Genomic DNA, 57,671 nt, shown 5'->3' with positions numbered 1-57,671 from the left:
GACCATTTCAAACGTCTTTATGACCTTCGCCTGGTATGGCCATCTGAAGACCCTGGCGAACAAGCCGTGGATCATCGCCGCGCTGGTGAGCTGGGGCATCGCGCTGTTTGAGTACTTGTTCCAGGTCCCCGCCAACCGCATTGGCCACCAAGTGCTGAGCGTCGCCCACCTGAAGATCATCCAGGAGGTGATCACGCTGTCGGTGTTCGTGCCGTTCGCGGTGTTCTACCTGCGAGAGCCCTTGAAGCTCGACTACCTGTGGGCCGGACTGTGTCTGTGCGGCGCGGTGTATTTTATGTTCCGCGACGTCGCGACGGCAGGGTGATCGCCAACCTAGGCGCGCCGCCGAGATTTCTTCTTGGGGGAAGCAAGCTTCGAGGCTGCCTTGGTCTTCTTGGCAGCTTTCTTTCCGGATGCTTTGTTCGCGCTGATGGTCTGGACAGCCGACTGCAGCTGCTCGGTAACCCAGGCATTGAGACTCTTCCCCGAGACGGCAGCGGCAACGTTCACCTGCCGGTGTAGCTCCGGGGAGATCCTCGTCACGAATTGGCCTGAAAACGGTTTGTCGGGAGTCTCGCCGCGTTCTTCGCAGAAGGCCAGGTAATCGTCGACCGATTCGTGAAAAGCCTTCGTCAATTCGCTTACGCTATCGCCCTCGAAGGTAATCACATCGCGGGTATTGATCACCTCGCCGTGAAATAGTGCCGCTTCGTCGTCAAACTCAACTTTGCCCAGGTATCCTTTGTATTCAATCATGGCAAAACTCCTGCCTCGGCCAGGAAGCGTCGCATTGACCTGACGGCACCTTTGTTGGTTTCTTTTTGCGGATGTGGCCGATGGAACACAGCTCGAACGCCATTGAGTGCAATTCGCACGCGCGAACCGTTCCCTTCGGTGATCTCTGCCCCAGCTGCCTCAAGCATCGATTCTATATCCCGCCACGCAATGTTCGATCGGACGGGATCGTCGAAGATTGCCGCCAGCGTACGGTGGTGCTTCGGTCCCATGGAACTAAATAGTATCATGCATTGATACTATTGTCAAGATTCGCATTTAGCGCACTTTGATGAATTGCCATCCCAATAGCCCCGACCAAGCTTGGTCGGGGCTGCGGGGCTTGCGACGTTATTTCTCCGGCACAAACTCAAACGACTGCTCGGCCGCCTGTTCACGCACCGATTCGACGATCGCTTGGTCCAGCGCAGCGTCGGGCGACGGTGCCCCCGCGGCCGCAAGTTTCACGCGCTCCGCGGTTACGTACTTCTCGCGCTCGGCGGATAGCGTCTTGATCTCGGCCTGAATTTTCTCCCGCTCGGCCGATAGCTTATCGACGTGGGCCTTCAACTCGTCCGGCGAAAGTTTTTGAAGCTCTTCGGGAAGCTGGACCTTATCAATTGTCGCGAGATTCACCTGCTTCTCTTTTACCGCATCCACCAAGTCCCAGTTCGAGTTGCGATAGTTCCTTCCGGCTTTGGTCGCCGCACGGGAAAAGAACGCATCCGGTGCGGCCTTATCGGCCAGTTCATCCTGCGCCACCTGCCGCTGAGCGGCGAGCTGACGCTCTTCCTTTTCGCCGTACGCGCAGTAAGTGCCATTGAGCAGCGCGTTGAGCTCTGCCAATCGCTCGTCCTGCGGAGCGTCGACGTGCACCTCGACCTGGTTGGCGTCGATATGCATGTAGCTGCCATCGGCGAGCTTCGCCCCGTCCGCCCACATGGTGTTGACGCCCTCGTCGTGGTTGCCACAGTGGATGGTGCTCACCGTGATGTTCTTGTCGGCGGCACGGCGGCAAGCCTCTTTGTAATCAACGGAACCCTGCGTGAAAGGCTCGTTGCCGGCGATGAAGATGCACCGCAGGTCGGCCTTGTCAGCGCTCCACTCCAGTTCGTCGACCGCCTTGGCGATCACCTGCCCGCAGTATTCATCACCGCCATTGGTTTTAAGAGCGAAGAGTTCCTCGGAAATCTTGTCGAGATCCAAAGTCAGCGGCACCACCTGGCGAATGAATCCGCCCTCGGCCGGCAGGCCTTGGTTGCCGTACTCGTAGAGCGCGACATACACGTCGGCGCGCTGGCCATCGCGCTGGGCCGTTTCGAATTCATTGACGATCTTCCACAGCTTGGTCCGCGCCTGATTGATCAGCCCGTCCATAGAGTTGCTCGTGTCTAGGAGCAACGCAATCTCAATCCGTGGCTTCTCCGCCACTTTAACCTCTGTCTTTTCCACGGGCACTGCGACGACGTTCGAAGCCGGCCGAACCGTCGAAACCTCCTCGGCCTGCACCAGTGGGGCAGGGGACCAACTTGCTAGCAACACAGCACCGGCGACGAGCGTACGCATGACGAGGGCTCCAGAAACGACGGGAAATATTCGCGACACACGACTTGGACGCGGCGAACCGTGGGAGAGTTCCCTAGTGAATGACCAATTTCGAATTACCAATGACCAATCCATCGCGAATCGTGTGAGCCGGGTCGTCCCCGACCCCGGAAAGCCAGAAGTAAGTAACGCCACGCCATCGTCAAGCATTCCGGGAGCGCGGACACTCCGGCTCGCTTCAGAGGAGGTCGCAATCGCGTTATACTAACCCCCATGATTTACCGAACCTTTGGCCGCACCGGCCTTCAAATGCCCGTCTTTAGCTGCGGAGGCATGCGCTATCAGCAATCGTGGGACGACATGCCGCTGGCCGATGTCGAGGCCGAAAACCAGCGGAATCTCGAAGCCACGATCCGCCGCGCGGTGGAACTGGGCATCAACCACATCGAGACCGCCCGGGGCTATGGTTCCAGCGAGCGACAGCTCGGCGTGATTTTGCCAACTTTTCCGCGCGAGAAGCTGATCGTCCAAACCAAGATCGCCCCCGAAGCCGATCCTGCGGTGTTTGAAAAGCACTTCGAAGAATCGCTCGAGCGGCTGAACCTCGACTACGTCGACCTGCTTGCCATCCATGGCATCAACAACCACGAGCTGATGTGGCAATCAATCCGCCCCGGCGGATGCCTCAGCGTCGCGCGGCGTTTGCAAGCCGAGGGCAAGGCTCGGCACATTGGTTTCTCAACGCATGCATCGCTCCCCACGATCGTCGATACGCTGCGGCACGAAGGGGACGGCGGGTTCGATTACGTGAACCTCCACTGGTACTACATTAACCAATCGAACTGGCCCGCCGTCGAGCTCGCCCGGCAGCTCGACATGGGGGTGTTCATCATCTCGCCCAACGACAAGGGTGGATTGCTCTACAAACCATCGGACAAGCTAGTAAAGCTCTGCGACCCACTCCACCCCATCGTGTTCAACAGCCTGTTCTGCCTCGCCCGTCCCGAAGTCCACACGCTAAGCCTCGGTGCCTCGAAGCCGAGCGATTTCGACTTGCAGATATCGAGCCTTGAACTCTTGGAACAAGCCGGTGATCACATCGGCCCCATTGTCGAGCGTTTGGACAAGGCGATGATGGATGCCGTGGGTCCCGAGCTAGCCACACGCTTCGCCGAGGGCCTGCCCGATTGGGAGAGCTCGCCGGGCTACATGAATATGCAGATCATGCTGTGGCTCCGAAACCTCGCACTCGCCTACGACCTCGTCGAGTACGGCCAAATGCGCTACAACCTCTTAGGCAACGGCGGCCACTGGTTCGAAGGCCTGAACGCGACGAACCTCGACTCGATCAGCGAAGAAAAGTTCGACGCCGCGGTGAAACCCTCGCCATTCGCGAAACAAATTCGCGAGTGGCTCGCCGAGACGCACGAGTTATTGGGCGGGGTGGAGCGGAAGCGATTGAGCGAGGGCGGGTAAGCCGATGCGGCCTGTGGTATACTCCTTGCATGGCTTCCGCCCAACTCACCACTGCCGCGGACCTGTTGCGAATTTCCTCCGAAGCTCGCGCCAAGGGACGACGGTGCGAGCTCATTGTGGGCCAGATTCGGTACCAGCAACTCTATTCTTGGCGACATGGTCAGGTAGCCGGAGCATTGCTCGCGCATCTTGCCGAGCACATCCGTCGCCATCGCCTCGGCAAAATCTTCGGTGCGGAGACGGGATTCTTGATCGAGCGCAACCCCGACACGGTTCGCGCACCTGACACCGCCTTCATTGCCAATGCCAACATCCCAGCGTCGCTTCCCGAGAGTGGGTACTGGCCTGGGGCGCCGGACCTTGCTGTTGAGGTGATCTCGACCAACGACCGCGCGGGTGAGATTGACGAGAAGATCAAGGTGTGGCTGGGGGCAGGCGTCCAATTGCTGTGGATCGTCGACCCCGAACTTCAAACGGTGACCGCTTACCGCTCTCTCACCGACGTCCTGGCGTATTCCCGCAACACCACGCTCGACGCCAGCGAGCTCCTCCCCGGTTTCTCGCTGGAAGTGGCGGAGATTTTTCGGTAGTCCCCGTCAGAAAAATCCACCTTCCCGCCCGCCAGTTTGACACGCCGCGCGCCGTCCGCGAAACTCTGGTTCTACGGCGGTACCCTTTTCGACGAACGCGCGGGAGCGATGAGCATGGCGGAGCATTCGGGTGGCGGGATTGAAACGGTGATGCACGAGGAGCGGCTGTTTCCGCCCCCCGCAGAGTTCTCGGCCAAGGCCCGCATCAAATCGCTCGACGAGTACCAGGCCATTTGGGACGCCGCCGCGAAAGACCCCGAGAATTTCTGGGCCGATATCGCTCGCGACGAACTGCACTGGTTCGAGCCGTTCACCGAAGCCCTGCGCTGGAACGAACCGGTCGCCGAGTGGTTCGTCGGTGGCAAGACCAACGCCTGTCACAACTGCGTCGACAAGCACGTGGTCGAAGGCCGCGGCGACCAGATCGCGATCATTTGGGAAGGCGAACCGGGCGAGCAGAAAACACTGACCTACGCCGAACTGCAGACGCAAGTCTCGAAGTTCGCGAACGCGCTGAAGTCGCTTGGCATCGCGAAGGGCGACGTCGTCAGCATCTACATGCCGATGACGCCCGAACTCGCCATCGCCATGCTGGCCTGCGCGCGGATTGGCGCGATTCACTCGGTGATCTTCGCCGGCTTCTCGGCCGAGGCGATTGCCGAACGCAACAACGATGCCGGCGCGAAGCTCATCATCACCGCCGACGGAAGTTGGCGGCGTGGCAACGTGCTGCCGCTCAAGCAAACAGTGGACGAAGCCCTTGCTAAGAGCCCCACGGTCAAGCACTGCATCGTCCTGCAGCGCGTCAACGAAGCGGTCGACTGGACGCCCGGCCGCGATCATTGGTGGCGGCATCTGATGGCCGACGCGTCGGACGACTGCCCCGCCGAGCCCCTCGACAGCGAAACGCCGCTGTTCATCCTCTACACCAGCGGCTCGACCGGCAAACCCAAGGGCATTGTGCACACCACGGCGGGCTACAACCTGTTCGCCAAGAAGTCGTTCGAGTGGGTGTTCGATCATCGCGAAGGGGACGTCTACTGGTGCACCGCGGACTGTGGCTGGGTCACCGGGCATAGCTACGTGGTGTACGGTCCGCTCTCGGCGGGCGCGAAGGTGTTGATGTACGAGGGCGCGCCGAACTTCCCGAAAGAAGATCGCTTCTGGGACATCATCGAGCGGCACAAGGTCACGCTGTTCTACACCGCACCGACCGCCATTCGCGCGTTCATCAAGTGGGGCGACCATCACGTCGACGCGCACGACCTGTCGTCGCTCCGCGTGCTGGGCACGGTGGGCGAAGGGATCAATCCCGAAGCCTGGATGTGGTACCACAAGAAGATCGGCGGCGAGCGGTGCCCGATCGTCGATACGTGGTGGCAGACGGAAACGGGCGGCATCATGATGAGCCCGCTCCCCGGTGCCATCGCCACGAAGCCTGGTAGTTGCACCAAACCCTTGCCCGGTATCATTCCCGCGATCGTTGACGAGCGCGGCGAAGAGCTCGGCACCAACCAAGGCGGCTGGCTCACGATCGCCCATCCCTGGCCCGGCATGCTCCGCGGCCTATGGGGCGACATGGAGCGGTACCAGGAAGTCTACTGGTCCAAAGTCCCCGGCAAGTACTTGGCCGGCGACAACGCTCGCCGCGACGAGCAGGGTTATTACTGGATCATGGGCCGCATCGACGACGTGCTGAACGTTTCGGGCCACCGGCTGAGCACCATCGAGATTGAGAGCGCGCTGGTCTCGCACCCCGCGGTCGCCGAAGCCGCCGCGGTTGGTCGTCCGCATGAACTGAAGGGCGAAGCGGTCGCCGTGTTCGTGACGCTCAAGAATTCCGAACCGAGTGAAGCACTCCGCGAAGAACTCAAGAAGCACGTCCGCAAGGAGATCGGCGCGCTCGCGCAACCCGACGACATCCGCTTCACTAGCTCGCTCCCCAAGACGCGCAGCGGGAAAATCATGCGGCGTTTATTGCGCGACATCGCCGCGGGCCGCGAAGCCGTGGGCGACACCACCACGCTAGAAGATTACAGCGTGCTGGCGAAGTTGCGCTCGGACGAAGAGTAAGAGAAGCAACCTTCACCCTCCCGCTCGCGGGAGGGTCGCGCTGTTAGCGCGGGGAGGGTCGAACTTCGTCACTCGCGTCGCTCAGCCTTCCTAGGGCCGTGTGAGCCGGGTCGTCCCCGACCCCGGAAATGTTGAAATTGCCGACGCATAGCCATGGATTGAGTTTCCGGGGGCGGGGACGCCCCGGCTCACACGAGCAATGCGTCGAAGTTCAACTTTGACCCCCGCCCGCTTATCGCCCATAATGGAGTAGGTGCCTCACTCCCATCGCGAGAGTTCGTATGAGCGTTCTAGATTTTCCGACCACCGAGATCGAGTTCGGCCGTTGGTCGAATGGCATGGTCCTCTCCGCCGAGGAGTACGACGCCGCGACCGAATGGGACGATCGCTACCGGTACGAACTGATCAACGGAGTCTTGATTGTGAGCCCTCCTGCTGGAATTGGCGAGCGCGGTCCCAATGACTACCTAGGACATTGGATCTGGAACTACAAAGAGATGCATCCTCAGGGGCAGATTGTTATCTACACAGCTCCCGAGCAGGAGATTCGGATTGGTCGAAACAGACGGCGTGCTGACCGAGCGATCTGGATCGGTTCGGCACGCAGTATCGATCCGCTGGCTGATGTCCCCACCATTGCCGTCGAGTTTGTCTCCAACAAACCGCGCGACCGCAAACGCGATTTCGTGGTAAAGCGGGCAGAGTACGCGAGTGCGGGGGTGAAGGAATACTGGGTGATTGATCGCTTCGCCCGCGAGCTCACCGTGTTTCGCGGCATGGACGAAGTGCTGACCATCGCCGAGAACGAAATCTACACCACGCCCCTTCTCCCGGGATTCGAACTTCCCTTCGCCAAGCTGCTCGCAAAGGCCGACCAGTACAAGTCGGTCGAGGAGTCGGAAGAGTAAGCAGTTTAGCGAGCCGGGGCGTCCTCGCCCCCGGAAACTCAACCCAAGGCGACGCTGCGCCATCTCCACGCATTTCCGGGGGCGCGCTGCGCCCCGGCTCACACGAGCTCGCGCAATCGTAACGCCTGTATCGGTTGCGCCGCGAAAAAGCTTGCATTCGCATCCCGCTCTGATAGATTCGGGTGACGTATGTTTCGGGGTTGCTAGCGGATTTTCGCGCCTGGCGGTGGTTTCCCCAGCCCAAATGCCTCCGCACGCATGGCGAGCAAAAGCTCGGCCACACTATCCGCTTTCTCCTTGCCCAAGGACCCCGACCATGGCTAAGCGCATCGGAATTCTCACCAGTGGTGGCGACTGCCCCGGCCTCAACGCCGTGATTCGTGGCGCCGTTAAAAGCTGCATGCAACTCGGTTACGAGTGCGTCGGCTTCCTGAAGGGTTACGAAGGACTGTACGACCCCGTGCAGTACTTGAACCTCACCGACGCCACGACCAAAGGCATACTGACCCAAGGTGGTACCATCCTTGGCTCCACGAACAAAGGCCGCTTCGCCGCCATCAAAGGCGTGAACGATCGCGTCGAGATCGCACAGCACCTGATCGATGGCGTGAAGGCTACCGTGAAACAACTTGGTCTCAACGGTTTGATCTGCGTCGGTGGCGATGGTTCGCTCGCGATTGCACAGCAGTTCCACGAGAATGGCATCCCCGTGGTTGGTGTGCCGAAGACCATCGACAACGACCTCTCCGCCACCGCATTTACGTTCGGCTTCGATAGCGCCATCGAGTGCGCGACCGACGCCCTCGATCGCCTTCACACCACTGCCGCGAGCCACGAGCGGATCATGGTGCTCGAAGTGATGGGTCGCCACGCTGGTTGGATCGCCTTGCACTCGGGCATCGCGGGTGGTGGCGACATCATTCTCATTCCTGAGATTCCATGGAGCTTCGAGCACGTCTGCCACAAGGTCCTGCATCGCGAGAGCAAGGGTAAGAAGTTCACGCTGGTCGTGGTTGCCGAAGGTGCTCACCTGCCCGAAGGTGGCATGGTCGGCGCTGAAGCAGCGGGGCAGCAGATGAAGCTCGGGGGCATCGGCAAGATCGTCACCAGCGAGATCGAACGCCGACTGCACCGCGAAGCACGCCTTTGCATTCTGGGCCACTTGCAACGCGGCGGCACGCCCACCACGTTCGACCGCGTGCTCGCCACGCAGTTTGGCGCGCATGCCGTGCGGCTGATCGTGGAAGGCCGGTTTGGCGAGATGATTTGCTCGCGGCCGCCCGAGATGAACAGCGTGCCGATTGCCGAGGCGATCAATAAACTGCGCCAAGTCGATCCCCGTGGCCCGGCCGTGCAGGCCGCCCGCGCGCTGGGCATCAGTTTCGGCGATCGTCCGGCGGATACGTGCAGTCACGGCGTGTTTGACATAAAACTGGAGCATCTGTCGCCAGAATTGGAAACCGAAGCGCTGCTCAATACGACCGAAAACGCCCTCGAAGCAGCGATGGTGTAAGGCAAAAGCGCTCGGGAAAAACCGATGTATCGCCATTGCTCGCGACTTGCCCAAATCGCGCGACGATGCACGTTGGCGCGGCTCGCGCGACTTCGCTCGCGGACGTTGCTCGCACCATCGCGCGTGGCTAAGCTGAGGGGATGAATAACACTCTCTCCCTTCGATCGTTGTCGCTGGCGGCCCTCTCCCTGATGGTGGTGTCGCTCGCGCTGTTGCCAACCACTTCGCATGCCGACGAGTCCGCGGACTCCTACGCGTGGACCAACAACGATGCCGAGCATTACGCCGAGCTGTCGCACGCTGGTTCGCCGCTGGTGCGCTACATGTACGCCCCCGTCGACAACTCGTCGGAGAAGAAGCGGTCGGAAACCTACAAGCCGTACCTGCATGTCTACAGCCCCGATGGCTCGCAGATCATCACCAAGGGCCCCGGCGGACTCTATCCGCATCATCGCGGCATCTACCTTGGCTTTAACAAGATCAACTACGACGGCAAGACCTGCGACACCTGGCACTGCACCGATGGAGCCTACGAGCAGCACGAGTCGTTCAAGTCGCAGGCTGCCGACGACAACGGGGGCAAGTTCGAATCGCTCATCAGTTGGCACGGCAATAAGGGCGAGCTCTTCGCCAACGAAGCCCGCACGCAGACCATCAAGAAGGTCGGCGACATGACGCAGATTGACTTCGAGACGACCCTTACACCCGCCGAGGGCGTCGAGAAGATTCACCTTGATGGCGACCCCCAGCACGCCGGCGTTCAGTTCCGCGCCTCGCAGCGCGTCGCCGACGAAACCGCCAAGGAAACCTACTACCTGCGCACCGATGGCAAGGGCAAGCCGGGCGAGACCCGCAACTGGAACCACACCAACCGCCGCGACAAAATCAACGAGGAAACCACCAATCGCCCGTGGCTCGCGATGAGCTTCGTCCTCGACGGTCAGCGGTACACGGTGCTCTACCTCGACAGCCCCGAGAATCCTAAGCCCTCGCACTACAGCGAGCGCGACTACGGCCGGTTCGGTTCGTTCTTCGTCACCGACGTCACGCCCGAAAAGCCGCTGTCGCTCCACTACCGCTACTTCATCAAGCCGGGCGAAATGACCGTCGAAGAGTGCCAAAAGCTCTACGACGAGTTCGTAGGCAAGTAGTCAACTCTTTTGGCGAGCGGGGCCCGTAAGGGCCGTGGTGGTTTGATCGCTCGCAGTATGCCAGTTTCGTAAACCAGAGCTCGTGTCCTTCCGACAGGAGCCCTGCGACTGAGGTATCTACTTCGCTCCTGAGCAGATCTGCGTCACTCGGAGACGCTCTCCGTACGCGCCGCAAGCGATCGCGGCACGCAAGCTGCTCCACACCAGATTCCTCGGTCGCGCTACTCCCGTCGGAATGACACTGCATGGCTGCTTAGATCAGCGAACCACGCTTCCGACGAATACTCAGCGTACCCACGGCGATCCCCACTAGCACCATCAAATACACCGAGCTCGGCTCGGGCACCGGCTGGCCGAAGTACGAGGCGAAGTCCGCCATCGAAGCTCCAGCGGTAATTAACGCTTGCCGCAAGAGGTACGCGTCGTTGAGGTCCGTGATGCCATCGAAGTTCATGTCGCCGTGACGGTACTTATCGATGCTCGACATGTTGAGCGTGTCGGTCCGCCAACCCGAGATGAACAGGTTGAGATCGAGCTCGTCGACATCGCCATCCTGGTTCAGGTCGCCAGCAATGTCGTTCAGTGCCGACACGCGTTCGAACTGCAGGTCGATCCAGCTGCCAATGCTGTCGACGCCGGTCGCCACCGCGGTGATGTTCCACCAGCTCGACGCAAGAATGCTGGGTGCCGGCGGATTGAAGGCCATGAAATCGATGCTGGGCGTATCTTGGCCCACCTGTCCGGCGTCGACGATGAACGTCGACATGCCCATGTTGATGTCTTCAATCGATCGGCCGACTTCGAGCAGGCGCTCCAGGTTGGAAGTGTCGGAGTCTAGGTCAACTAGGGTCCCATCGAGATAAAAGTAGGCACCGTCCGCGCCTGAGCGATACTCAATGTCGATGGTCTGAGTGACCGCTTCGAAACGCCGGTCGGTAGAATCGTAGTCTTGCCCCAGACGGTTGTACGTGAGGCCGTAGTTCACTCCAGTTGCGTAGCCTTGCGTGACGCCGAATTCACCTTCTGCGTTTGTGACCGCTTGCAACTCATCGTGGGCGTAAATGCGATGTACTCCCTCGCCAAGTCCGCTGGCACCATCCACCCGCGGGAGCTGAGACGCAGGAATCCATTGGAGATCGCCGACCTTCTCGCGAATACGAAAATCGCCAGTGCTTGAGTTTCCCATGGTGTCGAACGGATTGGCATACTCGTACGACGCCACGCCAAAGGGCACTGGATTGTAAGGTGACCCACCCGGCGTGTAAGGCTGGTACTGTTGGGTCACTGGATTGAACGTATAGGGGTGGAAGTTGCTGTCGTTCAGTTGCCGAAAGGCCTTGGCATGGTCGGCACCTACCTGGTGACCAATCTCATGCTGCGTCACGCTGGTGGAAATCGATTGCAGGTAGATGCGATTGCTCGTCGAAAGACCCGCCCAGCCGGTGTCGTTCGTCGTGCTCGAGATGTCGTAGGCGAACATGTAGTAATCGCCTAGGTTCTTCCCTAAGCTTGTCGCGACCGTTTGTGCCTGGGACCAGAAATCGCTCGGCCGGGTATTGTCATCGTTGAGATTGATCGGCGTGGCGATGATGTCTTCGTAGTAGAAGTCGAACTTGCCTCCCGAGTTGGTGGCGTAGAATTCGCGAATGTCTTCCTCGCGACTTCGAAGCGTGTTCACCCGACTGGTGAACTGCGACGAGCTCAACTGCGAGTCGACATCCGTCACCACCATCATCAGGATCTTCTTCAGCCCGTTGTACCGATCGGTCCCGCTGCGGCTATTCTCCGCGATCGATGGGTTCGGAAAGACATCGGCCTGGGCCACCGACGCAAGGAGAATTAGCCCCAGAAAGCTGCACACCGCGCAGCCCGATCGACGGACTCGAAGCATCATTATTCCACCTGTTGGTTCTGTTCCCTGTGCCTTTTCCCAGCTCGCCAAGGTCCAAAAGAGGGTCGAAATTGACCACGCTGGGGGCCAGAGTCGGCAGGCGGGAGCTCGCAATATAACGTACGAACCCCCACAAACTGGACGGTAAATGCGCATTCCCGCTCCGACTTTACGTAATGGGGGAATTGCACGGCATCGCCTACCCGGGGGCCTTTCCCCACCTGCCCGCCGGTTCCGCCTGGCCGCGTTCCAAGTAACATAGAGTTAAACACCTCGGAATCGACCCAATAAAACGGCGGAAAATAGGAAGACGGAAGCGTATGGCTAAGGACCAGTGCATTGGCGTGCTCACCAGCGGTGGCGACTGCCCCGGCCTCAACGCCGCCATTCGAGGGCTCGGCAAAGCGGCCCTCGATCACTACGGCATGTCGATGATCGGCTTTCGCGACGGCTTCCGCGGCCTGGTCCAGGACCGAACGCTCCGCATCACCGGCGAGCAGCTGTCGGGCATCCTGACCGACGGCGGCACCATCCTGGGCACCAGTCGCGACAAGCCCCACAAGATGCCTTTCGGCGACCGCACCGAGGACATGACCCCCGCGATCGTCGAGACCTACCACCGCCACGGACTCGAAGCCGTGGTCTGCATCGGTGGCGGCGGCACCCAGAAGAACGCCATGCGGCTGATGGACGCCGGGCTCAACGTCGTCACCCTCCCCAAGACCATCGACAACGACATCGCCGAGACCGATGTCTCGTTCGGCTTCGACACCGCGCTCGGCATCGCGACCGAGGCCATCGATCGACTCCATAGCACGGCCACCAGTCACCACCGCGTGATCGTGGTGGAACTCATGGGCCACCGCGCCGGTTGGCTTGCGCTTGGCGCGGGCATCGCCGGTGGTGCCGACGTGATCCTGATTCCCGAGATCCCTTACAGCGCCGAAGTCGTAGCGAACGCCATCAAGCGCCGTGCTCGCCGCGGCCATCGCTTCAGTATCGTCGCCGTCGCCGAAGGTGCCGTGACCATCGAGCAGCAGAAACAAATCGACGAGCTGGTGCAGAAGAAGAAAGAGGCCAAAGACCGCGAAGGCAAGAAGGACGTCTCCGACGCCCTCAACCAATTCCATGAGGAGCACGTCGACCACACACTCCGTCTCACCGGCCAGCTCGAAAAGGCCACCGGCATGGAGTCGCGCCTCACCATCCTCGGCCACCTGCAACGCGGCGGTACCCCTTCGGCCGCCGACCGCCTGCTCGCCACACGTTTGGGTTCCGCGTGCGCCGAAGTCCTCGCCCGTCGCCAATACGGCGTGATGGTAGCCGCGCGAGGCGATGCCACCGAAACCGTGCAACTAGAAAAAGTAGCCGGCAGCAAAAAGCTCGTCCCACCCGACCACCCCTGGATCCAAGCCGCCCGATTAGTCGGCACCTGCATGGGCGACGAATAAGCACGTAGCAATGTGTACGAAGCATGGCCGCCCCGGCCGTGTACGCCTTGGGGGGCCGCGAAGAACTTAATCCGTTAGAGCGTTGCCACTCAGCTCAAGCGAGCCGGGGCGTCCCCGCCCTCGGAAACTCTCCCCTTGGATGAGCGTTCCCAACTCACTTACTCACCTACTCACCTACTCACTTCCCGATAATACGCAATCGACCGCTTCAGCCCCTCGGCGAGGTCGACCTTTGGCGTGTACCCCAAGCACTTCTTTGCCTTCGTGATATCCGCCATGCTGTCGCGGACGTCCCCCGCGCGGGGCGGAGCGAAGATCGGTTCGATGTCGGTGCCGATCGCCCCGTTGATTGCGGCGATGAGATCGAGCAGCGTCGACTGCCGCCCGCACGCCACGTTGATCGACTCGCCCACCGCTTCCTTCGCGTCGGCGGCCAGCAAGTTCGCGGCCACCACGTCCGACACGAACACGAAGTCGCGCGATTGCATGCCATCGCCAAACACGGTGGGCCGTTCGCCGCGGAGCATCTTGCTGACGAATATCGGGATGACCGCCGAGTACTCGCTCGCGGGATCCTGCCGCGGACCATAGACGTTGAAGTACCGTAGCGCAACGGTCTCGAGCCCGAAGCTCTTGGTGAACGATTTGCAGTAGAACTCGCTGGCGATCTTCGCCGCCGCGTAGGGCGACAACGGATCGAGCACGTCGGTCTCTTGCTTCACCGGCTTGGGCTGGTCGCCATACGCCGCGCTCGACGCCGCGAGCACCACGCGCCGCACGCCCGCTTTCTGGGCAGCGGTCAGCACATTCACCGTCGCCGTCGCGCACTGATGGTGCGAGAGCAAGGGATCGCGAACGCTCGCCGGCACCGAAGCGAGCGCAGCCTCGTGGTACACCACTTCCACACCCTCGACCGCGCGGGCCACCGTCGCCGGGTCAGCGGCGTCTCCTTCGACGAACTCAATCTGGCCCTGGAGATGATCGAGGTTCCTGCGAAACCCGCTCGCCAAATTATCGAGCACGCGAACCTGATCGCCACGCTCGACCAGCGCCGTCGTGATGTGCGACCCAATAAACCCAGCACCGCCGGTGACGAGAAAAGTGGTCATAGAAGCTTTAGTCGAGCGAGAGGATCGGATGGAAGATTATGAACCTATCCCGCGCGAGTGGAGTTCGCAACTCCCGCTGCTTATGGCTCACAGCCTACAGCCAACAGCCAACTCACCACGGCCCTAACGGACCCCGCTCGCTTGCGTCCGCCTCACAGCCTACAGCCATTTACTCATCCCGCAACGACTTGAACAACTGACGATAGTCGGCACGCTGCGCGGCGGCCGAGTGCATTGGCAGGGACATCTCGTCTTCGATCACCAGCTCTTCGAGGTCGTCGCTCGTCCACGCCTTTGTGGGCGACTTCGTTTCCATCGGCTTGATCGTCGCCCGCTGCGCTTCGTGGGCAATCGTGTTCAGCTCGGTCAGCAGCTCGTCCGCTTCTTCGTCCAGTTCCGTCTCGGTCAGCGGCAGCTCGTCGACTTCGTGCAGCGCTGCATCGACCACCGCAAAGCTCGTCCCCGACTTCGGCGGATCGAGAACGGATGTGGCGCTCGTCCGCTCGTCGTTCGTTCGCATCACGGCGCTCAGCATTCGGCTCAGCTCGGCGTCGCACGCACTCGACACCCGGGCACGCGATGGCGGAATGGTTTGCTCGAGTCCGAGGAACTCGTCGATCACCATCTCCTCTTCCTCGAACGAATCGCCAAACAAATCGTCCACCGAAGGCGCTTTTGGTGGAGCCGTCGGTTGCGGCTGTGTCGTCGCTTGCGGCTTAGCCGTCTCGTCTTTCACGCTTACCAGCGCGCTACGCCGCAGCGTCGGCGCCGTATCCACCGTCGTCACGGCGAGTGATTCGACTTCCTCGGGTTCCAACTCCAACTCGTCGTCGAGGTCGAGATCATGGCTCAACTCCGGCTGGTGAATCCGAGCCGCGGGCTTCATCGCGTACGACGCCCGATCATCGGCATGGTCGTCCGACAGCGGGCCGAACTCGACGATGTCGGTATCGTCGTCGTCCGCATGGCTTTCCACAAACTCCACTGCGTCGGGCAAGTTCCATGGCGTTGGCAATTGCTGCAGGTCGGCCCACGCACCCTGCACAATGTCCTTCGTCACTTGCTTCTGCTTATGCGCCGCGGCAAGTACCAACGCGCGGTCGCAAACCTGATTCACCAGCCGCGCGATGCCGTCCGTCGCGCGATACACCGAGTCGAGCGCGTCGGCCGTAAACAACTGGTCGGGCGACGCACCGGCCGCCGCCAAGTGACCACGAACGTACTGCACCGTGTCGTGGTGATTGAGCGGCGCGAGATAACAGCGTGCCGCGATGCGCTGATTGAACGCTTCGATCTCGGGCTCGTTGAACGTCTCTTCTAGCGGCGCCGAACCCGCGAGCAGCAGCCGCACGATGGGCACACCTTGGTGTGCGGTGTTGCCCAGGATGCGGATCTCTTCGAGCAAGCGAACCGGCAGCGATTGCGCTTCGTCCACCAACAGCAGCACACCCGACTTGGCCGTGTCGCCACTACGCAGGTAGTCCATCAGCGCCAGGCGCAGGTCGCCCTCGTCGCGCTGGCGATACGACTGTCCGAGCTCGAACAGGATCGACTGCAGCAGCGCACGCCGGGTACAGAGTTGAGCACTGGTGAGAAACACCACGGGACGATTCTTGCCCAAATCGTCGGCCAGCACATTGAGCAGCATCGACTTGCCCGTGCCTGGCGAGCCGATCAAGAGCGCGGGACCCTCGCCCCGATCGAGGCACCGCCCCAGCACTTCGCGAGCATGCTCTGCCGCCGCGGCCGGGTAATAGCGTTCCACCCGCGCGTGAGTCGGAAAAACTCGCTCACGGCTATTGGCAAGGTCGGCAATGGTCAGCATGGAACTCGGTCCTTCAAGTGTCGCGGCGGGCAGAGGGGCACCAACTCCTTGGCGTACCTCGTCGTTTCCATCGACCAACCAGCGAGGGCAACTCCAATCCGCCGGAAAGGTTAAACATTGCGTGCTATTCAATCCCAAGCGAGCCGGGGCGTCCTCGCCCCCGGAAAGTTTGCCAATCGCAGCACTATGAATAATTCTCACGTCCGGGGTCGAGGACGACCCGGCTCACACGACAACCTTCGCATCGTGCTACAATAAAGACTCCCCGCAATAGCCGGCCCTCCACGAGGTCCGCGAACCCGTTCTAGTTTCTCACGCACTAATACTTATATATCCGCTCTCCAACACCGGCCGCGTCGGTCCTGCTATCGAACGTCTGCTAACAATGCCAGCATCGCCCTTCCAAATTAAAGTTTGCGGCATCACTCGACCGACCGACGGGCGCGTTGCGTTCGAAGCTGGCGCCGACGCAATTGGGCTCAACTTCTACGCGAAGAGTCCCCGGTACGTCGACGCGCCGACGGTCGAGGCAATGAATCTTCGCAGCCTCAAGCGAACCGTGTACCGGCCGTTTCATCAGGTCGGACTGTTCGTAAATGCGAGTGTCGAGGAGATCCGTAATCGGGTCGACCTCGCGCAAATTGACATCATCCAAATCCACGGCGACGAACCCCCTGAGTTCCTGGCCCAACTCCCGCGCGACATCCCCCTCATCCGCGCCCGCCGCATGGACGACCGCGGCGTCGCGGCGATTGCCGAAGACATCGAAGCGTGCCGCGCCGCCGGCCGGGTGCCGGACGCCGTGCTGGTGGATGCCTTCACACCGGGCAGGTACGGCGGCACCGGCGAAACCGTCTCGTGGGCCGGCCTGGCCGATCACTCCCGCTGGCTCGGCGACGTGCCGCTCATTCTCGCCGGCGGACTCACTTCCGAGAACGTCGCCGAGGCCATCCGAATCGTCCGCCCCGCCGGCGTCGACACCGCGAGCGGCGTCGAGTCGAGCCCAGGTGTCAAAGACCCCGACAAAATCCGCCGCTTCGTCGAAGCCGCCCGCGAAGCACTAGAGCGACTATAAGTTTCACCCTTCACCCTCCCTCCGGGAGGGTCGCGCTGTAAGCGCGGGGAGGGAAAGCTGCTCCTACACTCGTTAGGCACGTTGTACGAGGTGGGTACTGTTTCAAGAGTCCAGTATAGGAATTCGCGAGTTGAACACCGCGTCATTGATCACCAGGAATGGCCAGCAGATGGTGGTGTTGCCACTCGGCATTTCCTTGCCTGGAAATGTAGCCGAGGTACGCACCGAAGGTCCCGCAATCATCTTGGAGCCAGCGAGATCTAACGATTGGCCGGTAGGATTCTTCGAAGCGATTCGTATTGGGGATCCAGCGTTCAAGAGGCCCGAACAAGGTCCTCCTCTTGCAAGGTACCAATAGCACAATCGCTTGAGGTAGCTTCCCAGTGAGCCGGGACGTCCCCGGCCCCGGAAACTCCGCCTACCGCACCGCTCTCGCCACTGCTCTAATCCGGGGTCGGGGACGACCCGGCTCACACGCATTTTCTTCTGGGAGTCGCCTCAAGCACTTGCGAGTCCAGCGACAAGAAAAGCAACTCCCTTTCCCACTTAGCCGCTTGTCGATCCACCCAGCAACTTACTAAACTATCCGGTCAGGCCCGCTTGTTTTGGGCCTCCCCCATGTTGGGGGTTAGTTAACCGAGTAAGGAGAGTCCCCGCCGTGCCAGAAGTTGCCACCGAAAAGCTGCCCTACAAAGTCCTGGAGTGCTCGCCCGCTGAATTCGAGCGCCTGGCAGCCTGGGGCCGCAAGGAAATCGAGCTCGCTGAGAACGAAATGCCCGGCCTGATGGCCCTTCGCGAGAAGTACGGCAAGAGCAAACCATTGGCGGGTGCCCGCATCGCCGGTTGCCTCCACATGACCATCCAGACCGCCGTCTTGATCGAGACGCTGGCCGACCTGGGTGCCGAAGTGACCTGGAGCAGCTGCAATATTTTCAGCACCCAGGATCACGCCGCCTGTGCCATCGCCGCCGCCGGCATCCCCGTCTACGCCTGGAAGGGCATGAGTGAGGAAGAGTTCGATTGGTGCATCGAGCAGACCTTGTTCTTCCCCAGCGGCGAGCCGCTGAACATGATCCTGGACGACGGTGGCGACCTGACCGCCATGGTCCACAACAAGTTCCCCGAGCTGCTTGATAACATCAAGGGCTTGTCGGAAGAGACCACCACGGGCGTCCATCGCCTGTACCAAATGCACGAGCGCGGCGAGCTCAAGGTCCCCGCGATCAACGTCAACGACTCCTGCACCAAGAGCAAGTTCGACAACCTGTACGGTTGCCGCGAGTCGCTCGCCGACGGCATCAAGCGTGCCACCGACGTGATGATCGCCGGCAAGGTGGTTGTGGTCGCTGGTTACGGCGACGTCGGCAAGGGTTCGGCCCACTCGATGAAGGCCCTGGGCGCTCGCGTCCTGGTGACCGAGATCGACCCCATCAACGCCCTGCAAGCCGCGATGGAAGGCTACGAAGTCGTGACCATGGACGAAGCCGCCGCGCAAGGCGACATCTTCGTCACCACCACCGGCTGCCGTGACATCATCACCGGCGAGCACATGAAGCAGATGAAGAACGACGCGATCGTCTGCAACATCGGCCACTTCGATCTCGAGATCGACATGGCTTGGGTCAATGGCGAAGTGAAGGCTGGCCGCGCGAAGAAAGATCGCATCAAGCCCGCCGAAGTCGGTGCCGTCGACAAGTACACCTTCAACGACTCGGGTCGCTCGATCCTGGTGCTCGCCGAAGGCCGTTTGGTGAACCTCGGTTGTGCCACCGGTCACCCCTCGTTCGTCATGAGCGCCTCGTTTACCAATCAGGTGCTGGCACAGCTAGCCCTGTGGCAGAACCCCCAAGAGTACCCCCTCGGCGTCCACGTCCTGCCCAAGCTGCTGGACGAAGAAGTCGCTCGCCTGCACCTCGGCAAGCTGGGCGTTAAGCTCACCAAGCTCACCAAGAAGCAAGCCGAGTACCTGGGCATCCCCATGGAAGGCCCCTACAAGCCCGACTACTACCGCTATTAATAGTCGGCACGTAGCATGGCCGCCCCGGCCGTGATCGACAACTCGAAACCCACAGCCGCCGGCGGAAGCCGGCGGTTTTTTTTATTGCCTTCTCGCTAGAATTCCCAAATTTCCTTGTCAGGATTTTCGGGTTTCTACCATCTACCTATGCCGCTGTTGTCGGTGCCGCTCGCCTCCGCCAGTTCCGGTGCGCACTAGGGGGGGCGGCGTGCGCAGCGACTGCTGACTTCTCCTTTGATTCTTCTTCACTGGCTTGTGGGAGCGTTCTAATGAAGTGCAACTATCGATTCGCTTGCTTGATGCTCTTGTCTATTGGTTCGGCGGGCTCTTCTCTCGCCGCCTTGGTCGCCACGATCGACACCGACCTCGCGCCGATCACCGACCCCGCGGTTCCGGCCCACACACCGCACACCCCGCCAAACCCACCTTTCAATCCATCGTCCACCGATTTGTTGACGGGGCTTTCACCGACTCTGGTGAATCCTGATGCCTCGCTTTACACGCGCGAACTTGCGGGCGGAGCCGGCGTACTGAACGACGGTTCGATTACCACCGTCTATCCCGAAGGAGGCCCCGGTGGCGACGCCATCGACCACGCCCCGTACGCCACGCTGGGCGAGAACGAGCTGGTCATTTGGGACCTCGGCGGCAAGTTCAATCTAACCAGCGCCGTGGTCTACGGTGGTTGGAATGATGGTGGTCGCGACCAAACGTTCTTTGGTTTCGACGTGTCGAGCGATGGCGTGAACTTCACGCAGCTCATCGCACTAAACGCCAACGCAGCCCACAACGCCCCCATCAGCCACCGCCTCGAGATCACCAACGACGCCGGCCTCTACATTGCCACCGGCGTCACCCACGTCCGGCTCGATCCGGGCGGAGTCGAAAACGGCTACACGGGCTACACCGAAGTCGACGTGTTCGGCGTCCGCGTCCCCGAGCCTTCGACCTTCGCCCTCCTGGCCCTGGCGGGCGTCAGTCTGCTGGTCCGCAAGTTGCGCTAATTAGCAGCGTTCTCGTAAGTTCGAGCAAAATAGGAAGCCACTAGCCGCCGGCGGAAGCCGGCGGTTTTTTATGCGCCCCAACTTTTCTTCCCCAACGCTCCAAGAATCTCTGTCAGGATTCCGCAATCGCAGGCATGTATTGGTGCGTCGGGGGGCGCACGCGTGCGATTCCCCTGCACGGGAGGGCGTGGGGAGAACGGTACGGGGGGCGTTACGCACTTACTTTTCAACGGTCGAAGAACGCGGGGCATTCGAGTTCCTAGACTTCAATTTCCACTGGGAGAGAGTTCCAATGAAGAGCAACTGGAAGGCGATTCTATTCCTGACCGTGGCGGTCGGATTCTCCGCCTCTGCCGCCCAAGCGGCGCTACTTTTCAAAGACAACTTCGACGTCGCCGACTCCGGCAGCTTCGACGCTGCGGACCTCACCGGTCGGCGTAGCGGGCCCGTTGGATCCGAGACGAACCTCCAATCGTTCGGAGCGCAGCAGTCGATCGTCGGTGGCAACCTCGAACTCAAAGGTGCCGGCGGCGTTCGCTTCGGCGCCGAAACGGCTCGCTACAATTGGGCCGGTGCTACGACTGGTCCCGCCATCCTGGCCGCTGGTGGTTTCCAAGTTACCTTCGACTGGACGCACGTTGCCGGAAGCCCGGAGTGGGTCGCCCTGAAAGTCGGCACTCCCAACGGTGACTCGGGCGTGAACGCCGCGAGCGTCGACCACGCCATGCTCATTCGCCAGAACGAAAACATCGCGGGACAGTGGACAGAACGTTGGGACAACGGTGTCGCAACCGGAGGGACGATTAGCTACAGTCCCATCCCCAACCTCAACACCTATCCCGTGGTGCTCACCTACTCGTTCAACTCGTTCGCCGACGGCTCACCCGTTAACATGAGTGCGGTAGTCAACGGCATCGAAGTCGCCAACGACAACTTCACCTGGGACGGCAACGGCGGCGCGCTGCACTTCGAACTCGCCTCGGGCGTCCAGCAACTGGTCGACAACTTCACGGTCTCGACCCGCCCAGATGTCATCCCCGAGCCCTCGACAATCGTGCTCCTAACGCTCGCTGCAACGGCGCTCGTAGTTCGCAATCGCAAGTAGCAACTCGCGCCACGCCAAACCCACTTTCTGAACCCCTAGCCGCCGGCGGAAGCCGGCGGTTTTTTTATGCGCCCAAGTCCCCCCGACTTGCGTACAATCAGCGGATGGATTCAGTCTTCCAGGGGAACTCTCGCATGCGTCCACTCACCGCCCTGCTGATCGCCTCGCTCTTCGCCGCTCATGCATCTGCGCAAGAATCCCCACCCGTCGCCATCCGCTGGTGGGGACAAGGGATGGTCTCGATCGAGACGTATTGGAATCTCACCATCGTCATCGATCCGTACAACGACAAGATCGGGTACGAAGTCCCCAACCTCACCGCCGACCTGGTGCTCGTGTCGCATGAGCACGCGGACCACAACAACGTCGAAGCGGTGAAGGGGGAGCCTAGAATTGTTCGCGGTCTCGACGACAAAGGTACGGTCGCAAGTGTATTCAATGTGCTTGGGCGCGCATCCAATGAGCGGGCGCCAGTTTGGAGCAGCGCACGAACCAAGGAGCTGAAGCCGCCGCACGCAATTCACGTGACCAGTATTCCCGCTTGGCACGACGACTCGCAGGGCTCCGAACGTGGTGCCGTCGCCATGTTCAAGATCGTGGTCGACGGCGTCTCCATTGTGCACTGCGGCGACTTGGGGCAGTCGAAGCTCACTCAAGAGCAAGTCTACCAGATCGGCGAAGTCGACGTATTGCTCCTCCCCGTCGGTGGTGTTTACACCATTGATGGCAACGGGGCGTGGGACATCGTCGCGCAAGTGAAGCCGCGCTGCGTCGTTCCGATTCACTACAAGACCGACAAGCTCAAGATACCCCTTGAGCCGGTGGACAGATTTGTGGAGCACATGCCCGAAGGTTGGGAGCTGGCGAAGCCCCCGCACAATACGCTTGCCCTCTCACCGGCCAAATCCAAAGATACTTCCGCGCCTCAGCTCGTAGTCCTCAATTACAAACCGCACGAGCCCTCCGGCGATCTCGCCACGCTGCTCGACAAGATGGACGCCTCTTGCAAGGCGTCTCAAAGAGTCTTCGCACCGCTCACCGCCAATCAAATGAATTGGCAGCCACCCGATGGCACGCATACGGCTCGCTGGAACGCCGAGCACATGATGGGTCGGCAGCTGGGGTTCTTCTCCGAGATCTACGCCGCGATCGAGCCCGAGACGTTTTCGCACATCGACCTCAACCCCGCGCAGATGCCGCCGGAATACAAGCCCGCGCACGCCGATTGGGACGGCGCTGAAGAAGCCCGGCAGATGGAGCGAGCGGACGCCTACGTTCAACGGTACGCCTACCTGCTCGACGGAGTCGACCTCGACCAACCCGCCCCCGGCAGTCGGTGGACTCTGCGAAAGTTGCTCGAGCAAATGGACCGCCACTTCACCGAGCACACGGCGAACGTCCAGAAGAAGTTCGACCTCGAAGGCTGGCCGACGGAGTAGCGGCCCGAGCTTTTCAAAATGTTTCACGTGAAACATTTTGCGAACGCTGGTTCATCGACCCCGACCAGGCTTGGTCGGGGCTATTGGCCGGACGTGCTGTTGGTCCAGTGGCGAATTGTTTCACGTGAAACATTTTGAAACGCGGTGCCCCCGCGATTCGCCGCCTCCTTGGTTTCTAGGATGCCGAGACGCCTTTTTCAAGACTTGCCTCGTTTCTTGCTGGCGGCGCGCCCAGTGACAGGTTTATAATCACCCCCAAAATTGTTTCACGTGAAACATTCTCTCGGGGGACTCGCCATGGCGAAGATTGCTTGTCCAGAATGCAAGAAGGTGTACGACGTCCCTGAGCAAGCGTTGGGTCGCACCGCCACCTGCAAGTGCGGCAAGAAATTTCGCCTGGGCAACAAGCCGGTGGTGGCGACTGCGAACGCGACGGCGACCACTGCGTCCAAGTCGACTCCTCAACCCGCCGCGCAGGCGAGCGCGCCGCGCCCCAAACCCAATCCGGTTGAAGTCGCGTCTCCGCCCTCGAAGCCGAGCGAGTCGTTCTGGGACGACGCGTTGGCCGAACCCGTCAAGAAAGCGGTGCCGGCCCGCGAGCCACAGGCCTCCATGGGCAGCCCCTACCAGGCGGCCCAGAGCAAGCCTTCGGCAAAGCCCAAGAGGAAAAAGGCGGCCAGGGCTTCGTGGGGGGTCGACTGGACCAAAGTGGGGGGCGGGGGGCTGGCTTTTGTGCTGGGGGGCGGCGGCTGTGCGCTGTTGTGGATGTCGGGCTACATCAACATTTGGCTGATCATCGTCACCGTTGGTGGGCTCTTCACCATGCTCACGGGGCTAATGGGCGAGGAGGGAATCTGGTAACATCGCCAGTCGGAATTCCCCCACTCACCTTCCGACTTTCCCCACCGAGCAAGATGCCCCAGATCAGTGCCTTTCGTGGACTGCGTTATAACCTTGGCCAGGTTGGTTCTCTGTCGAGCGTGGTTGCTCCCCCCTACGACGTGATCGATCCGGGGCTCCAGCAGCAGCTGTACGACGCCAATGAGTACAACGTTGTCCGGCTGATTCTGAACCGGGACGAGGCGGGGGACGGCGAGCACAACAACCGCTATACCCGCGCCGCAAAGCTCTATAAGCAGTGGTGCCGCGACGCCGTGCTGACGCCCGAGAACGACCCGGCGATCTACGTCTACCACCAGCACTACACGGCCAACGGCCAGGAGTACACCCGGCGGGGATTCATGTGCCGGTGCCGGCTCGAGCGGTTTGGCGAGGGGAATATCTACCCGCACGAAGAGACCCACGGCGGGGCGAAGGCCGACCGGCTGAAGCTGTGGAAGGCGTGCCGGGCGAACCTGAGCCAGATCTTTGGCCTGTACCCCGACAACTTCAACCAGGCCCAGGTGATCCTGGAAAGCGCCATCGCGGGCCACACGCCACTCGAGGCGACCGACCATTTGGGCGTGGTCAACAAGATCTGGCCGGTCACGGATATCGAGACCATCACGATGCTCGAGGCGGCCATTTCGCAGCTGCCGATCTACATCGCCGACGGCCACCATCGCTACGAGACGGCATGCAACCTGCGCGACGAGATCGCCGCTGAGTACCAGGCCAAGCACGGCAAGGAGCTGCCGTACGACCACCCGGCGAACTACGTGCTGATGATGTGCGTGTCGATGTCGGACCCCGGCATGCAGATCCTGCCGACCCACCGCCTGTTCCGCGGTTTGCCGCCGATGACCGCCGAACAGCTGATCGAGAAGCTGGGCGAGTCGTTCGAGACCGAGCCGGCCGGCAATGGTCCCGACCGCGCACTGAGCCTGTGGGAAGAAATCGAAGTGGAGGACGAGCAGGGAACGCTCGCCTTCTACACCGCCGAAGACGACGCCTGGACGCTAGCACGCATCACCGAGACGGGCGAGGCGAAGCTCGCCGAGGTTGCCAGCGAAATGTCGGACGACTGGCGTTCGCTGGGCGTCAGCATCCTTCACCGGCTGGTAATGGACACGCTGCTAGCAGTCCCCAACCTGCCCGCCCCGAAGTACGTCCGCGCCCTGAGCGAGGTGCCCGAGGGACTCCGCGCCGGCGACTCGGCAGGTCGCGACCTGACGGGGCAGGAAGGCTCCGGCGGCCGGTTCGAGCTCGCTTGTTTGGTGATGCCCGCGACGGTCGAGCACATCCGCCAGATCAGCTCGAACGGCGAACGCATGCCCGCGAAGAGCACCTACTTCTACCCCAAGGTGCTCAGCGGCCTGGTGATCAACCCGGTGGAGTGAGTGCTAGCACTCGGTGGTGCGGCCGTTTCAAATTGTTTCACGTGAAACAATTTGAAACGGCTCCTTCGGCCTTCGGGCTCAGAGAGCCCTCCCACAAATGGATTGAAGTCGAGTTCTACGAGCTTCCAGAACTCAAATCACTGGGGGCTCGCGGGGCTCGTCCCCAGCCACCCGCGTGCAAACTCGAATCTTACTGCGCGCTCAGAATGTTTCACGTGAAACAATCCGGTTGGGCCAACTCGTCCTCGTGCGCAAATTGTTTCACGTGAAACATTCTGAGGTTCTGGGAATATTTAGCCAGATTCGGAGTCGACTGTGGGAGGGGCTCTGGAGAGCCCGAGGCGCATGGGGAAGCTTCGCCAATTGTTTCACGTGAAACATTCTTCGTGGGGTAAGCATCCTGCTTGCCATGGCTGCTCTCGGGCTCTCGCAAGCTGGAAGCATGCGCCAATTGTTTCACGTGAAACAATTGGCCTTCGCCGGGGGTACTGCAATATCTGGGGGCATTCGGGCTCGGAGAGCCCTCCCACAGTTTTCCTGAAAGGCTGGACTTTTCTACGCACCGCTTTGCGGTTTTGTGCTAAATGGCCATGTGTGCACGTATGCCACTTGAAAGTAGCCGCGGGTCTGATCCAATGAAGGGGTGCAGTGGCGCGGGCCTGAGGCAACTCATCCGCGTCACCCTCTGCTAAGGACAAGCGGTGCTTCTGATCCCGAAGTGCTAGCAACAACTGGCATACCCTCGAGCGCGGGGCGATTCTACAATCCCCGCCGACCAGTTTCTGAGCCTCGTGGGCGACTCCTTGGATTCGCATTTCTGGGTTTCGGAACGGCCTGATGTCTCGCTTCCAGTACCTCGGTTCTTCAGTTCATCAATGGGTCGCGTCGTCACAATCGCGAATCAGAAGGGTGGCGTCGGTAAGACGACCACCGCGGTGAGCTTGGCGGCTGGGTGTGCGCTGGGGGGGCAGAAGACGCTGCTGGTCGACCTCGATCCGCAGTGCAACGCCACGAGTGCCTTGGGCCGGTCGCCGGTCGAGCGGCACCCGCTGGTCGATGCACGCCCGATTCGCGAGGCGGTGGCGAAGACGGACATTGAGAACCTGGAGTTACTTCCGGGGAGTCAAAGTTTTCGCGACGTCGATGCCCTTGCGACCGCGGCGGACAACGAGTCGCGGCGCGTGGCGGCGCACCTGGCGGCAAGCCTGAGTGTGTACGACATGGTGTTCGTTGATTGCCCACCGTCACTCGGTGGGCTGACGCGGACGGCGCTGGCGACCAGCGACGAAGTGATCATGCCGATCCAGTGCGAGTACTTCGCGATGGAAGGGCTGACACAAATGATCGAGGTGATTCGTCAGGTAATGCATACGGACAACGCCCGGCTGCAGTTCGGTGGCATCTTACTTACGATGTACGAACCGTCGCTCGAGCTGACGCGCGAGATCGATCGCGAGGTCCGAGAATTTTTTGGAGACGTAGTTTTCTCCACGGTTGTCCCCCGCGACGTCACGCTTGCCGAAGCGCCGAGCCATGGCCAACCGATACTCACTTACGCACCACGTTCGCAGGGATCGCGAGCGTACATAGAACTCTGTCAGGAGGTACTCGATCGTGTCTAATCAACGCCGACTGGGACGTGGCTTGGAAGCTCTTTTGGGTCGCTCGCTCGACGAACCGTCGACCACCGATGTGGCGATGGAGTCGGGTTTTGTGGCCGAAGCCCCTGCTAGCGAAGCTGGCATGCACAGCAGCATGGACCGCGATTACAACGGTCAGCTGTGGCTTGCGGTGGTGTCGATCGACGCCAACCCGCATCAGCCGCGGAAGGAATTCGACGAAGTCGAAATCGCCGATCTCGCGGATAGCATTCGCGAGCATGGTGTCATTCAGCCTTTGGTGGTTCGTCAGAATGGCGAACGGTTCGAGCTGGTTGCGGGCGAACGGCGGCTTCGCGCGGCGATGGCCGCGGGCTGGGAGCGCGTGCCGGTGCTGGTTCGCGACGTCAACGAACAGCAGATGGCCGAGCTGGCGATTGTCGAGAACATCCAGCGCAAGGATCTGAACCCGATCGAAAAAGCGAACTGCTTCGCTAAGTACATGCAGGACTACAACTGCACGCAGGAAGAACTCGCCGCGCGGATTCATGTCGATCGTTCAACCGTGGGCAACTTGGTTCGCCTGCTCGAACTTCCTGAGCAAGTGAAGAAGCTGATGGCCAAGGGCGACATCTCGCAGGGCCACGCCCGGGCGCTGTTGCCACTGGGCGATCAAGAACAGCAGATCGATTTCGCCTACCGCATCAAGGCCGAGTCGCTGACGGTCCGCGCCGTCGAGACGATGGTGACCGACGCGATGGAAGTAACGTCGGACGACTATCTCGACCCGATGGGAAGCAGCAGCCCGACCGTCGCGAAGAAGCCGAAGCCGACGCGGAGCGAGCAGATCGCGTTCCTCGAACAGGAACTGAAGACGGCGCTCGGAACCAACGTGTCGATCTCGCAAAACGCCAAGGGTCGCGGCAAGCTAACGATCCACTTCTCCGACGCGTCGGAATTCGAACGCCTGCGAAACACGCTGATGAATGGACCGTCGCCGATGTCGACGGTGGAGATTCAACCGCTGGGTTACGTGGCGTAGCTTGGTCTGCTGAATTTGAAATTCAAAACCCCTCCGACGACCTTGGGTTGTCGGAGGGGTTTTTTGTGTTGTCAGAGAGGCACGTGTAAGGTACGTGCGTTCAGATTTCGCAGCTACTAACGCATGCTTAGGCTGAAGCCCGCGGGCGCGCAGCGGCCCGAGGTCTTCCGGTATCGAGGGGGGTGCGATGGTAAGGGTGGTTTGTGGGCACTGTGGGAAGTCGACCAACGCGTCGGATGAGTATGTCGGGAAGATCGTGGCTTGCCCCGGATGCGGCGAGGCAATCGAGTTTCCGGAAACTGTGGGCCCAGCCGCTCCCCCTGTGATTCAGCCGCCGCCACTACCACCAGCGCCCGACGCGCGGCGAGTACGCAAATCGAGGAAATGGTGGCCGTGGTGGATTGTTGGCGGGATCATCGCGGGGATCGGCTTGCTCGTACTTGCCATGCAACCTGGCCCCATCATAGCATCCAGCGTCGAGCGGGCATTCTGGCGGTGGGCTGAGGATAACGCCAACGATCCCGACAGCATCGAGGTGGTGTCGATCGAGGGGCCACGGAAGTGCGACGAGGGGCCGCTATATCAGGTGAAGACGCGAGAGCCGTTCTTGGGCCAAAAAGTTCTGAATGAACGGCACTTCATAATCGTTGACGGGGTGGCGAGGGAGCCACAGCAAGGCGGCGTTAGGGCGATGCTAAAATATCGTGGGTTCGAGTATTTCGACGAGTAGAATCCTATTGAATCGCCGCCCTAGTCCGCTACGATGAATCACCTCACGCAGTCCACTTCAAAACACCGCCATCCGCTTCGGCCATACGTCGGCATTCTTGTCGCATGGCTGCGTGACAACTGATGCGGATGGCTGGTAGTGTCCTAAGATTGTGTGGCTGGGAAAATCACCGGGTGGCGAAGTAAGCGGTAAGGTATGACGCGATAATGGCCGCAAGGATAGAGCCGATAATCGAGACTATGCCGATAATTGTGGCGGTGCGATGTGCTTTTTCCAAATCCCTTCGGGTTTCCTGGTGCCGCACCTCGTACAACGCTTCAAACTGTTGTTTGCTCCTGATGTCTTCGTCTCGCCACTGCCTTGTCCGGGCATCGATCATTTCGACAAATGACATTTCTTCGTGCTCCTTTGGCGTTCTTCCCGGCAGCCATTTTGCGAACTGGCTGCACTCGCACTCCGAACTTAGAACAGTTTCAGTGAATTCTGCGAGGCTCTGCATCTCGGCACGAGTTCCGGGTGGGCTGTCCTGAGTCGATAGTGGAAAGGCTTCGCTCTTCTTCCAACACATCAATTTAGCGACAGTATTGATTCCCAGCGAACTTTGGTGCCTTCCCTGGCCCCGTACTAAGTCATTGGCTTCATAGACTTGGTTGTCGTATTCATCGAAAACGCCCATGAAGCCGCACTCTTTGCATTTTACCATTACATCACACTTCGCTTGCCAGTGCAGGCCGAGAGGCGACACAATGCGGTTGTACGATCCGCGTTGTTCTCCCAGCCCGAAAACAAATACTAGAAGCCGCCAGTTAGCCGCTGGTGGCTTCTTTGATTTTAGCCGTTCAGGCGTCTCATGCCAGCACAGAGAGAAACCGAGCGGTAGATCAAATTGAGGACGCCCCGGCTCACACGAAAGACTGTAGCCAGCACTACTACGCCCTCGGCTTCACGGCATACACCTTCACACTGGCGGCGAAGTCGTTGACGTTGTAGCGGGTGAGTAGGTCTTTGAGGCGGGCGTGCAGGTCGGCGTCGCCGGCGGAGACGATCGGCAGGCCTTCGCCCATCGCGGGCGAGCAGCACGCCGATTGGTTTTCGACTTTGGCGTAGGCGTTGAGGTCGGCGCGGGTGTCGACGATCTCGACCGCTTCGAACCCAGCAGCGAGCAGTTGCTCGCGGTAGTCGTCGATGGCAATCGCGCCGGCGATGCAACCGACGTACGCCATCAGGTCGCCCGCGAGTTCGGGAGGCAACTCTTGCTTCAGCGCGATGTCGCTTACCGCGAGTCGCCCGCCTGGCTTCAGCACGCGGGCCACTTCGCGGAACACCGACGGCTTATCAGGGGCGAGATTGATCACGCAGTTGCTGATCACGCAGTCGACCGAGTTGTCAGCGAGTGGCAGGTTATCGATCGTGGCGTGATGGAACTCGACGTTCGTAGCGCCCGATCGTTCGGCGTTGCGGCGGGCGAGCGTGAGCATCTCGGGGGTCATGTCGATGCCAATAGCGCGGCCGGTGCTGCCTACTTTTTTGGCAGCGAGGAACACATCGAGCCCGCCACCGCAACCGAGATCGACTACGACTTCTCCCTCGCGGAGCGTTGCCGACGCCGTGGGGTTGCCGCACGAGAGGCCCATGTTGGCCTCGGCGGGAATCGACGCGAGTTCTTCCGGTGTGTAGCCAAACGCTTCGGCGACGGCTTTCACCCCCTCGTGTCCGGTCGACAGTCCGGCCTGCGCGACGCTGCCGTACTTTGATTTGACCGCTTCTTGAATGTCCATGAGAGTCTTCTGCCTTAGGTGTTGGAGGGATCGAGAGTTGTTGGCTCGACCTCTTCGTGGTTCTGTCCGACGACGCGTAGGTCGTCGGCTATGGGGAGATTCGATTCGAGGTGCTCGGGTTCTGCGCCGTTGTGTGCTCGGTCGCGAAGTACCGTCTTTGGAACCAGAACGCGACGCTCACTAGTCCGATCATCACGGGGACTTCGACGAGGGGTCCGATGACCGCGGCGAAGGCGGCGCCGGAGTGGATGCCGAATACCGCAATGGCGACGGCGATGGCGAGTTCGAAATTGTTGCTAGCAGCGGTGAAGGCAAGGGTAGTGGTTTTCGAGTAGTCCGCACCGATCTGCCGGCCCATGAAAAAGCTGACGACGAACATAACGACGAAGTAGATCACTAGCGGAATGGCAATCAGCAGGACGTCGCCCGGGATCTGGACGATCTGTTCGCCCTTGAGACTGAACATCACGAGGATTGTAAATAGTAGCGCGATGAGCGTCATGGGACTGATGCGGGGGATGAACTCCTGCTCGTACCAGTCGCGACCTTTTGCGCGAACGAGTACGAACCGCGTGATCATGCCGGCGAGGAACGGAATGCCCAGATAGATGAAAACGCTCTGGGCGATGTCGCTCATGCTGACTTGGACGACGCTCGCTTCGAGGCCCAGGATCGGCGGGAGCCAGGTGAGAAACACCCACGCGTAGACGCTGTAAAACAGGACCTGAAACACGCTATTGAACGCCACGAGTCCCGCGGCGTACTCGGTGTCGCCACGCGCGAGGTCGTTCCACACGATGACCATCGCGATGCAGCGGGCGAGTCCGATGAGAATGAGGCCGGTCATGTATTCCGGGTAGTCGCGGAGGAATAGTACCGCGAGTGCGAACATTAATACTGGACCGATCACCCAGTTTTGAACGAGCGACAGGCCGAGAATCTTCCAGTTGCGAAACACGTCGCCGAGCTCTTCGTACCGCACCTTGGCGAGTGGCGGGTACATCATCAGCACTAGGCCGATGGCGATGGGGATGTTGGTCGTCCCCACTTGAAACTGATCGATGAACGCCTCGGTGCCTGGCAGCAGGTAGCCGAGCGCCACGCCGATGGCCATCGCCAGGAAGATCCAGAGCGTCAGGTAGCGATCGAGAAATCCCAGCCGGCCATTGGGGCAGCAGGCGATGTCGCTCGCGGCGGTGCTAGCTGTGGGGTTAGCCATGGTGTTCCCCAGTTGACGACTGCTCTCCGGTAAGTGAATCGGGCAGGGTCGCCACGTAGTCGCGAATCTCGTCACGCACTCGGCGGTAATGCTCCAGGCCCTCCGCTTCGCTTGCGGCTTCGCGGGCGAGTCGGGGGGGATCGTCGAAGGCGTGATGAACGACCTTAGCGCTGCCGCGAAATAGGGGGCATGACTCAGCGGCGTTGTCGCACACGGTCACCACGTAGTCGAACTCCACGTCGGCGAGTTCGTCCACGTGCTTCGAATGCTGCGAGGTGATGTCGACACCCGCTTCGCGCATCACGGCGATGGCGTGCGGGTTCATGCCGTGCGTGGCGACGCCGGCCGAGTAGGCCTCGATCGCATCGCCCTTTAGATGGTGGGCCCAACCTTCGGCCATTTGGCTGCGGCAGGAGTTTCCGGTGCAGAGGAAGAGGACTTTTAACATTTGCAGTTCGCTTGTTGCTTGCAGAGTTCTTCGGGCGAGATCTTGAGTACCGCCTTGAGTCGTTTCTGGTCGGCCTTCGCTTGTTTGTCTTGCTGAAGACTCTTGAGGACGAGCGCGAGTGCTTCGTGCGACTCCGCCGGCGCATCGTCGTCGGCGAGTCGGAAGTAGGCCCATCGACCTTCTTTGCGCGACTCGACGAGCCTCGCCTGGTGCAGGATCGACATGTGCTTGGAGACCGTGGACGAGGCGAGTGCCAGCACCTCGACGATCTGGCAGAGGCAGAGCTCGCGGCCTTCGAGCAGGCCGAGTGCCCGGAGCCGATTTTCGTCGCCGAGTGCTTTGGTGATCGCGAGGAGGTTTCGCATGGGTGGTTTTGCTGGGTGCGTCATTTCGCCAATTAACGAAATGATAGGTTGGGGGGCGAGGGTGGTCAAGCGCGGGTTAGGCGCTGCTTGGGGAGTGAGCTGGGGCGCAGCACGCCCCGGCTCGCACGATCGGATAGAAGCGAGAAAACCCCTCCGACGACCTGGTGTTGTCGGAGGGGTTTTTCGTTGAGAGAGCGATGAGTGATTGAAAGTTTGCTCCGACGACGCGTAGGTCGTCGGCTAGTGAGGTTACTGTTGGAGTCTGTTTGCTACTCGCTCGCCTTATTGTTGCGCTGGGCGGCTTCTAGCTTCTGGATGTCCGCGGGCGAGAGCTCGGGGCGGTTGATCTTGATGGTGAGCTTGTTCAGCTTGCCGGTGAAGGTGTACGGGGGCGAGTAGTCGGCGTCGTTCACGCCGGTGAGGGTGTCGCTTCCGATGTCGAAGCTTTCGTCCCATTGCAGGATCATCGGGAGCGTCTTTTCCATTTTGATGGTTTGGACTTCTTTGCCATCGACCTTCAGGGTACCGGTGCCGCTGCGGCCGAGCCCGCTCAGGCTATTGAAGGCGAGCGTGCCGGCGCCGAGGCCGTCGTAGACGAAGTCGAACTCGACGGTGTGCGTGCCGGGAGCGAGGGCTTCGGGGCTTTGCCACTTGATGCGCTGGAGGTCGATCAGGTTCCAGAGGAACGTCGGCTTGCCCTCGTGCAGGTAGAATCCGTAGCCCGCGAATCGCCCGCCGGAGGTGAGCATCATGCCTTCGGCGCCACCTTCGGGCACTTCAATCTCGGCGGTGATGGTGTAAGAGCTGTTGAGCAGGAACGGCGAATCGCCCTGCGGCAGGCCGATCATGGGGGTGGTGTAGACGAACTCGCTGCGTCCTGCCGTGATGTTGGGGCGTGGTGCGACCATGCGGCCGGCGACCGAGGCGTTCATGGGAAACACTTGGTACTGATTCGCCTGCTGGACGAACATCTTTCCCAGCTCTTCGACCTTCTCGGGGTGCTTGTCGGCGATGTCGGTCGACTGCGAGAAGTCCTTGGACAAATCGTAGAGCTGGAACTTCTGGTTATTGAGTGGGTCGGGGTTCACCTCGCCAAAGGCGTCCCACGGGGCGCGGTTCACGGCGGTGCTCATCAGCCAGCCGTCGTGGTACATGGCCCACTGTCCCATCATTTCGAAGTACTGCGTCTTGTGACGCGAGGGGGCTTTGGCGTTCTCCGCGTCGAAGGTGTAGAGGAAGCTGGTGCCTTCGATGGGAGCTTGCGGAATGCCATCGACTTCGGCGGGGGCGGGAATGCCGCACGCTTCGAGCAGCGTGGGGACAACGTCGATCACGTGAATGAACTGCTCGCGGAGTGCGCCCCGGTCCTTGATCCTCGCGGGCCACGAGACGACCATGTTTTGGTTGACGCCACCCAGTCGCGAAGCGTTTTGCTTGAACCAGTCGAACGGCGTATCGAACGCCCACGACCAGCCGGCGGACATGTGGTTGTAGGTCTCTTCGGTGCCCCAGGCGTCGTAGAACTTCATCTGCTGTTCGACAGGAACGGAGACGCCATTGAAGAACGCCACTTCGTTGGGCGTGCCGAGCGGACCACCTTCGGCGCTCGTGCCGTTGTCGCCATTGATGTAAATGACCAGGGTGTTTTCGAGCCGGCCGAGGTCTTCAAACGCCTGGACAACACGGCCGATTTCGTAGTCGCTGTACGCGGCGTAGGCGGCGAACACCTCGACTTGGCGAATGAACAGTTTCTTCTCGTCCGCCGAGAGCTCGTCCCAGGGCTTCAGCACTTCCTTGGGCCAGGGTGCGAGCTTCGTGTCCTGGGGGATGACGCCGAGGCGTTTTTGATTGGCGAAGATCTGCTCGCGGAGTTTCTCGTAGCCGTCGTCGAACAGGTGCATGTCGTGAATCTTCTCGACCCATTCCTTGGTTGGATGGTGCGGGGCGTGGGTCGCGCCGGGGCAGTAGTAGACGAACAGCGGCCGCGAGGGGTCGGTCTGGTGCATGCGGTTCGTCCAGTCGATGGCATCGTCGGCCATCCCGGTGACGAGGTTCCACTTGCCCTCCTGTCCGCGGAAGGGATAGATCTGCGTGGTGTTGCGGAACAGGTTGGGCTGCCACTGATTGGCGTCGCCCCCCATGAAGCCATAGAAGTACTCGAAGCCCATGCCGTTGGGCCACTGGTCGAAGGGGCCGAGCTGACTGGCCTGGAAGGCGGGCGTGTTGTGGTTCTTGCCAAACCAACTGGTCGAGTAGCCATTGGCTTGCAGCATCCGGCCAATGGTTGCTTTGTTCTTGGGGAGGATGCTGTTGTATCCTGGGAAACCTGTAGCCTGTTCGGAGATGACGCCGAAGCCAGCGGAGTGGTGGTTCCGTCCGGTAATGAGTGCAGCGCGCGTCGGCGAGCATAGGGCCGTGGAGCAGATGCGATTGTAGCGCAGGCCGGCATTCGCGATGCGATCCATCGCGGGTGTGGGGATCACACCACCGAACGTGCTTGGCACGCCAAAGCCGGCGTCGTCGGTCAGGATGACCAGGATGTTCGGGGCACCCGCCGGCGGGACCACGCGAGGTGGCCACCACGCCTTGGAGTCGAGAGCGTCTTGCTTGATGACGCCGCCAAACTTTGGGTCGGGTGGCGGAAGCTGGTTGCCCTCGATGGTGCTGGTGGCGCTGGGCGAGCCCGCGGTGCCGGTGGTTTCGACGCCCATCGCAGTTTGATGCGTGGGGATCGTCGCGCAGAGAGTAGCTGAAAGGATAAAGCCCCACGCGCGCACGAAGCGGCGATCACGACAAGCACCGTCGGACATCTCAGAACCCCTGCACCAAAGAGACAAGCGACGCCCGCAGGTCCGCCCATCGCGGAGACTCCCCAGGCCGTCCAGCTCATAGCGTACCGCAATGAGGGGCGTCCGCTAGTAGGAAAGTCTTGAAATCGCGGGGCGAACGAATTGGTCGAATGTGGACTCGGGCGTCGCGATTCGCGGTGCGTGGTACTGCCGTTTGTGGCACGTGGCGTGGTTGGCTAAATCTCGACGTGCATCACGCCATCGACTTCGTCGAAGTGGCCGATTTTGAGCAGCACACCTGGATTGTCGGGCATCTCGGCGACGAACGCAGGATCGGCCACCATTACCGATGGCAGAACGCCGAGACCCATCGCGGCCAGGTAGCTGACCGTGAGCGACATCGACACGTACCAGGGCACGGTGCCAAGCGCGAACATTAGCAGGCGATCGCGTTCTTCGCGGCGGAGTTCTTGCTCGATGCAGAACTGCTCGATCACTTCGGTGCGCTTGAGTGGGCTGGTGAGGGCCAGCATGTCGTCGAACGAACAAGGGGTCGAGCGATGCTGCTGGTAGGTTCGCGTGGCGGCGAGCACGCGCTTGCGTCGTTCGAACTCGAGCTTCGCTTCGAGGGCGTCGATCTGCCGCTGGCGACGGTTGGCGTAGTAGTTGGCCATCGCGCGGGGCAGGGCGAGCAGCGTGTTCGCCGCGGCGGCGAGAGCCTGGGTCGACCGTTGAAACACGGCCTGACGACGGTACTCGTCGAACACCTGGCGTTTCACTTTTTCGATGGCCGCGTTGACGTCCTCGCGAGTGGTGAGGATCAGCTGATTGCCCGACTCGACGCACAGCGGTTTGAAGTAGTAGACCTTCACGCCACGCTGTTGCCCGGGACCGGCGAGAAACTCGTCGAGGCGGGTTTGCACGCAGGCGGGGATCTTGTCTTCGATCTTCGCGAAGTCCTGTTGCTCGGTGATGCTCACCAAGAAGCGTCCCTTGGGCAGTCGGATCGAGGCCTCGAACAAATCGAGCTCGCGGACCTGGGTGAAGCGGTCCTTATGTTTGCGCAGGGCGGCGTCCCATCGCACGTCGGCGGAAGCGAACGGCCGGGTCTCGCGGATCATCGTTTCGGCGAGCAGCGTGTGGTCGTCCTTGGGCGGAACCCAAAGCGGCTCGCCGACCCACCGGGCGAACGGTTCGAGTTGCTGGTCGAGCGAGAAGGGCTCGGCCGACAGCGGGTCGACGATCGATGGCCGAACTGGGCGAGTTTGGCTGCGTAAGGGAGTGGGTCGGCGGAGAGTCGTGGGCATGTTCGGGCTCCTAGAAAAGAGAACAGAACCACCAGGCATCCGCTACGACCCGCCTCTCTCGCGCTCACTGGCCGGCGAGGCGAAGTTTGGTAACGGATGAAAGGTTTATTCGCTCAAGTAGCTTGCGGTTATTCGCGAGTGCCCCGACTTTCTTGATGACTTTTTGCATCATCGCTCACGCGGCGGGTCTTCGGATTGCCGAAGCGAAGTGGGAAATTGGGGTAAATGGCAAGGCCTGCGGACATTCCCCATTGTGGGGGTTTTAGGGCACGGGCATACTTGAAGGACTGCATTACTCACTTTGATTTTCACCCTTGGACGACGCTCATGACCGCAACCCACAACTGGATTCTCCCCCCTCTCGCAGTGATGCTTGTGTCCCTCCTGCCTGCGAGCACTTTCGCCGCGTTCGTCGACCTCGGCCCCGCGGGCGATTTCAACGTTTACGTGCTGGGTAACAACACCCAGTTCGGCACCGACTCGCATGGTCCTATCGCCGTTGGTGGCGACGCGCTGTTTGGTGGCTACAACATTGCTAGCCAGATGAATTCGTCGTCCACTAGCCTGGTCGTTGGCGGCAACTTCAGCAACACCAGCAATCAAATCAAGGGAAAGATGTACGTCGGTGGTAGCTCGAACTGGGCCACCCCGACCATCAATGGCAACGTGTACGTCAACGGCAACGCGACCTTCACCGGTGGCGGTAGCGTCAATGGCACCATGACCGTTGGTGGCACCTACTCGGCCCCCGGCTATTTCCCCACGCCCACCGTTGCGACGACGCCACTGCCGATCGACTTCGCGGCAACCAATGCCTACTTGATCGAGATGGCGGACTACCTGACGTCGCTCGCGCCGACCGACACCACGTCGATCAATGGCTTCGGCTACGTGACGCTCAACGTCACCAGCGGCGGAAGCTTCGCCAGCTTCGATCTCACGACGGCACAACTCGCGGGTGCGACGGGCCAGGGACTGACGATTAACGCCCCCGCCGGAACCACCGTGGTGGTGAACGTGGATGGCCCGATGGCCACCATGAGCAGCTTTGGCATTTTCCTCAACGGCGGCATCGACGAGCACGAGGTGCTTTACAACTTCGCCGACGCCACGAGCCTGGCGATCAGCAGCATTGGTATCCGCGGCACCGTGCTCGCCCCGCGTGCCAACGTGGCGTTTAACAGCGGGAACATCGACGGCACCATGATTGCCGGCAATCTGTCGGGCCAGGGCGAGTCGCACTTGTTCCTGTTCAACGGCAACCTGCCAACTCCGCCGGTTAATATTCCCGAACCTTCGAGCGTGGTACTCGTGGCCCTGGGTGCCCTGGCGGCTTGGGGCGTGCGTGGACGTATTTCCGGGCGGGTTTAGTCGTCCGGCAATCCGAGCGACCTGATATAGCTCGACTTCATCGAAAATGCATTACAATGGGCGACTGGTCCGCGAGGCCAGTCGCCCATTTTGCTTTCGGATAACTCAGCCGCCGGTAAAGCTATGAAGTCAATCGCGCTCGCTAGTTTGTTGGTGCTCGTTGTCGCCTCGCCATCGGTCGCAGCCGAGCCAGGGCCGTATGACGTGCTCGTGCAGCAGACGCTGTTGCCACTGGTGCACGCGCCCGAAGTGCAGGCGGAGCTCAAGCTCACGCCCGCGCAAGTGACGGAGCTAGAGACCCTGCTGCGAAAGGTCGACGCCAAGTGGTGGCCCGCCCGCATCCTGCCCACAGGCGAGCAGCGCGAAGTGACCCGCGAGCTGGAACGCGAGGTCATCGCGTGGTTCGAAGCGAATACATCCGCCAAGCAGGCTGAGCGTTTGCGGCAGATCGAGCATCACGCCCAAGCCGCGCGGACCGTGCTGCGAGGCGACGTGGCCGAGAAGCTTGGCATGACGGACGCCCAGCTAGAGCAGTTCGCCGAGCTCGCCCGTGCGACCGATGAAGCGAAGCAGGCGCTCGCTGGCACGACGTATGGCGATCCGCAAATAGAGACCCTTCGCGCGGCAGCGCAGAAAGCCGTGGAAGCCGAGAACGCGGGGGTGAAGAAAATCGTTACGCCCGAGCAGTGGCAGAAACTCGGCAAGATGGTCGGCGAGCGGTTTGATACGGCGAAGCTGACGCGAATCTACCCGCTGGCCCCGGAGTTCGTCGGCACGCCCCAGTGGCTCAACTCGTCGCCGGTGACGATGGCGTCGCTCAAGGGCAAGGTGGTGCTGGTGCACTTCTACGCCTTCCAGTGCCACAACTGCCACGCGAACTTCCCGATCTACCAGCGCTGGCACCAGCAGCTCGCCGACAAGGGGGTTGTGGTCATCGGTATACAGACTCCCGAGACCGCGATGGAGCGGGACCCCCAGGCGATCGCCACGGCGGCCAAAGACCGGGACCTGCAGTTTCCCATTCTGCTCGACCTCGACTCGGCGAATTGGAAAGCGTGGGGCAACACGATGTGGCCCTGCGTCTACGTGGTCGACAAGCAGGGCTACCTCCGCCTGTGGTGGCCCGGCGAGCTGAACTGGCAGGGGGCAACCGGCGACAAGAAGATCGAGCAGGTGGTCGAGGCGCTGCTCGCGGAGGAGTAGTACTGGCCCTCCCGCCCGGCCGCCGCCAGCCTTCAGGCCACGCACCTGTGCGGCAATCGCAGGCACCTTGGGCGTATTTCTGCCGCTGAGCTCTGCTGGGGAAACTTCGGTATTCCCCCTGCTTTTTGCGACCTTCCGACTATTCTACAGGAATCTTAAGAATTTCTGAAAAATAACGGTCGCCTCGCAAATACTTCTATGACAGGGCTCACTCGCTTGTGTTGGATTGCGGGCTAACCGCAATCGGCCTTTTCACTTTTGGGTTGCGCCGGGAATTGTGTCGGTAGCGCCTGATGGCCTCGTCAGAAGCATTACTATGTCGTTGGAACAAGGCGAATCGATCGACGTGGATCAGCAAGCACAGGATCGCTTCGTGCGCCTGCTGTCGAAGCATTCCAGCGCGCTTTACGGGTTCATTCTGGCCCTAACCGCCAATCAGCACGACGCGGACGACATCTTTCAAGAGACCAACGTGGTGCTGCTGCGCAAGTGGCAGACCTTCGAAGAGGGGAGCGACTTCTTGGCGTGGAGTTGTACCATCGCCCGCTACAAGACAATGACGCACCACTCGCGCTACCGCCGTGGCAACGCCCCGGATGCCGCGCTCATCGAAGCGCTATCGGAGAAGGCGCTCGATGCGGCACGTTCGGCGGACGATCGGCGTGAGGCGCTCTTGGAGTGCGTCGAGAAGCTGAGCCCCGCGGACGTGCGGCTCATTCAGTCGCGTTATTACCACAAATACAGCGTCGGAGAGATTGCGAAGATGCAGGGAATGTCCTCGGCTCGGGTGTATCGCCTGCTGTCGACCATCCATCGCAGCTTGCACCAGTGCGTGCAGCGGAGTTTAGGGGGTGCAAATGGATAAGCAAGAACGCGAAGAGTACGAATTCCTGCGGCAGTGGCTCGTGGTCTGCGATGGCCAAGCCTCGGCGGATGAAGAAGCGGAACTGTTCGCCCGCCTTGCCGGCGACGAGCGGCTACAAGAGCTGGTGGCCAGCGTTGCGCAGGATCAAGCAATCCTCGATCGCTGCCTGACCGAGAGCGTTGGCCTGGCCGCAAGCGGAAAGGCTCGCCCCGTGCTTGCCGATTCGCCGCGTGGTAAAGCTCCCACCGCATCAGCAACCACGTCCTGGAACTACCCAACGGCGATCGGTGTTGGATCTCTCGCCGCGATGCTTCTGATTGGCCTGACCCTCGGATCGTGGATGTCCGGCGGAGGAGTAGATGGCCTGGTCGCGAATGCAGGGTTGCCTATGGCTTCGCCCGCGGAAGATCAGGGGCAACGCGTTCACGTCACGCGACTTTCGAATTGCGTTTGGGGTGCTGGTCGCCGCGCGATTGATGGTGCGAACACCCCGCTTCGCGATGGCGAAGTGGTCGAGTTGCTCGAAGGTTTTGCACTGCTGAAGATCGAATCGGACGACTGGAACGCCGAGGTGCAGCTCGAAGGCCCCGCCGCCGTGGTGCTGAGTGCCGAGGGCCTGCCGATTCTGCGCTATGGCAACATGCTAGTCGACCTCACCGCATCGCCGTCCTCGCGTGGGATTACGCTCGACCTGCCTTTGTCGCGGCTGCATCTTTCGGCGGGGGCGAAGGTTGGGGTGTCGTCGCTCGACAACCGCAGCGAGGTGCACATGCTTCAAGGTTATGGCACTTTGGAAGGCCTGTGGGACTCGAGCAGGATTGATTTCATCAGCGAAAGCGGAGTGGTCCAGATTCCCGCGGGCGAATCGTGCTCGATCGTTTCGTCGCAAGGTGTGGTGACCGAGGCCGAACGTGGCGAGGCAAACCCTGGGTTGTTCGACTCCGATGGACTCATTCGCGGCGGCAACTTGCTCGTCACCTCGGCGTACACGTCGGCGGTGAAGAAGTCGGAGCCGATCGCTTATTGGGACTTCGAGAAGCTCGAGCAGGGCGAGTTCCGCAATCAGATGCAGGACAAGTTTCACCTGAAGCAAACGGGCGACATCCGCCTCAAGGGCCTGCCCGGTAACCGTCACCTCGACTTTTTCGTGGACGACGTTGGCTCGAGGTACCTATCGACTGCCGAGCCGATTACGGATGACATTCCCGGCGACTATGCCGTCGAGTTTTGGGTGAACCCTAGCCATTTTCAGACCGCTACGCTGGTCGCGTTTTTAGTTCCCGAATTGGGCAAGCAGGCTAAAAACGTCGTCCCGCGCGATCGATCGAACCATGGCCTGCTGGTGGAGTTTGGCGGGTACAGCGGTGACGACCACGTGATGCGACCACAGAAGCTGCGGTTCCTTCACCGCAGTCCTTCGGGAAGTGTAGGTGGGTTTCAGTTGTTTGCAAACCATACCCACGCTATCCGCGAGTGGCAGCACGTGGTGTGCACCAAGGAGCAGGACTTGATGCGCCTGTACGTCAATGGAGAACGCCTGGGGCAAATGCGTGGATGGCGACCACAAGTGGCGGGGCTGCATGCCCTGGTGGGGCAGATGTCGGACGCCCGGCACGAGCGGATGTTCTTCGGTCAGCTCGACGAGTTGGCGATTTACGACCGCACGCTCGACCCCGACGAAATCGAAGCGCACTACCGCGCCGTCGCAACCGTGAAAGGGACTGTAAGTGTTTACTAGGTGGAACAGAACTCGAAACGAATTGCACCCGCAGGGCTTCACGCTGGTGGAACTGCTGGTGGTGATCGCGATCATTGGCATCTTGGTCGCGCTGCTATTGCCGGCCGTTCAAGCCGCACGCGAAGCCGCGCGGCGGTCGCAGTGCACCAACAATCAAAAGAACATTGCACTCGCCATCCTCAACTACGAGGACACCAACAAGAAGCTGCCACCCGGCACGCCGTTCTACGACAACTGCGTCCGTGGCCCGGCATCAACGAGCCCGCTGCGGTTCCACCGCGTGAGTGGCTTCGTGTTAATCTTGCCCTTCCTGGAGCAAGGTGCATTGTTCGACCTCTACCAGTTCGAGAAGACTCCCTACATCTGGATGTCCGACAACACGGGCAACAACTGGCACCGCGTAGCGGGTCGCGAAAGCCTGCCCGAAGCTCGCCCCGATGTATATGTTTGCCCCAGCGACGAGTCGCTGCCGCTGCACGAAGACCCCGACACCGGCCCGATTCGCAATGGCCTGAAGCCGGCGACGGGAAGCTACGCCCTCGTTTCGGGCTCGTTTGGCCCGCCGGAAACGTTTCGGCCGGAAGTGAAGTGTCAAAACAACGGTCCATTCGTCTATGGCTATCCGGTACCTCTTCGGCAAGTATCCGATGGGCTTTCCAATACGATCTTCGTCGGCGAAGTGATCGATACGCACACGAGAGCCGGGTCGAACATCTGGTCGTTCGCCGCTCGACATGCCGACACGCTCCGCAATACAGGCAATCCCCTCAACACGATCACCGGCATGGGCCTGCGTGTAAGTAGTGGGGGCACCGCAAATGCCAACGGCGCCTTCGCCAGCCGACATCCTGGCGGCGCGAATTTCGCCTATGGCGATGGCAGCGTCAGCTTCATGACCGACGACATCAACACCGACTCGTACCGCTACCTGAGCACGATCGCCGGTGGGGAGATTCTCCCAAATGAGTAACTCGAACTTCATGCGGCAGCGTAGCGTCACGTGTGCTCTGCTGGCCATGGTGGCAGCAGTTGCTGCGGGATGCAGTGACGGACGCGCGCAGCGAGTGCCGGTGTCCGGCGTCGTCAAGATCGATGGCGTACCAGTAACCACGGGATTCATCACGTTCGTTCCCACCGAGGGACGCAGTGCATCAGGAGATATTGATTCGGAGGGCCGGTTCACCCTTTCATCGTACAAGCCGGGCGATGGTGTGTTGATCGGAACCCACAATGTAGAAGTAATGGCCCGCGAAGCGGTCAGCGAAACCAGCGCAAGGTGGCATGCGCCTAAGAAGTACACCAGCCACAAGACGTCGGGCATCACGGTCGAGATAGACAAGCCGACGAGCGATGTGGAAATCAACCTGACATGGGACGGCGGTAAGCCGTTCATCGAGTCAGATACCTAGTTTTAGCGGCGTTCGAAAACTTTCGTGCGCTGTTCGGGGAGATGCTGCGCGCACAGGGCGTGGCAGCGGAGCGAGTGTTTGCTTTTCTGTGTCTATCTTCTGTGATCTTTTCAGTTCCGGGTTTGAGCTAATGTGGAAAGGTGGGAGTAATGATGAGCTACTGTGACTTGCAGCGCTGGATGTTGGGGGGCTGCACACTACTGGGCCTCGCGGTGTCGTCCTCGGCACCCGGTGCGATTATTGCGCACTACAAGTTTGATGAGCCCGTGGGATCTTCCACCGTGGTGAATGAAGTAACAGACAATGGGGGCAACGGCGTCGTAGGGGCGAGCGTCGTCTTGGGGGTCGCGGGTGTCGATGGAACCGCGGTTCAACTTCCCCGCATCAACTCCGACGCCGGCATGATCAACATGGGGGCGGCGGGGAATGCAGCGGATATTTTGAACAAGATCACCGCGAGTGGGCAGGTCACCATCTCCTACTGGCTAAAGAGCGCTGCCGGCGTGAACACTTCACCCCGCAGTGTTGCCGTGTCGATTGGTAGCAACGCCAATAACAACTCGTACGTCGACTCCGGCGTGCGGGGCGACACCGGCTTCGTGGGAGCCGTCTACGGTCGCAACCGCGCCAACCAGTCCACGGCACCGAATATTGGTGATATGGCCGGTCCGGTCGTGACCAACGACCAGTTTCATCATATCGCACTAACGGTCGATACCTTGGCCGACGTGGGCACGTTGTACGTCGACGGCGCGATGGTCAACACCGAAACGAGCGCCGCCAAATACGGTGCATTCCCAGGCTTCAATGGATTCCTGGTCGGGCGTCTGTATCGGAGCAGCAACGCCGATCCCTTTGGCGGTGTGATCGACGACTTGCAGCTTTACGATCAGGCCCTCACCGCCCGCGAAGTGCAGTGGCTGTTTGCGAATCCTGGCCAGGCCGTTCCCGAGCCAGCCGGCGTCGTGCTCATTGCCGTGGGCCTAGCGGTCGTGGCGTGCCGTCGCAAGGTGGCTAGTTAAGTAATCGTAAGCGAGCGGGGGAGCGTTTCCCTCGCTCGCTTTTTTGAATCAAGCAGTACGTGAATCGATTCATGGTCCGTGTCTCTCAACTTGGAGTGAACGAGATGTTTTGGAGTTACAAGCCAACCCGGCTTCTTTTGTTATGTGCCGCAGTGACCACTGGTTGGTCGTCGGTATCCCAAGCCGTGCTGGTCGCGCACTACAAGTTCGACGAAGTCGCCGGTTCTGCGACCACTGCCAACACGGTGGCCGCCAACGGTGGCAACGGCACCGTTGGAGCGAGCGTCGTTCTGGGGGTTGCCGGTGTCGACGGCACCGCGGTTCAATTGCCGCGCATCAATACGGACGCGGGCATGATCAACATGGGCGCCGCGGGCAACGCGGCGGGGGTACTCGATCCGATCGCGGCCAGCGGCCAGATCACGATGACTTACTGGATGAAGGTCGAGTCGGGCGTGAACAGCGGCAACCGTAACGTCGCGGTGTCTCTGGGCAGTAATGCCAATAACAATTCGTACATCGACTCGGGCATTCGCGGCGACGCGGCGGCCTTGGGTGCCGTTTATGGTCGCAATCGGCCGAACACGGGGACGGCTGCCACCATCGGCGACATCACTGGACCGGTCATTACGACCGGCGAGTTCCATCACATCGCGCTCACGGTGGATACCGAGACGGACACGGGAAGTTTCTACGTCGATGGCGTGCTCGCCGCTACGGAAACGAATGCTGCCAAGTACGGGGCATTTCCTGCACTCAATGGTTTGCTCGTCGGACGGCTATATCGACAAGGAATCACCGATGCCTTTGGTGGCGTGATCGACGACCTGCAGCTCTACAGCAGTGCCACGTCGGCACGGGACATCTCGCGGTTGTTTCAGAACCCTGGCCTGACGCTCGAGGACATCGGTCCTTCGATTCCAGGCGATACCAATGACGATGGCACGGTCGACGTCGCCGACTTCAACCTGCTTCGCGACAACCTGGGCTACTCGGGTCTACCTCGTGGCCTGGGCGCCGACATCGTCGGCAACGACGGCGTGATCGATTTCCGCGATCTTCGCTTCTTCCAAGATAACTTCCCTGCCATCGTGGCGGCGGCTGGCGCGCAGGCCGTACCTGAGCCATCGACGATCGTGATGAGCCTGTTTGCGCTGGGAGTCGTGGCGTCGGTCGCACGCGGACGCTTTGCTCGTAGCGCCACCCACTAGTTCATCCGACACACCATTTGCCAGGAGGCACTTCGATGACCTTTCGAATACTTGCTACTACAGCGCTCGTGCTGCTTGTCGGCTCCAGCGCGTTTGCTCTGAAGCCCATCACCTACGTCGACGCCGATTCGCTGGGGCCGAACATGGTGGGCGATCCCACCGAACGTACCACGGGGAACATGGTCACCAACTACAACGTCGGTTTCGACGATTGGGTGGTGCGTGACAACGGCATCGGCGGCGATGTTTACCAGTTTATTAGTGGCGTGGGTGCGGGGGCGAACGGCACGAACCCTGCAGAATTGGTGATGACGATCCCAGGTTTAACTCCTGGCACCACCTACAACTTCTACGCCTTCTTCTGGGAAGGTGCCGCTGGCACCAGCGGCTGGCAACTGGATGCCGCCCTCTCTGGCCCCGATGCGCCAGTTGAAGCGTTCACGAATTACAGCAACGCCGACCTCAACAACGCGACGGGCCCGGTCTATGAAGCGGCGGAGCTGCCGTTCGCCAATCTCGCCAGTGTCAACACCACCAGCGAGTACGTTGTGTCGCATCCGGGTGAGTTTTATACCATTGGCCTCAAGCCCGGTTTTGGCAACGACCAGACCCGTACGAATCCCGGTGGTACCGACCTCGATCTGTTCGCCGCCAACATTGGTTCGATGACCGTGTCGGCGAGTGGCGAGGTGCAAGTGTCCATTCGCAAGATTACCGAGGGAACTCGCGTCTGGTTCGATGGCGTTGGCTATCAGGTCGCCGGGCTCTCGGGCGACACCAACAACGATGGCCAGGTCAACATGGCCGACTACGCCGAGATCGCCAGCCGCATCGGCGGCCCGGCCGTCACGCCCGGCTCGCTGGGCGACGTGTTCGGCGATGGCGTCGTCGACCTCCGCGACTTCCGCCTGTGGCAGCAAAATCGCACCGACCTCACCGGTGGCGTGAGCTCGAGCGCCGTGCCCGAGCCAACGTCGCTCTGCTTGGCCGCTCTTGTTGTGGGCCTCGCCTATGCAGGTCGTCGACGAAAGTAGTCGACCGCTCTTCACCTTCCATTCATCTCATGAAGTACTTGGGATATCACCAATGATTAAGCGTCTTACATTCCTTTCCGCCGCGGCGGCCCTCCTGGCGATGAGTTCGCCCGGGTTCGCCCAAGTCGTGCTCAACGTGGATCAAGCAACCGGCTTGGTGGAGATTCACAACACGAGCGATACCGCTACGGTCAATCTCAACAGCTACGACCTTCGCTCGCTACAGAACGTTGCTACCAATGGCGACGGTTTGCTCAATGCCAATGGCTGGACCAAGCTGCAAACCTCCGTTGGCAACGGCTGGCTCGCTACCAATTTTCCTACCAATGAGCGGCTGCTTGAAACCAACGCGAACAACGTGCTCAGTCTCGCCCCAGGTGCCAAGCAAAGCCTTGGTGGCGCCTTTACTACCAGCGGCGCGGCCATCGGCGCTGCCCAAACCCGCGTGGGTTTCGGCAACGAGTACCGGGACCTGACGTTCCAGTACACCGACGCCGACGCCAACTCGGCGATCGTCGACGCCGTGGTGAACTACTCGAATCCGATCTTCAACAACCTGGTACTCGACGTCGACCGTTCTTCGGGCAACATCACCCTGAAGAACGAGTCGTCCGTCGCGGTGCAGATCGAAGCCTACACGATTACGTCCGAGGCGGGTTCGCTGAACACAGACTGGAACGGGCTGAGTGACACCGTCGCCAATTGGCAGAAGAACGTCGGCACTCCCAACGCTCTTGCCGAGTTGTCGAGCATGAACAATTCGACGGGCAATCCTTTGGCACCCTTGACCATCAACGGCGGCGCAAGCTTCGACCTGGGCACCGCCTTCAACGCCGGCGGTACCGAGGACCTCGCGTTCTCGTTCTTGCTCACCTCCGACACCGCAGGCAACGGGTTTGCCGGTGCCATTCGGTACGTGGGTGGCGGTGGCCTTGTGGGCGACTACAACGGCGATGGCTTTGTGAATCTGGCCGACTACACCGTCTGGCGAGACACGCTCGGCTCGACCACGAACTTGGCGGCCGATGGCAACAACAATAACAGCATCGACGCGGGTGACTATGGCGTGTGGAAGTCGAACTTCGGTTCCTCCGCTGGCAGCGTGGCCGCGGTTTCGTCGGCCCAAGTTCCCGAGCCCTCCACCGTGGTGCTCCTGTCGCTACTGGCCACGGTTGGGTTCGTCGCCCGCCGGCGTTAGTCGTACGCGTTGCTACAACCTTGGTGCCCAGCCGATTTGCCGGCCGCATGTCTGGTGCGGTCCGGTAGTGGGTGGGTGTGCTCGCAGCGAGAGTGTAAAGTCCGCGGCCTTTGGCCGCGGAGGGCAGCGACACTTTCGCGTGGGTGACTCGGGGCACCAAGGTCCTTTCTGCAGCATTCTTCCCACACCTTGATCTGCGGGCGCGCTTTATTCCTGCCGGAACGGGATGCCGCCCTCCACGTTGAAGAGGCCCTCTGTGAGTTGCACCTTGAGAATTATTGCCCTTGCCACGCTCGCCTGCGTGATGCTCCCCATCACCGTGGAGGCCACGCCGACGCCGATCGTTCGCGACGCCAATGGGAACTGGGTTATCGACTCGTCGGCGACGTTCGCTCAGTCGGCGTTTACGCTGGATGTCCGCAAATTCGCCGGGCCGTTTCCCAATAACTCCAATGGCTCGCGGCCTCGGCTGAACTCGCTGAGCTACGCGCCGGGTTCGACGGACCTGTTCGTCATCAACGCCGGAGAGTACGGCGATGCGACGAGCGAGGGACTAATCTACCGCGTCTCGGCAGACGGCACGATTGAGAATGGCGGCGCGCCGCTGGTGGATGTCAGCGACTTCTTCACGCTACCCCGTGGTTCGAACTGGCACAACGAACAAGGTGGCGTGCGCAGCCTCTCGTTCCACCCCGAGTTCGATCAAGTCGGCATGCCCGGCTACGGTAAAGCGTTCACCACCCAATCGGTTTCTCGCGCCAGCGCTACGCCAGGCGTGACGTACCTCGGCCCCGTGAATCCAGCCCTACAGAACAATGGCAACGGGGCCGCACGCGTCGATGGCAGCGTGGTCGAGTGGACCGCCACCTTCGGCACTTCGGGGGAAGTGACGGGCTTCACTAGCCCGCGTGAAGTCTATCGCGTCGCCACTCCCTCGGCCCAGCATCCGATCAAGGAAGCTTCCTTCAATCCGCTGGCCGTACCGGGTGACGAAGACTACGGCCTGCTGTACGTTCTGCATCCCGACGGCGGGGCCTTCAGCATGGGGACGGGACTAGAACCTGACGATGCCCTGGGCAAGGTGGTTCGCGTGAATCCGCTGGCCGATGGCGCCAACCCTTACTCGGTCCCTTCGACCAACCCCTTCATTGGTGCGAGCGAACAGATGCTCGACGAGGTCTTCGCCTACGGCTTCCGCGATCAGCACACCATCGCGTTCTCGCCCGGTGCAAACGCTGGCGACGCACCGCTGATCTTCGTCACCGACATCGGTGCCGATCGCGTCGACGAAATCGACTTGGTCGTGAAGGGTGGCAACTACGGGTGGAACGATCGCGAAGGGACCGTCAACTATCCTTCGGGCAATACGCCAACCGGCACCGACTCGACCATCTATCCCGTCGCCCAGTACGGCCACGCCGAGCCCAACTCGCACGCCATCGCCGGGGGCTACGTGCTGAACGCGGGCATCCATGGCGGGCAGTTTATCTTCGACGACTTCACGAACAACAACAGCCTGCCGATGGTGGTGTCGGTCAGCGATGCCCTGGCGGCGGTGACCGATGGCATGGCGGGACTCGAGAACATCGCTCCCGCCGAGATCAAGACGGTCGCCATTCAGTTCGATCACGACAACAACCCCGAGACGCCGAGCATCGCGAAGACGTCGTTCCTCGACATTGTGAACGACGACCCTAACTTCGATGGTTTGGGCCGTACCGATCTTCGCTTCGGCATGGGGCCTGATGGGACGTTGTTCCTCCTCAACAAGCGTAATGGGTATATCTACACGGCGACGCTTCTGTACCCTGAGTTCATGCCTGGCGACACGAACGGCGACGGCCTAGTGGACATGGACGACTATTCGGAGATCGCCAGCCGCATCGGCGGCCCGCCCGTCACGCCAGGGTCGCTCGGCGACGTGGTGGCGGATGGCGTGATCGACCTCAAGGACTTCGCCCTGTGGCAGCAGAACCGAACCGATTTGGGAGGGGCCAGCAGCGCGCAGGTCCCCGAACCGAGCTCGGTGGCAGTGGTTTTTGCGGCGCTACTGTTAGCGGGCCGATTCCGCAGAAGGCGTTAAAACCGGCCACAATCCGCAAAGCCGAAAGAGGGATTCTCCCCGTCGCCCACCCCACCGGCCTGGACCGAACCCTCGGGGCGTGCGAGAATCGAGGGTATGCGGAGCGTGCTTATTGCCATCCTGTTGATCGTGAGCGTGGGATTACATAGCCCCGCGTGGGTGCAGTATTCGACTCCGCACGAACCAGCCTTCAATGCGTCGACCTCGACAGGTACCGGCGCATGCGAACTTGGTCTCCCTACGCCCGTGGACCAACCAGCTCTGCTCAAGTCGGCGTTTGCCGACGTCTTGGTTGTGACCACGGGGGATTCGATAGACTGGCTGCCAGCAGAGCGGGTCTCGATGCCGCGACCTCCTGCCGTGCACTTCACTTTGCAATCGCAGCATGTCTTGCTGCGGATTTGATGAATCGCTTTGGCGTGCAATGCGCCTTCTGCCGCGATTCTTCCTTTCCATCGCCTGCGCCTCCGGTGCGCTCGGCGTTCTTTCGATTGCAAGGCAATCTATGAACACCAAACAAGACACTAAGAATCCACAACTCGAAGAAGAAAACGACCGCTGGGGCACCCTGGTGGTTATCGCCTTCCTGATCGGCCCTCCGGTGATAGGCATCCTCTACACGATCGTCGGGTAGGATCGTCCGTCGATGGCAATACACGTCACACCCACCTTCGCTGTGGTATCTACGGCGAAGGTGGGTAGCGACGCCATTCTTCAATAGCGTGGCGGTGAAACCATCGTAGGGTGCGGGCCTTTCTCGCTATGGCGCTGTTGGGTCAATTTGCGTCCAGCACGCTTGTATCGAGAAGCATGGGAATGATCTCGCTCTCGACAGCATCGCCACGAGTTTGAGCCCGTAAGAGAGCGCCGATCCTCCTGCCTTGTTCTTCCGAATTGTAGGCGGGGCGGGAGTAGACGTACTGCGGCTTCTGGTTGGGGTGCAAGTAGTAATCGCAAAGCACGATGTCTACGTCCCGGTAAAGCTCGAGGCCCATTTCGGTCAATAGTTCGACTGCCACGCCAACCATGGTCCGCGAGCGGAAAATAAATCCCGTCACCGGGGTTTTCAATTGCAACAGCCGCAAGACTTCGGCGCGGTAAACCGACGCCGCACAGGGCAGGAAACGTTGTACCAGCGCCCCCACCGGCAGCCGTGCTGTGTCGACCGCGAACCGAATGGCGTCCATCGTGGGGTGATCGCCGGGCAGGACGAGCTGCCGGTTGATGTCGGCGATTCGCTCATGACCTCGCGAAAGTAGAAACTCGGTGGCGAGTTGACCAATGGCGTGCTGGTCGCGTGAGAATCGGTTCAGATTTTCAACGCCGGGATGCAACTGCCCGTAGACCACGGCAGGCACCTGGAACTGGCTAACAAGCTGCTGAACCTCAAACGGCACGCTCACCAGAACGAACCCTTCGGTGGACTTCTTCGAGAAAGATTCGTCAATGAGCCGTTTCACCGCGACATCGGGGTTCGTGCGAGGCAGGAAACTGATCTGAACCGACGCTCCTGGCAGTTCCTCTTGCATCCCCAGTAGCAGTTGGTCGTTGCCTATGCCCTCGGCGACCAAATAGTCTTGCTGCACCAGGAAGTGTACCTTCCGCAGTTCGGGTGCCGGCTGCTCGTCGGAGGGGAGTGCGATGAATGCTCCTTGTCTTTGGCGACGGCTAATCAACTTGCGTCGCTCTAGGAGCTGCAGAGCGCGGTTGGCGGTTGCCTTGCCCACCCCCAGCATCAGCGATGCGTCCGCCGTCGTGAGGTAGCGATCGCCCGGTTGGAGATTTCTTTCGCGGATGTCGGTGGCCAACTCTTCGGCGAGCGCAATGATCTTAGGAGTCGTTGTGTTCAAGGCAATCTACATTTCCGAATCAGAAATTGAACTCACCACCGGGTACTTCTTTGGTCACCTGCTCGATCCAACGCGCGGCATTCGCACGCAGCCTTCACTCTACTGAAGCTCTTAGTGTGGTTCTTCTGCCGCCGGGCGCTTTAGGTATTTCAGTCCGTCCGGCACAAAATCCTGTGGCTTAAAGGTCGCGTCAGGGTGGTAGTACGATGTTTGGTCGGTTCTCGGTAAGGTCTCGAGCAACTTCGGATCGCCCAGCTCATTGAGCATGGGATCATGTGGATCAAAGCGGTTCATCAGATAGATGCCGTCGATTCCCGCCTTCCAAGCGTTGTAGGCTTCTCCTCGCCACACTTTGATGTCCACTTCTACGTCTACATCTTTACTGCCTCGAAGCCGCCTCGCTTCGAAGCAGGCATAGACGGGGATGTCGTACTTCTCTCCCATCCTCGCGAACTCTTCCCAAGGTTCGAGTTTGAAGTAGTCGGCCCCCGTTGCTAGATCAACGAGGTCTTCGTCGAGCCAACGTCCCACGTCCAACCCCATCGCCCTGCAATAGTCGATCGAGTCGGGGATGCGAATGGCAACGAGGATGGGTTTGCCCTTACGAATCCCAACTTCCTCGGTCATGCGGCGGATGCGTCGGACGAGCTCGGTCATTTCGTCCATCTTCTCTTGTGGAACCGGTTTGCCTTCTAGTGGCTCGATGAAGAATGCGGGGTGGCGCCAGAAGTCGAGCTCGATTCCATCGACATCGTAGTTGTTGCACACTTCTTCGAAGAGCTGGAACACGATCTCGCGTACCTCGGGCTGGTCGTACCGCATGAACGACCAGCTTCCTTTGCCACGCTCGAAGTGCGGCGGGAGGCCCGCTTCCTGCGTGCCCATCAGCAGTTCTGGATTCTCTCGCTTCCAATCCGTTACCAAGTAGGTCCATTGTTTCGAAGAGTCGTGGCGATCGTTCATCCGCATCGACCAGAAGACTTCGCGATCATGGCGACGGCACCAGTCGCTAACGATTTCCAGCGAATCGGTGCCGAGCGCATCGAGCGGCCCGACCCAGTGCTTCCCCGGCACATCCTGGTGCTTGCCCACACCCATTCGCTCCGCAATACTGCTGCGGTGGGTATAAAGCATAGGAATACCTGAGCAGTAGAAAATGCTGTCGACTTGGGTGTCTGCGAGACCTGCCGTGCGTGACTCAAGAAAGCGCTCCGGCGTGTAGGGGGCCTCCAGCTCATCGTTGCCGTCGTTGTTCACGATGATGCGACGCTGCCGATGCTTCACCTCATCTCGTGCAGCCCGAAGCTCCTCCAGGGACAGCGTTCCTTCGAGGGGGGCTGGTTGTGCAGACGCGTCCACTGCGCAGCCGAGGAGGACCCCAGCAAGCAACCATCCAACCACGATGCTCGACATCGCCATGCGGCGCTGAGCACTCCAGAGTTGCGACAACCGGAACGCGGATATTGCAGAGGTCGTTTGGGTGGTCATGGAGGCTTCGTGGGTTTCAGGTGTTGGGGTTAGCTCAAGCGGACTAATAAAGGCAGTTGTTCAAGTAGGTTCTGGCGCGGTTGATCTCTGATGTCACGCCAGCGGTCGTTGCTGCGATGGGCTTCCCGCGGGGGAATGGGTGCATGAAGATCTCCGTCCACCCTTGGTACCGAATCGAACGCAGAGCCTGAACAATAGGCGTGAAGTCCAGTTCGCCGCGGCCGGGCATCTGGAGGAGTTGTTGTTCGCGAGGAAGTTTCGTCTTCGACCCCTTGCCATGCTGCCACGCGTAGAACAACCCCACGGCATGCCCCGCGTTGCGCAGCAGGGCGGCGTGCTGCTCGGCCGTTAGCTGCAGGTGGTACGGCGAGTAGGCGAGCGTGAGAGATTCGCTAGGACGCAGTTCTGCGAACCATTTAATCGACTCGGGCGAGTCGATTGGATTGCCGCGGTGGTTTTCGAGGGCGATTGTAACGCCATTCTCCTCGGCCACTGCGATATGCGGTTTCATCGTCTCGAAGAAGTGCCGCAGGTGCCCTTTCACACTGTTATCTGCGATGTCTGGCAGACCCTGCGCCGCCGTGACCAATAGCGGACAATTTAGCCGTTTGCATAGACGCATCTCGTCGTGAAGTGCGTCCATCTCGGTGTGGAATCGCGAGAAGCTTCCGAGTGATACACCGTGCTCGGCTAGCACTTCAACGAAGCGATCCTCGCCCATCGCGTCAATCTGCTCACGCTGATTCCCATGCTTCATGGGCCAGATGTCGATGGCGGTGGAGCCTGTACGCTTCACTTCGGGCAGTATATCCGCGAGGTCCGCGTATCCGTACATGCACGAGGCCAGCAAGTACTTGAGCTCAAAACGATCGGGGACTTCCGCAGCGCGAACGTCGCGCAGCGGTCCCATGGCCAATGTCGCCGCGGCCGCCGATAGAAAATGACGTCGATCGAGTACGTAAGACGCTACCTGTTTCATAGCCATCCCTACCGATTACCTATGTCGACCCGCAATTAGACCACTTCGTAACCGCGACGCTGCTCGCGACTGAGCATTCCGTTGGCCTCGTCGTCGCCAACAAACTCTTCGTTGGTCGGGTCCCATTTCAACGGCCGCCCGAGCCGCATGCTGATGTTGGCGATATGGCAGGTGTTGGCGCTTCGATTCTGGCTTTCGACGTCGGAGATCGGAGTTTTGCCAGCGATGACGCAGTCGAAGAAGTTGCCAACGTGATTGATGATCGCCTCCATCTTACCCGTCCGCGCGGGACGGTCGTCGTTATCGAAGTCGTACAGCTGAAACTCGTCTCGACGCATGGGCTTGTCGTTGAGTTCCTCCACGGCCTTCCCCGCGATGACGCCGCGGTTGGCAAACATCCGCCCCTTCGATCCAATGAACATCACGCCATTACGGCCGGTGTCGCTTACGGTCATCTCCACGCCATTCGCGAAGCGATACCACGCGTGGAAGTCAATCGCTACGTTAAAGCTGTCGCTACCCACCTTGGGTAGGTTGGCCTCGCCATGCACTTCGACCGGGTCAGAGTCGATGGCCCATTGCCCAATGTCGATGTGATGAGCCCCCCAATCGGTCATCTTTCCGCCGGCGTACTCGTACCACCAGCGAAAGTTGAAGTGAGCCCGCTGCTCGATGTAGGGAACATCCGGTGTTTGTCCCTGCCATCGATCCCAGTCGAGGGCGCGCGGCACGGGGTACACGGGGAAGGGGCCGCCTACTCTGTTCTTTGCCAGCGCGATCTCCACCCGTTCCAGCTTTCCAAGTCGTCCGGCGCGGACCATTTCCACCGCAAGCCGGTAGTGTTCGTCACTTCTTTGCCAGGATCCCACCTGAATGATCCGGCCAGTCTCCTTCGCGACCTTGCGGATGATCTTGCCTTCGTCGACGGTGAGAGTCAGTGGCTTCTCGACGTACACGTCTTTCCCCGCACGGCAAGCGTCGATCAGCATCTTGGCATGCCAGTGATCTGGCGTGGCGATAATCACCACGTCCACGTCTTTCCGCTTTAAAAGGTCGCGATAATCGGTGAAACTGGGTGGGCGTTCGCCGAAAGACGACTTGGCTTGATCGAGCACGTTGCTGTCGACGTCGCATACAGCAACGACGTCGCCGTGGGCCTCGGCCTTTCGGCACACCACCGAACCCTGGTAGCGCAAGCCGATAACGCCAATACCCAGCCGCTCGACTTTGTGCCGTGGCTTGGATCGCTGATCGGTTTGAGCGAAGCCCGTCGCGGCCGGGAGCGCTATCGCAGAAGCCGAGGTGAGCAAGAAATCTCGCCGTTTCATATCAAAGGATCTCTCAATTCAGGACGAAGTGCGTAGCGCCCAGTCGGCAGAACTGGTTCCGCCCGCCGGGACTTCAAAGGTCAGCTTCGAGTCGTAGTTGTATTTGTCGGGGATTATTTCTTTGGGTGTACGTACGATCGATTCATCTTCCGAGGCCGCTTCGGTGCTGTGGGCCGAGTAGATGGTCACCTTATGCAAGCCAATGACCGCGCCGGGCTCGCCATCGATGGTGTTGAGCGAATACCGTCCCTGATCGTCGGTGATGGCGGTGGACCCCGGCCCGCCCACGGGCTGGAAATTCACGAAGGCGTCTGGCAATGGCTTGCCATCGAGCGTCACCGTGCCGGATACCGACCCAAGTGGGAATGTGTCCGTGCGCGAACACCCCGTCAGGGATAGAACTGTGATCACAGCAAGAAGGCACCGCACTGTACTCCTCCGTAGTCCATTCGCTCTGGTGTAAAAGGTTCGCTTGTCGGTTCCAGACGCAGCGGATCATTGTTGAGCCAATGTTTCTAGCTCTCCGTCTTGAATCGTGGTCGCGGCGACGAACACATCCATACTGATGTACTCGTCAATCGTCGTTACCGATCCATCGCAGAGGACGAACTGAATCACTCCCGGGTGGAAGCTACCCCACCCTCGCTTGCAAGTGTCCTGCCCGCCCCCACCGATCGCGAGGCAACGGTCGTAGTCGGCCAGCAGAGTGCGGCTTTCTCGAAATCCGCCCGATTGATTATACGACGAGTAGGCGTAGGCCCAAAATGCGTTTCGATCCGGTCGACTGGCGGTGGCGTACTCTCCGACGAGCAGCGTGTTGGAGAGACCGTCGCTGATCTTTCGCAACTTCACCGGCACCAACTCCGCACGTTTGCGTTGGTATCCGACCCTGGGCTCGATGGTAACATGCATGGGGCCTTGCCAACTGGTGGGCATGCGAGTTTTTGCTACGTCATCCACGCGAGGCTCATCCCAGTACTCGATGGAACTGGATCCGCGTGCGCGTCCCGAGTTGGCCTTGTAAGAACTCACGGCCCACAGCTCCTTCGAGCCGGTGTCGGGTACGATCATCCGCGCTTCGGGTTTGCTGGTGGGACAAAGGTAGGCCTCGACCGTAGTCTCACGTAATGCCTTGTTGGTGGGTGCACCAAAGTCGACCGTGGGATCCCAAATGTCTTGCAGTGACTGCAGCTCCATGTAGGGGAGAATCTCTACAGACCACGTGGCGTAGTAAGGCCCCAGGTAGTTGTTGTCCGCGGTTCGGCTTCCTGGAGGAAGCGTGCGCCGGCTGCTTTCGTAGTTTAGCGCCGCTAGGCCAATTTGTTTGAGATTGTTGGTGCACTGCGAACGTCGCGCGGCTTCGCGAGCCGCCTGCACAGCCGGTAGCAGCAGGGCGACGAGGATTCCGATGATGGCGATGACGACCAAGAGCTCGACGAGGGTGAACCCTAGTGGTTTGTGACGAGATTGCATGACAAGTCCCTTGCAAAGTTGGTTGGACGTTCACCCCCGGCAGATCCGCTGCCCGCGACCTGCGCGGGGGTGAACCCAAGCAGTCCCCAATGGAGCTAGCGATTCGCGACCATTCGACGGCGAACAACGAACGTAGATAGCGAACCCATTAAGAGCATCGCGCAGGTAGTGGGCTCTGGGACCGCTGCGGACCCGGCCGATAGGGCACCGGGCGAACTGCTGCCAAAGTTCGTTTTCCACAGCTGGTAATGCGTGGCACCGACGGGAGTTCCCAGGTTGTCGTCGTTCGCCAAGGGCGAGTTACTGCCGAGGTTGTCGCGCCATACGGTGTAGTCGGCGAGGTTCACCTTGCCGTCGCTGTTGAAGTCGCCTGGCAACCCCTCGGCATCGATATAGGTCACTTCGCCCTCGATGTAAGTCTCGGGATCTGCGCCCGCAATGTGGTAGTCGAATACCAAGTCGCGTACGTTCACCGAAGTGTTGAACAAGTCCCCAAGCGGAATGCTGGCCCCGGCGGGAATGAACGAGGCGAGCGCGAGTACCCCTTCGCTGAGTTCTGACGCGGTGGAACCGAGCTCAAACCAGAGATTGGTGTCGAAACCACTGTTCTCCAGGCTTGTCCAATTGGCAGGAGCCAACGACCCCTGTTGGCTGGCGATACGATAGCCGTCGATGTAGATGCCGTTGTTGCTGTTGTTGACCAGAAACGCCTCGGTGTTGAGATCGACGACGAGTTCAAGCGCAGGTCCGCTGAAGTACTCCGTCGCCAACTCCGCGGCAATGGTGCTGTGGTCGTTCACGTCGTTGAAGATCATAAAATCGCCCATGTTGCCCGCGAAGTAGGTGCCGGTTGCAAAATCGGAGCGGCGTCCGATGCGGAGATCGGCGGTCCCCAACAGCGCATTACTCGACGCGCTC

51 protein-coding genes (2 of these 51 cut by a window edge) are annotated in these 57,671 nt (G+C 60.5%); 31 read left to right on the top strand and 20 right to left on the bottom strand.

Going from position 1 to position 57,671, the window contains the following annotated elements:
* A protein-coding gene (locus SH292x_RS18950; protein WP_442482590.1) for a DMT family protein crosses the window boundary here: on the top strand, nucleotides 1–325 show its 3' portion. The gene continues 32 nt to the left of window position 1, outside the view; the window shows 325 of its 357 coding nt (coding positions 33–357); its start codon lies beyond the left edge, outside the window; its stop codon occupies nucleotides 323–325.
* A gap of 8 nt (nucleotides 326–333) precedes the next feature.
* Here the strand turns inward: SH292x_RS18950 and SH292x_RS18945 are convergent, their stop codons facing one another.
* The 3 genes from SH292x_RS18945 to SH292x_RS18935 form a co-directional block, all read right to left on the bottom strand.
* Nucleotides 334–756 carry a type II toxin-antitoxin system HicB family antitoxin gene (locus tag SH292x_RS18945; RefSeq protein ID WP_442482589.1) on the bottom strand — a complete coding sequence of 141 codons (423 nt, stop codon included), beginning with the start codon at nucleotides 754–756 and terminating at the stop codon, nucleotides 334–336.
* Nucleotides 753–1,007 (bottom strand): type II toxin-antitoxin system HicA family toxin, encoded by a 255-nt coding sequence (locus SH292x_RS18940; RefSeq protein WP_442485870.1) that lies wholly within the window; start codon nucleotides 1,005–1,007, stop codon nucleotides 753–755. The genes SH292x_RS18945 and SH292x_RS18940 overlap by 4 nt, the downstream gene beginning before the upstream one ends.
* Before the next feature lie 118 nt (nucleotides 1,008–1,125).
* Nucleotides 1,126–2,340, bottom strand: coding sequence for a vWA domain-containing protein (locus SH292x_RS18935; RefSeq protein ID WP_442482588.1), 1,215 nt, complete (start codon nucleotides 2,338–2,340; stop codon nucleotides 1,126–1,128).
* A 252-nt stretch (nucleotides 2,341–2,592) separates the two neighbouring features.
* Between SH292x_RS18935 and SH292x_RS18930 the strand changes: the two genes are divergently transcribed.
* The 6 genes from SH292x_RS18930 (at nucleotide 2,593) to SH292x_RS18905 (ending at nucleotide 10,030) form a co-directional block, all read left to right on the top strand.
* Nucleotides 2,593–3,795, top strand: coding sequence for an aldo/keto reductase (locus tag SH292x_RS18930; RefSeq protein WP_442482587.1), 1,203 nt, complete (start codon nucleotides 2,593–2,595; stop codon nucleotides 3,793–3,795).
* Between the two features lie 29 nt (nucleotides 3,796–3,824).
* Entirely contained in the window at nucleotides 3,825–4,385 is a 561-nt protein-coding gene (locus SH292x_RS18925) for a Uma2 family endonuclease (RefSeq protein ID WP_442482586.1), read from the top strand.
* 114 nt (nucleotides 4,386–4,499) lie between these two features.
* Nucleotides 4,500–6,458 carry an acetate--CoA ligase gene (gene acs / locus SH292x_RS18920; protein ID WP_442482585.1) on the top strand — a complete coding sequence of 653 codons (1,959 nt, stop codon included), beginning with the start codon at nucleotides 4,500–4,502 and terminating at the stop codon, nucleotides 6,456–6,458.
* 281 nt (nucleotides 6,459–6,739) lie between these two features.
* Nucleotides 6,740–7,366: a Uma2 family endonuclease gene (locus tag SH292x_RS18915; protein ID WP_442482584.1), complete on the top strand. Its 627-nt coding sequence runs from the start codon at nucleotides 6,740–6,742 to the stop codon at nucleotides 7,364–7,366.
* 316 nt (nucleotides 7,367–7,682) lie between these two features.
* Nucleotides 7,683–8,879: a 6-phosphofructokinase gene (locus SH292x_RS18910; RefSeq protein WP_442482583.1), complete on the top strand. Its 1,197-nt coding sequence runs from the start codon at nucleotides 7,683–7,685 to the stop codon at nucleotides 8,877–8,879.
* Nucleotides 8,880–9,019: 140 nt separating this feature from the next.
* Nucleotides 9,020–10,030, top strand: a complete 1,011-nt coding sequence (locus SH292x_RS18905) for a DUF6807 family protein (protein ID WP_442482582.1) — start codon at nucleotides 9,020–9,022, stop codon at nucleotides 10,028–10,030.
* A 253-nt stretch (nucleotides 10,031–10,283) separates the two neighbouring features.
* Here SH292x_RS18905 and SH292x_RS18900 read toward each other — a convergent pair whose 3' ends face one another.
* Nucleotides 10,284–11,924, bottom strand: coding sequence for a dockerin type I domain-containing protein (locus tag SH292x_RS18900; protein ID WP_442482581.1), 1,641 nt, complete (start codon nucleotides 11,922–11,924; stop codon nucleotides 10,284–10,286).
* Nucleotides 11,925–12,241: 317 nt separating this feature from the next.
* Here SH292x_RS18900 and SH292x_RS18895 point away from each other — a divergent pair, with 317 nt between their 5' ends.
* Nucleotides 12,242–13,372, top strand: coding sequence for a 6-phosphofructokinase (locus tag SH292x_RS18895; RefSeq protein WP_442482580.1), 1,131 nt, complete (start codon nucleotides 12,242–12,244; stop codon nucleotides 13,370–13,372).
* A 170-nt stretch (nucleotides 13,373–13,542) separates the two neighbouring features.
* On the opposite strand, the gene SH292x_RS18890 is transcribed toward SH292x_RS18895, so the two are convergent.
* Together SH292x_RS18890 and SH292x_RS18885 are read right to left on the bottom strand one after the other, a co-directional pair.
* Nucleotides 13,543–14,481: an SDR family oxidoreductase gene (locus SH292x_RS18890; RefSeq protein ID WP_442482579.1), complete on the bottom strand. Its 939-nt coding sequence runs from the start codon at nucleotides 14,479–14,481 to the stop codon at nucleotides 13,543–13,545.
* Nucleotides 14,482–14,650: 169 nt separating this feature from the next.
* Nucleotides 14,651–16,306, bottom strand: coding sequence for an ExeA family protein (locus SH292x_RS18885; RefSeq protein WP_442482578.1), 1,656 nt, complete (start codon nucleotides 16,304–16,306; stop codon nucleotides 14,651–14,653).
* A 385-nt stretch (nucleotides 16,307–16,691) separates the two neighbouring features.
* Between SH292x_RS18885 and SH292x_RS18880 the strand changes: the two genes are divergently transcribed.
* The 10 genes from SH292x_RS18880 (at nucleotide 16,692) to SH292x_RS18835 (ending at nucleotide 28,595) form a co-directional block, all read left to right on the top strand.
* Entirely contained in the window at nucleotides 16,692–17,381 is a 690-nt protein-coding gene (locus tag SH292x_RS18880; protein ID WP_442482577.1) for a phosphoribosylanthranilate isomerase, read from the top strand.
* A 658-nt stretch (nucleotides 17,382–18,039) separates the two neighbouring features.
* Nucleotides 18,040–19,398 (top strand): adenosylhomocysteinase, encoded by a 1,359-nt coding sequence (gene ahcY, locus SH292x_RS18875; RefSeq protein ID WP_442482576.1) that lies wholly within the window; start codon nucleotides 18,040–18,042, stop codon nucleotides 19,396–19,398.
* 269 nt (nucleotides 19,399–19,667) lie between these two features.
* Complete coding sequence (locus SH292x_RS18870) at nucleotides 19,668–20,402, top strand: PEP-CTERM sorting domain-containing protein (RefSeq protein ID WP_442482575.1); 735 nt, start codon at nucleotides 19,668–19,670, stop codon at nucleotides 20,400–20,402.
* Nucleotides 20,403–20,694: 292 nt separating this feature from the next.
* Entirely contained in the window at nucleotides 20,695–21,507 is an 813-nt protein-coding gene (locus SH292x_RS18865) for a PEP-CTERM sorting domain-containing protein (protein ID WP_442482574.1), read from the top strand.
* A gap of 134 nt (nucleotides 21,508–21,641) precedes the next feature.
* The gene (locus tag SH292x_RS18860; protein ID WP_442482573.1) at nucleotides 21,642–22,946 is read left to right on the top strand and encodes an MBL fold metallo-hydrolase; all 1,305 of its coding nucleotides are present in this window, start codon (nucleotides 21,642–21,644) and stop codon (nucleotides 22,944–22,946) included.
* Between the two features lie 297 nt (nucleotides 22,947–23,243).
* Nucleotides 23,244–23,807, top strand: coding sequence for a hypothetical protein (locus SH292x_RS18855; RefSeq protein ID WP_442482572.1), 564 nt, complete (start codon nucleotides 23,244–23,246; stop codon nucleotides 23,805–23,807).
* Between the two features lie 53 nt (nucleotides 23,808–23,860).
* Nucleotides 23,861–25,225, top strand: coding sequence for a DUF1015 domain-containing protein (locus SH292x_RS18850; RefSeq protein WP_442482571.1), 1,365 nt, complete (start codon nucleotides 23,861–23,863; stop codon nucleotides 25,223–25,225).
* Between the two features lie 875 nt (nucleotides 25,226–26,100).
* Nucleotides 26,101–26,847, top strand: a complete 747-nt coding sequence (locus SH292x_RS18845) for a ParA family protein (protein ID WP_442482570.1) — start codon at nucleotides 26,101–26,103, stop codon at nucleotides 26,845–26,847.
* Nucleotides 26,840–27,865 carry a ParB/RepB/Spo0J family partition protein gene (locus SH292x_RS18840; protein WP_442482569.1) on the top strand — a complete coding sequence of 342 codons (1,026 nt, stop codon included), beginning with the start codon at nucleotides 26,840–26,842 and terminating at the stop codon, nucleotides 27,863–27,865. The genes SH292x_RS18845 and SH292x_RS18840 overlap by 8 nt, the downstream gene beginning before the upstream one ends.
* A gap of 445 nt (nucleotides 27,866–28,310) precedes the next feature.
* Nucleotides 28,311–28,595, top strand: a complete 285-nt coding sequence (locus SH292x_RS18835; protein WP_442482568.1) for a hypothetical protein — start codon at nucleotides 28,311–28,313, stop codon at nucleotides 28,593–28,595.
* Nucleotides 28,596–28,761: 166 nt separating this feature from the next.
* Here the strand turns inward: SH292x_RS18835 and SH292x_RS18830 are convergent, their stop codons facing one another.
* The 7 genes from SH292x_RS18830 to SH292x_RS18800 form a co-directional block, all read right to left on the bottom strand.
* A complete protein-coding gene (locus SH292x_RS18830; RefSeq protein WP_442482567.1) occupies nucleotides 28,762–29,271 on the bottom strand; it encodes a hypothetical protein in 510 nt (169 codons plus the stop codon).
* Nucleotides 29,272–29,524: 253 nt separating this feature from the next.
* A complete protein-coding gene (gene arsM, locus SH292x_RS18825) occupies nucleotides 29,525–30,373 on the bottom strand; it encodes an arsenite methyltransferase (protein ID WP_442482566.1) in 849 nt (282 codons plus the stop codon).
* Between the two features lie 88 nt (nucleotides 30,374–30,461).
* Nucleotides 30,462–31,592 (bottom strand): ACR3 family arsenite efflux transporter, encoded by a 1,131-nt coding sequence (gene arsB / locus SH292x_RS18820; RefSeq protein ID WP_442482565.1) that lies wholly within the window; start codon nucleotides 31,590–31,592, stop codon nucleotides 30,462–30,464.
* Complete coding sequence (locus SH292x_RS18815) at nucleotides 31,585–32,040, bottom strand: arsenate reductase ArsC (RefSeq protein WP_442482564.1); 456 nt, start codon at nucleotides 32,038–32,040, stop codon at nucleotides 31,585–31,587. Before SH292x_RS18815 ends, arsB begins: the two co-directional genes overlap by 8 nt.
* Nucleotides 32,034–32,405, bottom strand: coding sequence for an ArsR/SmtB family transcription factor (locus SH292x_RS18810; RefSeq protein ID WP_442482563.1), 372 nt, complete (start codon nucleotides 32,403–32,405; stop codon nucleotides 32,034–32,036). The genes SH292x_RS18815 and SH292x_RS18810 overlap by 7 nt, the downstream gene beginning before the upstream one ends.
* Before the next feature lie 269 nt (nucleotides 32,406–32,674).
* Complete coding sequence (locus SH292x_RS18805) at nucleotides 32,675–35,215, bottom strand: arylsulfatase (RefSeq protein WP_442482562.1); 2,541 nt, start codon at nucleotides 35,213–35,215, stop codon at nucleotides 32,675–32,677.
* Between the two features lie 215 nt (nucleotides 35,216–35,430).
* Nucleotides 35,431–36,501 carry a hypothetical protein gene (locus SH292x_RS18800; protein ID WP_442482561.1) on the bottom strand — a complete coding sequence of 357 codons (1,071 nt, stop codon included), beginning with the start codon at nucleotides 36,499–36,501 and terminating at the stop codon, nucleotides 35,431–35,433.
* A gap of 369 nt (nucleotides 36,502–36,870) precedes the next feature.
* On the opposite strand from SH292x_RS18800, the gene SH292x_RS18795 reads away from it, so the two are divergent.
* From SH292x_RS18795 to SH292x_RS18735, 13 genes are all read left to right on the top strand, one after another.
* Nucleotides 36,871–37,872, top strand: a complete 1,002-nt coding sequence (locus tag SH292x_RS18795) for a choice-of-anchor A family protein (RefSeq protein WP_442482560.1) — start codon at nucleotides 36,871–36,873, stop codon at nucleotides 37,870–37,872.
* A 123-nt stretch (nucleotides 37,873–37,995) separates the two neighbouring features.
* A complete protein-coding gene (locus SH292x_RS18790; protein ID WP_442482559.1) occupies nucleotides 37,996–39,075 on the top strand; it encodes a redoxin domain-containing protein in 1,080 nt (359 codons plus the stop codon).
* Nucleotides 39,076–39,391: 316 nt separating this feature from the next.
* Nucleotides 39,392–39,940 carry a sigma-70 family RNA polymerase sigma factor gene (locus SH292x_RS18785; RefSeq protein ID WP_442482558.1) on the top strand — a complete coding sequence of 183 codons (549 nt, stop codon included), beginning with the start codon at nucleotides 39,392–39,394 and terminating at the stop codon, nucleotides 39,938–39,940.
* A complete protein-coding gene (locus SH292x_RS18780) occupies nucleotides 39,933–41,678 on the top strand; it encodes a LamG domain-containing protein (RefSeq protein WP_442482557.1) in 1,746 nt (581 codons plus the stop codon). Before SH292x_RS18785 ends, SH292x_RS18780 begins: the two co-directional genes overlap by 8 nt.
* Before the next feature lie 22 nt (nucleotides 41,679–41,700).
* Entirely contained in the window at nucleotides 41,701–42,648 is a 948-nt protein-coding gene (locus SH292x_RS18775) for a DUF1559 family PulG-like putative transporter (RefSeq protein WP_442482556.1), read from the top strand.
* Nucleotides 42,641–43,087, top strand: coding sequence for a hypothetical protein (locus SH292x_RS18770; RefSeq protein WP_442482555.1), 447 nt, complete (start codon nucleotides 42,641–42,643; stop codon nucleotides 43,085–43,087). Before SH292x_RS18775 ends, SH292x_RS18770 begins: the two co-directional genes overlap by 8 nt.
* A 149-nt stretch (nucleotides 43,088–43,236) precedes the next feature.
* Nucleotides 43,237–44,109, top strand: coding sequence for a LamG-like jellyroll fold domain-containing protein (locus SH292x_RS18765; protein ID WP_442482554.1), 873 nt, complete (start codon nucleotides 43,237–43,239; stop codon nucleotides 44,107–44,109).
* A gap of 104 nt (nucleotides 44,110–44,213) precedes the next feature.
* Complete coding sequence (locus tag SH292x_RS18760; RefSeq protein ID WP_442482553.1) at nucleotides 44,214–45,320, top strand: LamG-like jellyroll fold domain-containing protein; 1,107 nt, start codon at nucleotides 44,214–44,216, stop codon at nucleotides 45,318–45,320.
* Nucleotides 45,321–45,355: 35 nt separating this feature from the next.
* Nucleotides 45,356–46,354 carry a dockerin type I domain-containing protein gene (locus tag SH292x_RS18755; protein WP_442482552.1) on the top strand — a complete coding sequence of 333 codons (999 nt, stop codon included), beginning with the start codon at nucleotides 45,356–45,358 and terminating at the stop codon, nucleotides 46,352–46,354.
* A gap of 52 nt (nucleotides 46,355–46,406) precedes the next feature.
* Nucleotides 46,407–47,552 (top strand): PEP-CTERM sorting domain-containing protein, encoded by a 1,146-nt coding sequence (locus SH292x_RS18750; protein WP_442482551.1) that lies wholly within the window; start codon nucleotides 46,407–46,409, stop codon nucleotides 47,550–47,552.
* A gap of 268 nt (nucleotides 47,553–47,820) precedes the next feature.
* A complete protein-coding gene (locus SH292x_RS18745; protein WP_442482550.1) occupies nucleotides 47,821–49,635 on the top strand; it encodes a PQQ-dependent sugar dehydrogenase in 1,815 nt (604 codons plus the stop codon).
* 96 nt (nucleotides 49,636–49,731) lie between these two features.
* A complete protein-coding gene (locus SH292x_RS18740) occupies nucleotides 49,732–50,040 on the top strand; it encodes a hypothetical protein (RefSeq protein ID WP_442482549.1) in 309 nt (102 codons plus the stop codon).
* 19 nt (nucleotides 50,041–50,059) lie between these two features.
* The gene (locus SH292x_RS18735) at nucleotides 50,060–50,269 is read left to right on the top strand and encodes a hypothetical protein (RefSeq protein WP_442482548.1); all 210 of its coding nucleotides are present in this window, start codon (nucleotides 50,060–50,062) and stop codon (nucleotides 50,267–50,269) included.
* A 142-nt stretch (nucleotides 50,270–50,411) separates the two neighbouring features.
* Here SH292x_RS18735 and SH292x_RS18730 read toward each other — a convergent pair whose 3' ends face one another.
* The 7 genes from SH292x_RS18730 to SH292x_RS18700 all read right to left on the bottom strand — a co-directional run.
* Nucleotides 50,412–51,485: a GntR family transcriptional regulator gene (locus tag SH292x_RS18730; protein ID WP_442482547.1), complete on the bottom strand. Its 1,074-nt coding sequence runs from the start codon at nucleotides 51,483–51,485 to the stop codon at nucleotides 50,412–50,414.
* Between the two features lie 111 nt (nucleotides 51,486–51,596).
* Entirely contained in the window at nucleotides 51,597–52,973 is a 1,377-nt protein-coding gene (locus tag SH292x_RS18725; RefSeq protein WP_442482546.1) for a hypothetical protein, read from the bottom strand.
* A gap of 43 nt (nucleotides 52,974–53,016) precedes the next feature.
* Nucleotides 53,017–53,952 carry a sugar phosphate isomerase/epimerase family protein gene (locus tag SH292x_RS18720; RefSeq protein ID WP_442482545.1) on the bottom strand — a complete coding sequence of 312 codons (936 nt, stop codon included), beginning with the start codon at nucleotides 53,950–53,952 and terminating at the stop codon, nucleotides 53,017–53,019.
* Nucleotides 53,953–53,987: 35 nt separating this feature from the next.
* Nucleotides 53,988–55,280 carry a Gfo/Idh/MocA family protein gene (locus tag SH292x_RS18715; protein ID WP_442482544.1) on the bottom strand — a complete coding sequence of 431 codons (1,293 nt, stop codon included), beginning with the start codon at nucleotides 55,278–55,280 and terminating at the stop codon, nucleotides 53,988–53,990.
* Between the two features lie 18 nt (nucleotides 55,281–55,298).
* A complete protein-coding gene (locus SH292x_RS18710; RefSeq protein ID WP_442482543.1) occupies nucleotides 55,299–55,709 on the bottom strand; it encodes a carboxypeptidase regulatory-like domain-containing protein in 411 nt (136 codons plus the stop codon).
* A 66-nt stretch (nucleotides 55,710–55,775) separates the two neighbouring features.
* Nucleotides 55,776–56,753: a DUF1559 family PulG-like putative transporter gene (locus SH292x_RS18705; protein ID WP_442482542.1), complete on the bottom strand. Its 978-nt coding sequence runs from the start codon at nucleotides 56,751–56,753 to the stop codon at nucleotides 55,776–55,778.
* A 95-nt stretch (nucleotides 56,754–56,848) separates the two neighbouring features.
* A protein-coding gene (locus tag SH292x_RS18700) for a hypothetical protein (RefSeq protein WP_442482541.1) crosses the window boundary here: on the bottom strand, nucleotides 56,849–57,671 show its 3' portion. Its footprint extends 668 nt past the window's final position; 823 of the gene's 1,491 nt are visible here — the last part of the coding sequence; its start codon lies beyond the right edge, outside the window; it ends in the stop codon at nucleotides 56,849–56,851.

The sequence above is a fragment of the Aeoliella fuhlenseeensis genome (assembly GCF_052161615.1).
GTDB lineage: Bacteria > Planctomycetota > Planctomycetia > Pirellulales > Lacipirellulaceae > Aeoliella.
Note: the sequence above shows the minus strand (reverse complement) of the source record. Positions and strands in the feature narration are given on the sequence as shown.

Bases quoted from the DNA above. Each gene is read 5' to 3' on its own strand.
- SH292x_RS18945 (WP_442482589.1), bottom strand. From the start codon at position 756: ATGATTGAATACAAAGGATACCTGGGCAAAGTTGAGTTTGACGACGAA.
- SH292x_RS18940 (WP_442485870.1), bottom strand. From the start codon at position 1,007: ATGGGACCGAAGCACCACCGTACGCTGGCGGCAATCTTCGACGATCCC.
- SH292x_RS18935 (WP_442482588.1), bottom strand. From the start codon at position 2,340: ATGCGTACGCTCGTCGCCGGTGCTGTGTTGCTAGCAAGTTGGTCCCCT.
- SH292x_RS18930 (WP_442482587.1), top strand. From the start codon at position 2,593: ATGATTTACCGAACCTTTGGCCGCACCGGCCTTCAAATGCCCGTCTTT.
- SH292x_RS18925 (WP_442482586.1), top strand. From the start codon at position 3,825: ATGGCTTCCGCCCAACTCACCACTGCCGCGGACCTGTTGCGAATTTCC.
- acs (WP_442482585.1), top strand. From the start codon at position 4,500: ATGGCGGAGCATTCGGGTGGCGGGATTGAAACGGTGATGCACGAGGAG.
- SH292x_RS18915 (WP_442482584.1), top strand. From the start codon at position 6,740: ATGAGCGTTCTAGATTTTCCGACCACCGAGATCGAGTTCGGCCGTTGG.
- SH292x_RS18910 (WP_442482583.1), top strand. From the start codon at position 7,683: ATGGCTAAGCGCATCGGAATTCTCACCAGTGGTGGCGACTGCCCCGGC.
- SH292x_RS18905 (WP_442482582.1), top strand. From the start codon at position 9,020: ATGAATAACACTCTCTCCCTTCGATCGTTGTCGCTGGCGGCCCTCTCC.
- SH292x_RS18900 (WP_442482581.1), bottom strand. From the start codon at position 11,924: ATGATGCTTCGAGTCCGTCGATCGGGCTGCGCGGTGTGCAGCTTTCTG.
- SH292x_RS18895 (WP_442482580.1), top strand. From the start codon at position 12,242: ATGGCTAAGGACCAGTGCATTGGCGTGCTCACCAGCGGTGGCGACTGC.
- SH292x_RS18890 (WP_442482579.1), bottom strand. From the start codon at position 14,481: ATGACCACTTTTCTCGTCACCGGCGGTGCTGGGTTTATTGGGTCGCAC.
- SH292x_RS18885 (WP_442482578.1), bottom strand. From the start codon at position 16,306: ATGCTGACCATTGCCGACCTTGCCAATAGCCGTGAGCGAGTTTTTCCG.
- SH292x_RS18880 (WP_442482577.1), top strand. From the start codon at position 16,692: ATGCCAGCATCGCCCTTCCAAATTAAAGTTTGCGGCATCACTCGACCG.
- SH292x_RS18870 (WP_442482575.1), top strand. From the start codon at position 19,668: ATGAAGTGCAACTATCGATTCGCTTGCTTGATGCTCTTGTCTATTGGT.
- SH292x_RS18865 (WP_442482574.1), top strand. From the start codon at position 20,695: ATGAAGAGCAACTGGAAGGCGATTCTATTCCTGACCGTGGCGGTCGGA.
- SH292x_RS18860 (WP_442482573.1), top strand. From the start codon at position 21,642: ATGCGTCCACTCACCGCCCTGCTGATCGCCTCGCTCTTCGCCGCTCAT.
- SH292x_RS18855 (WP_442482572.1), top strand. From the start codon at position 23,244: ATGGCGAAGATTGCTTGTCCAGAATGCAAGAAGGTGTACGACGTCCCT.
- SH292x_RS18850 (WP_442482571.1), top strand. From the start codon at position 23,861: ATGCCCCAGATCAGTGCCTTTCGTGGACTGCGTTATAACCTTGGCCAG.
- SH292x_RS18845 (WP_442482570.1), top strand. From the start codon at position 26,101: ATGGGTCGCGTCGTCACAATCGCGAATCAGAAGGGTGGCGTCGGTAAG.
- SH292x_RS18835 (WP_442482568.1), top strand. From the start codon at position 28,311: ATGCAACCTGGCCCCATCATAGCATCCAGCGTCGAGCGGGCATTCTGG.
- SH292x_RS18830 (WP_442482567.1), bottom strand. From the start codon at position 29,271: ATGGGCGTTTTCGATGAATACGACAACCAAGTCTATGAAGCCAATGAC.
- arsM (WP_442482566.1), bottom strand. From the start codon at position 30,373: ATGGACATTCAAGAAGCGGTCAAATCAAAGTACGGCAGCGTCGCGCAG.
- arsB (WP_442482565.1), bottom strand. From the start codon at position 31,592: ATGGCTAACCCCACAGCTAGCACCGCCGCGAGCGACATCGCCTGCTGC.
- SH292x_RS18815 (WP_442482564.1), bottom strand. From the start codon at position 32,040: ATGTTAAAAGTCCTCTTCCTCTGCACCGGAAACTCCTGCCGCAGCCAA.
- SH292x_RS18810 (WP_442482563.1), bottom strand. From the start codon at position 32,405: ATGCGAAACCTCCTCGCGATCACCAAAGCACTCGGCGACGAAAATCGG.
- SH292x_RS18805 (WP_442482562.1), bottom strand. From the start codon at position 35,215: ATGTCCGACGGTGCTTGTCGTGATCGCCGCTTCGTGCGCGCGTGGGGC.
- SH292x_RS18800 (WP_442482561.1), bottom strand. From the start codon at position 36,501: ATGCCCACGACTCTCCGCCGACCCACTCCCTTACGCAGCCAAACTCGC.
- SH292x_RS18795 (WP_442482560.1), top strand. From the start codon at position 36,871: ATGCTTGTGTCCCTCCTGCCTGCGAGCACTTTCGCCGCGTTCGTCGAC.
- SH292x_RS18790 (WP_442482559.1), top strand. From the start codon at position 37,996: ATGAAGTCAATCGCGCTCGCTAGTTTGTTGGTGCTCGTTGTCGCCTCG.
- SH292x_RS18785 (WP_442482558.1), top strand. From the start codon at position 39,392: ATGTCGTTGGAACAAGGCGAATCGATCGACGTGGATCAGCAAGCACAG.
- SH292x_RS18780 (WP_442482557.1), top strand. From the start codon at position 39,933: ATGGATAAGCAAGAACGCGAAGAGTACGAATTCCTGCGGCAGTGGCTC.
- SH292x_RS18770 (WP_442482555.1), top strand. From the start codon at position 42,641: ATGAGTAACTCGAACTTCATGCGGCAGCGTAGCGTCACGTGTGCTCTG.
- SH292x_RS18765 (WP_442482554.1), top strand. From the start codon at position 43,237: ATGATGAGCTACTGTGACTTGCAGCGCTGGATGTTGGGGGGCTGCACA.
- SH292x_RS18760 (WP_442482553.1), top strand. From the start codon at position 44,214: ATGTTTTGGAGTTACAAGCCAACCCGGCTTCTTTTGTTATGTGCCGCA.
- SH292x_RS18755 (WP_442482552.1), top strand. From the start codon at position 45,356: ATGACCTTTCGAATACTTGCTACTACAGCGCTCGTGCTGCTTGTCGGC.
- SH292x_RS18750 (WP_442482551.1), top strand. From the start codon at position 46,407: ATGATTAAGCGTCTTACATTCCTTTCCGCCGCGGCGGCCCTCCTGGCG.
- SH292x_RS18740 (WP_442482549.1), top strand. From the start codon at position 49,732: ATGCGGAGCGTGCTTATTGCCATCCTGTTGATCGTGAGCGTGGGATTA.
- SH292x_RS18735 (WP_442482548.1), top strand. From the start codon at position 50,060: ATGCGCCTTCTGCCGCGATTCTTCCTTTCCATCGCCTGCGCCTCCGGT.
- SH292x_RS18725 (WP_442482546.1), bottom strand. From the start codon at position 52,973: ATGACCACCCAAACGACCTCTGCAATATCCGCGTTCCGGTTGTCGCAA.
- SH292x_RS18720 (WP_442482545.1), bottom strand. From the start codon at position 53,952: ATGAAACAGGTAGCGTCTTACGTACTCGATCGACGTCATTTTCTATCG.
- SH292x_RS18715 (WP_442482544.1), bottom strand. From the start codon at position 55,280: ATGAAACGGCGAGATTTCTTGCTCACCTCGGCTTCTGCGATAGCGCTC.
- SH292x_RS18705 (WP_442482542.1), bottom strand. From the start codon at position 56,753: ATGCAATCTCGTCACAAACCACTAGGGTTCACCCTCGTCGAGCTCTTG.